Genomic DNA, 57,671 nt, shown 5'->3' with positions numbered 1-57,671 from the left:
TTTATTAAAAGAGAATGTATATTTACCTTATTATCTATCCATCCTTTATTTGTAGGAACTGCACTTTTAAGATTGTTTAAAATATAGATTAATGCATCATCTTTTAAAGATTTTTTTATTAATTTTATATCCTCTTGTGGTTTAATACAATGCTGTAATACCCAAATAGAATACGCAAAATCAAACTTTTTACCCTCTTCTATTTTATTTTTGAATTCTTCTAAAGATATGGCTTCAAAGTTTGAACTATTTACATATTCTGTAGCCAATTTTCGCATAGATTCTGAAATATCAACTCCAATAATTTTACAAGAAGTTTTTTCAATTAGTTCTTTTGCTATTCTTCCTATTCCACACCCATAATCTAGTATTGTCTTATTTTCATCCAAGTCTAACTTACTAATTATATCATCCACTACAAAGCTAGTTTCTTTATCCCATCTCTCTTCTGATGAAACATTTCCCTCCTTTGTTAATATAATTTTTTTTGCATCTTCTAAATCATTTTTTTCAAAAATTTGTGGGGTATAAACCATTTTATTATCCATTTACTTTCCTAATTTTTCTAAACTAAAACTATATCTAAATCAACATTACCTAAATCATATGTTCCACTTGAAATAACATTTCCACTATCACCAGTTGCAGTATTTCCATCATTATCACTATCATATGTGATACCATTTACATCGGTGAATTTAATATGTTCTGCATCACTAGCATTTAATTTAAGAGTGAAGTTTGATCCTGAACCATTCCAAGCATCTAAAAGTGAATCAGAAAGAGTAAACTCAAACTCATCACTAGTAGTTCCAAAATCTAATCCTGTTAAATCAAGACTAGAGATATTTTCAAATGTAGAGTTGTCTCCAAACTGCTCTTCTGCACCTAATAATACTGAGGCATCTGTTATAGAAACAGAGTTTGTTCCACTTCCACCATCAATATCAAATTGTAATGAATCATCATCGAAAGATAAGTTTGTAAAATCTAATACAAAATCATCATTACCACCTAATCCATTTACATCTGAAGCTATTCCTGAGCCAACTGCTTCTTCTCCTAAAGTTACACTATCATCACTTGAACTTAAATTCAAGGTATCAAAATTGCTTATGTTTGTAAAATCAACATCTGTCATATTACCATTTGAAGTGATATTCAAGGTATTTATACCTGTTCCACCATCTATAGTATCTGCAAGGCTTAAATTATTTCCATCTACATTAAGTGTATCATCACCACTTCCCATATCAATTGAATCATAATTGAAACTATCAAGGGTAAAACTATCTACATTTGTACTATCTGTTAAGGATATATTATCTCCACTATCAAAACCTATACTTCTACTATCTAAATAATTCTTTTGGCTAATATCAATAGTTATTGCATCTGTTGCATTAATACCATCAACATTTGAATTAATAGTTGTAAAATCTGTTGAAGTGTTTAAGTTTGTACTACTATCAACTATTGTTACAGTGTCACCTGATGTAAATTCTAAATTTCCTGATGCTTGTTCAAATGTGATATTAAGTGTGTTATCACTAGCATCAAGTGTATCAACTCCAACTGCTTCTAAATTTGCAAAATCATAGGCAGATATTTGTGCTCCTGTTGCATTTAAAGTGACACTATCTCCACTATCAAAAGTGATATTGTTTGAGATCAACTCATCAACTTGTGTTTTAGAGATTGTAACATTGTTATCAGATACATTTATATTATCAACATATGAACTAAATGTTGTAAAATCAGCATTACTGATATTTGTACCACTATCACTTATTGTTACAGTATCTCCTGCTACAAACTCAGTTCCTGCTGTATCTAAAGCTGAAGCTTGAGAAACACTTAGTGTTGCTATATTATCATTTGCATCAAGATAATCAATATTTGTACCATAGTTTCCAATATTTGAAACTAATGCTGCTCCATTTGAACCAGTTATTGTAACTGTATCTGCAAGGGTAAAGTCTATACCAGCTGTTGCTTGTGATAATGAGATATTTAAACTGTTTCCACCTGCATTTACACTATCAACTCCAACTGTAGCTAAATCACTAAAATCTGCATTTTGAATATTTGTTGAATTATCTACAACATTTACTGTGCCATCTACAAAAGTCAATCCAGCTGTTGCTTGTGCAACTGTTACATTAATTGTATCAGTTCCACTTACATCAACTTGAGATACTCCATTTGTTTGTAGTGTAGAGAAATCAGCAGCAGAGATATTTACTTGAGAATCTACTACTGTAATAGTATCACTTCCATCAAAACCAATTCCTGAATTAGCTTCTGAAACAGTAACATCTAAAGCATTATCTGTTGCATTCACACTATCGATTCCATTTGCCACATATGTAGAGATATTCCCTTCAATATTTGTTGAAGTATCTTGAACTGTTAAAGTAAATCCATTTTTAGAGATATTTGCTCCAAATTGTGTTGCTTGTGCAGCTGAGATAATAGTATTCCCACTTAATACTAAACTTGTAGCATCACTTAAATTGTTTGAACTTATATCTCCTGTAACATCTGTAAGTGTAATCTCATCGTCAGCTCCCCTTGTAATATTTGCACTTCCTAAAGTTGTATATTGACTTAAACTCATAGTTGCTTCAATAGATGTACTATTATCGTTATTGTTTACATCTAAACTATTTACATCTGTTAAACTCCATGAAGAGATATCATTAGTTGCTTGGATATCTAAAGTTTCTACATTTGAAAGGGTTCCAATTGATACTGTATTTGTAACATTTAAGGTATCACTATTGTTTCCACCATCAATAAGTGTAGCGTTTTGAGAAAGGTTAATTGTATCATTTCCTGCTCCTGCATCTACGCTATCACTTCCACCAGAAGTTATATTTATGGTTTCATCAGAACTTGTTGCTGTTATTGTGTCTGTTCCTGCTGAATCATTGATTGTTAGGCTTCCAGTTAAATTATTTGTAAGAGAAGATAAATCTGTTGTACCATTTGCATTTACTACTAAATTTCCACTACCTTGTAGTGTTTGACCTGTAAGTTGTGTTCCATTTACAGTCATCTCTCCTGAACTTATTGTTAAGGTATCTACATTTGTTAAATTACCAGTATAAGTTGCAGTTCCTGACCAATCTGCATTTATTGTATTAACAGTTAAGTTAGTGAAATCCATATTTGTTACAGCATCTAAATTATTAACATTTAATATTCCTGTTCCACTTATAGTACTTCCAACTAGTTTTGAAGCGTCAGCAACTAATGTAGAACTAACTACAATAGAAGAAGCTGAGTTTATTGTTCCACTTGTAACTGTCATAGTTCCAGAATCAACTGTTAAGTTTGCATTACCAATATTACCTGTAAATGAGGCATCTCCACTCCATGAAGCATTTACTGTTCCCCCTATTGAAGATAAGTCTAAACTTGGATTTGCCTCTAAGTTTGTGATATTTAATGTTCCACTATTATTTACTGTTACCCCATCTAAACTAGCAGCATCAATTGTTAAAGTTTTTCCAGCTGCAACGTTAACAGTTGTTATACTAGCATCTAAAGAGCCCTCTAAGTTTGTATTTCCATTGACATTTAAAGTTTCAATACTTGTAATATTTACTCCACTAAAATCTAGATTATCAGTATTTATTGTTAAGGCATCTGTACCACTTCCACCATCTATATTATCAAGTGATGCAGTTGAGTTAACAATAAAATTATCATCTCCACCTCTACCATTGTAGTTTGTAAATCCTGCATTAGCAATTTGTGTAGTACCTACTGTTATAGTATCATCTCCACCATCACTTAAATTTAATGTTTCAAAACCACTAAGGTTTGTAAAATCTGCATCATTATAAGTTAAAGTACCATTTGTATCTGAAATATTTAAACTATCTGTTCCATTTCCAGCATTAATAGTATCACTACTACTTAGATTTACAGATGAAATATTTACATTATCATTACCATTGTCTAATATAAAGTTTACACCATCAAGTGTATTATCACTTAGATTTAAAGTATCATTTCCAGTATAGAAATCAACTGTATCAAGACCTGAGATATTTGCAAAATCTGCACTATCAATAGTCCCACTATTTGCAAAACTAATTGTATCAGTTCCACCTCCAACAATTGTATCTGAAGTAGTCAATGTATTTATATCGTTATAAATAACTGTATTATTCCCAGCTCCTAGATTTAATGAAACTCCATCAAGATAAGAATCACTTCCACTTAAAGTGATTTGATCATCACCATCTGAGAAGTTAACATCAGAGATATTAGTTACACCTGAGAAGTCTCCACTTGTAATTTGTCCTGAAGTTGTTAAAGTGATATTATTTGTACCACCATTTCCATTTACTACATCATCACTACTTAAATCATTTATTGCATAATTAAAAGTATCATCACCACTTCCACCTAAGATATTAAAATCTTTTGTTCCAACTGTTATATCATTTCCGCCGTCAGCTAAAACTATATTTTCAACATCTACATTTGCTAATTGAGTAGCATTGATTGTACCATTATCTAAGAACTCTAAAGTATCAATTCCACCATTTCCATTTACTATATCAGCATTTGATAACTGGGCAATTGTAAATTTGAAGGTATCAGCTCCACTTCCACCTTCAAGTGTAGTGTTTAGTGTGCCTACAGTTACACTATTTGTTCCATTTGCTAAGTTTACAGTTTCAATTGAGCTTACAGTTGTTAAGTCTACATTCCCAGCACTTGTGATATTTAAAGTATCATTTCCATCACTTCCATCAATAGAATCTGAACTATCAAGGTTTGTATTAGAGATATTTACAATATCATCTCCTGCTCCAAGGTTAACAGTATCATTACCAGTAGTTAAATTTACAATATCTACTTTATCACTCATTGTAATATTGTTATCACCTGTTCCATCGTTTAAAGTTACAGTTCCAGTGAAATTATCATTGTCAATTGAACTTAAATCAACATTTTCAGTAGCTGTTGCGCTATTTAAGTTTATTGCACCTGCACCAGCAATTATCATAACACCAGTTAATTGAGTATTAAGAAGTGTTAAAGTTTGAGATGCTGCAACATCATATCTATTAATTACTCCTAAGTTTTGAGAAGTTAAATTGATACTTGAATCAACATTTAATGTAATATCCCCATTTCCAGTATTTGTTAAATTATCAAAATCATGATCACTTGCTGTTGTAGTTGCATTAATAATAATATCACCATTTCCAACTGCATCTAAAGTTTCTCCATCTATTTGAGTTGATTCAATAGTTAATGTAACTCCACTATTAACATCAAATTCATCAAAGATATTACCACTTGTTCCTTCAATATTTTTTGTACTAAGATCAATATCACTTGTAACATTTAATGTGATTGTTCCTGTTCCATCTTCATTATAAACACTAATATTGTCAAAATTATGGTCATCTAAATTTGAAGTTGTTTCAACTATTATTTGACCATTTCCTTGTGTATGTAGTTTTAGGTTTTCATTATTTAATGCTGTTGCACTAACTGTTATAACTTGGTTGTTTTGAGCTAATATCTCTTCAAAGTTTATCAATTCAACAGATGATAAATCCATACTAGTTGTTACACTTAGGGTATCTGTTCCATCTCCTGCATCTAAAGTATCAATATTATTAATACCACTTAATACATAGGAATCAGCTCCTTCACCAGTAATTAAATGTTCTACATTTGATAAAGTATCTTCATTTGTACCATCATTTACAGTTATTGAACTACTATTATTTACTGTAACAGTAACATTTGTTGTCATCCCTGAATAATCTACTTTGTCAATTCCACCAGAAGCATTAAAAGTGATATTATCTACTGCTGTTGTATTAAAGGTATCTGCATAACTTGATCCAATAAAGTTTTCAAAACTTTCAAAATTATCACTTCCAACTCCATCACCGGAAGTGGTACCATTGTTATTTGTAACATTGAAAGTAACACTTCCTGTTGCAGCTGATACACTTAAGGTATCATTACCATCTCCTCCAAGTAAACTATTCTTGTAAACATCACCTTGAACAGTATCATCACCATCACCCATCTCAACATTTTCTATATTATTTATAGTGTCATTTACTGCACCCGTTGCTGTATTACTTGATAAATCAATATTAACAGAACTTGTCACATCTGTATAGTTAATCCAGTCACCTGTTGTTTCTCCACCTTCTCCACCATTTATAATGTTTGTTCCTGTTCCACTATAAAGAGTATCGTCACCTGTTCCACCTTGAAGGTTATCATCACCACCTGCACCTTTTAAGGTATCATCTCCTGCATTACCTACAAAAGTATTGTTATTTGATTCACCTATAATAATATCATCTGCACTTGTACCAATAAGATTTTCAATATTTGTTAAAGAATCTGTTCCATCAACTCCAATTGTTGTTGTTCCACTATCTAATAATGTAACATTTAAGGGACCTGTTGCTGTACTATAATCAACTGTATCACTGTTGTCTCCACCGTCAATAGTGTCATCACCTGCACTAGTTACAAAGGTATCATCCCCTGCATCACCATACATAGTATCATTTCCAGTTCCACCATCAATGTAGTCGTTATTATCTCCACCGTGTAGTTCATCATCACCAGCTAATCCATAAATATTATCTGTACCACCTTGACCATAAATTGTGTTTCCTACAGTTAGACTATTATCCCCAGTTAAAGTATCAGAAGATGAGCTTCCCACTATATTTTCAAAATTAGAGATAGTATCACTACCAATATTTGTTCCTGTTGAAGTTCCAGCATCAAGGCTTACAGTTACACCTGAAGTAGAGTTTGTATAAACTAAAGTATCTGCACCCGTACCACCATCTAATGTATCATCTCCAACTCCACCTTCAACAATATCATTACCATCACCAGCATCAATATAATCGTCACCAGCTAAACCTTGAATATAATCGTTTCCAGCTCCACTATTTATAGTATTGTCTTTGCCATCTGCTTTTATATAATCATCTTTATCACTACCATCTAGATTCTCTATATCATAGATTTTTGTAGAATTATTTGCTCCACCTGAAACAAATTCAATATTATTATCAATCAACATATCTACAGTAATATCATAATTAGTAGAATCACTATCTGGATTAACTAAAATATTACTATTTGCATCTCCAGCACTTCCATCTGTATTATTTGTTAATATAACTTTATCATCTGTTCCATCTCCACCTTCTAAACGACCAGTTTCTCCTAATGCACTTGTAGTTACTGTAAAGGTATCATTTCCTCCAAGTCCATAAATGATATTAGTAACTCCATTTTCACCTTTTAAGATATCGTCCATTGAAGTTGCAGTAATATTTTCTACATTTGTTATAGTTTGTACATTTCCAAAGGCATCTGTAGTATTTCCTGCATCTAAATCTACATCAACTCCTTGAGTTCCCTCTTTAAAGATAACAGTATCTTCATCTGCTCCACCATCGATATAGTCCGTTCCCTCTTCATCATAAATAGTATCTGTACCATTATTTCCATATAGATTATTGTTACCAGTTCCACCCCAAATGGTGTCATTGTTTTCCCCACCAGTTATTCTATCATTACCAGCATCACCATATAATCTATCATCACCATCATCACCATTGATACTATCATCATTATCTCCACCAAAGATTAAGTCAGCTCCACTATTTCCATATAAAGTGTCATCTCCACCCATTCCTAAAACAGTATCATTACCTTCATAGGCATTAACAATATTATCTCCTTGATCACCAACAAAAGTATCATTTCTATTACTTAAATAGAATCTTTCAAAGTCTGAGGTTCCATCACCTTCCCTTAAGATATAGTCTTTTTGGTTTTGTGAATCGGTAATTTCAAAAAAGATTTGATCCCCATCAACTGTATCTAATCCACTAAGATTAATAGTTCTTGTCACAGCATTTACAGTAGTATCAGCTACTCCATCATCATCTAAATCTATAGAAGTGTTTTGAAGAATAATATTTACACTATTCCCTGTCCAATAGCTTCTATAATCAAGTGTATCTAGACCTGAACCACCAATTAATGTGTCACTACCTCCTCCTGCATCAGCTCTATCATCTCCACTACCTAAATCGTAAACATCATCTCCTGCTCTACCTAATACTCTATCATTTCCATCATACATAATAAAAGTATTATCAACAGTTGATCCCCAAATTGTTCTACTAGAACCACTTTGTTTATCAAGAATATTTTCAATATTATAAATTCCATTTGTACTATCATTTAAATCAACAGTAACAGCATAATATTCTAAGCTTAACCAATCGCTACCAGCTTGACCATCTACATAATTATTTCCTATTGAACTTGAGTGGAAAATAGTATCATCTCCATCACCTGCTAAAATAGAATTAGCTTCTCCCGCTTTACCACCTAAAATATCCACTTGATCTGTACCAATGATATTTTCAATTTGTGAGATTAAGTCAAAATCTGTAGGAGAATCATTGTTAATAACTTTTACATATGTACCATCTAATGCATCATTTGAACTATCTAAAGTATATGTTGAATCTGTATAATTGCCACCTAAATCAACAGTAATTCCACTTGTTGAACCAGAATAATCAATCCAATCCTCTTCTGCATTTGAACCACCAATTGAATCTCCATATATAACTGCTTTATCAAAATTACCAGTTATAGTATCAATTCCCTCTTCTCCATATACAACATCTTCACTAGTATCATCTAAATCAGTTCCAGTATTGATAGTGTCACTTCCTGTACCACCATAAATAGTATCAAAGCCACCAAGTCCATTTATAGTATCATTTCCACCATAACCACTGATGATATTATTGTTGTTATCACCTGTTAAAGTATCTGCATAATTTAAAGTACCATTAATATTTTCAATATTACTAATTGCACCAGATTCTGTATTTCCATAACCATCTTCATTTACAGTTGAAGTTGATAAGTTTACATCTACTGAAGCTTCAACATTATAAAAATCTATAAAGTCTTGACCACTTCCACCATCATAATTATCAATTCCATCTCCACCTATTAAAGTATCATCTCCATCATTACCAAACAGATAATCTGAACCAGCTCCACCATCTATAGTATCATTTCCTAAATTACCATCAAGGGAGTTATTATTTGCATCCCCAGTTAAAGTATCATCAAAATTTGACCCCAATAAGTTTTCAATCTCTGAAATTGTTGTACTTCCTAAACCACCAGAGATTTGTCCATCTTGCATTTTTGCATTAACAGCTGAACCTAAAGCTTGGAAACTTAACCAATCTCCTCCACCTACACCAGTTGTATTTGAACCACCATTAATTGAATCTCCTCCAGAGGTTGCAATAATAGTATCATCCCCTGCACCAGCATTTATGGCATTCCAAGCATCTGTACCTTTAATAATATCATTATGAGAAGAACCTATAATTTTTTCTACTGAAGTTACATCATCTTGTCCACCAAAACCATCTTCCATAACATGGTGTGCTACGGCAACATTGTTTTCATCTGTTTGATTTAAATAAACATTTATAGCCACATCTGCATCTGAAAAATCCAAAGTATCAGTACCTTGCCCACCATCTATTACATCATTTCCGGCTTGACCACTTAATGTATCATCTCCATTTTCCCCATAAATAGTATCATCACCAATACCACCATAAATTGAATCACTTGAACCTCTACCATACATAGTATCATCATAATTTACACCCACAACAGATGTTCCATTAAATCCTAAAATTGTATCTGTATCAGCTGAACCTTTTATAACCTCTATATGGTCTTGTAAAGTATCTGTATCTGAACCAATCGTAACTGTACCATAATCATTACTTGCACCACTTCCAAGATTTGCAACAATACCTGTAGAAGTAATTTGTTCATAAGTTAAAGTATCAATTCCATCTCCACCTGTGATAATATTATCACCTTGACCTGAGTAGATTGTATCATCACCAGCCCCAGCATCAATTGAATCATCACCAGTTCCATTTGTCTGATTTATAATATCATTACCTGTGCCACCATCAATAGAGTCATTTCCTATTCCACCAGCTAAGATATCATCTCCAACTCCACCCTCAATAGTATCAATTTCTGAACCACCTATGATAGTATCAGCTCCCTCATCGCCTTGAAGTAAGTTAGCTCCTGCTATACCATTGATTGTATCATCACCTTGCCCACCAATTAAAGTATTTGCCTCACTACTTCCTCTTAACTGATCATCTCCATTAGTTCCAATAACAATCTCAATATCTCTAATAGTATCAACTACTGCACTTCCGCCATTTTGATATCCATCATCAGTAGCTTGTTCTAAACCTAAGTCAATAATTACTGCATTTTCCCCTGCATTATTAACATCAATATTACTAAAATCTAAAGTATCAACTCCATCTCCACCAATAAAGGTATCAACCCCTTTTGATGCATAAAAAGTATCATTACCTCTATATCCATCTAATATATTTACTTCTGCAAAATCATCACTACCTTTGATAATGTCATTATTTCTAGTTCCCACAACATTTTCTATCCCTTCAACACTATCATAACGACTAGCATTACCAATAACTTTTATCTCTTGTTCGTCATTTGTGCTTGAATCACCATCATCTAAAGATAAATCAACATTAATAGCTGTTGTATCAGTTAAATAACTATAATTTACTGTATCATTTCCACTATCTATATGTATTCCACCTGTTACAGAACCACCATAAATAGTATCACCATCTAAACCACCTAAAATAGTGTCATTATCACCTTGACCAAAAAGAATATCTTCACCAACTCCACCAATTAAGATATCATTTCCGGCATTACCAAGTAAAGAGTTATCACTATCATCACCTACTAATGTATCTGCTAAATTTGAACCTATAACATCTTGAATATCATAAAGTCTATCGGTACCTTCACCAACTGCTGTTTGTGTAGCTATAATTGTGGTTGATTCATTTAAAAGATTAATTGTGCTAACTGATGATGATAAGTTTAATATTATAGAATTAGAAGCTGATGAGTAATCCACTACATCTCTATCGCCATCTACACTTGCCACATTAAAATCATTTCCATATATAAAGTCATCTCCAGCTCCACCAATAAAAGTATCAGCTCCAATTTGACCTACTAAAGTATCACTTCCTGCTCCACCTGAAAGTGTATCATCAGAAGCTCCACCATCTAATAAATTATTATTTCCATCACCTGTAATAATATCAGCAGCAGAGGTACCTATTATATTTTCTACACCTGAAATAAATTCAGCATTATCAAAACCATCATTTTTTACTCTATAAGTTGAATCTGTACCTAATGTTTGCGTTGCACCTAAATCAACTTCTATACCTTTAATACCATCACTAAAATCAATGGTATCAGCTGTACCAGTTCCACCATCAATATAATCTTGCCCCTCTAAACCTTTAAAGGTATCATTATCTGCTCCACCATATAGAGTATTATTATTATAATCACCTGTTATATTATCAGCTCTTTCTGTTCCAATAATATTTTCAATCTCTCTTAATACATCTGTTTTACCATTTGAAACTGCTGTACCTTCTGCGGCATTATTTTCATCATTATCTGTATCTAAATCAACTGTTACTCCATAAGCTAAATCAGAGAAATCAGCTGTATCTTCATCGGCTCCACCATCTATAATATCAGCTTCTGCTCCACCTCTAATAGTATCATTTCCACTTCCAGTTGAGATACTGTTTGCTTGTGCATCACCATAAATAGTATCATCACCGTCACCTGTGATAATATTTTCTACACCATCTAAATACTCAGCATTTCCATAACCATCATTTACTATTCTATAAGTATTATCACTTCCATCTGTTTGAGATTTAGTCATATCAATTACTACATTTTGGCTTCCAGAAGTAAATTCTGCTGTATCATTTCCACTTCCACCAATTAATTTATCTTGACCATCAAGACCAATTAAATAATCGTTTCCTGCTCTACCTTCAAGAATATTGGCTGAATCATTCCCTGCTAAGAAATCTCCTTTATCAGAACCAATTACATTTTCAATATTTGTAATGGTATCTGTACCATATTCAGCATGAATTCTTTGTGCAGTGGTTACAGATAAATCTACTTCAACACCTAAATATGCATCTGATACATTTGTATCAACTCCTGTTCCATCAACATCTCTTGTATCACCTGTATCATCATTTATTGCTATTGAACTATAATCTAAGGTATCACTTGTTCCATTTATAGTTGCCCCGTCTGTATCATCACCATCTATAATATCATCACCAGCACCTGCATATATATAATCGTTTCCTGCTCCACCTTCAACAGTATCATCTCCTCCCATTTCTGAGATTATATCATCACCAGCTAAACCTTTTAAAATATTTGCTGCATCATTACCTGTTATTTTATCTGATTCGCCACCTAGATTTGTTCCTGTAATATTTTCTATTGAGTTAAAGGTATCTGTTCCAATTGAAGTACCAACAGCAAAGAAATTAGAGATATCAGCACTAACAGATGCACTTTCATTACTATAGTCAGCTGTGTCACTTCCTGAACCACCAGCTAGATTATCGTTTCCTGCTCCACCTATTAAAGTATCATCTCCATCTCCACCATCTAAGGCATCATTTCCTGCTCCACCATCTAAGGTATCATCTCCAGCACCACCATCTAAGATATCTGAATCATCTCCACCATCTATATAATCAACACCTGTACCACCATAAATAGTATCTAAACCAAGTCCACCAATTAATGTCTCAGTTCCAGTTGCATTTGCTCCACCATCAATATAATCATCTCCAGCTCCACCATTTATAGTATCAGTTCCATCATTACCAATTAAACTATTAGTATATGAATCCCCTGTAATTGTATCTGCTAAGTTTGTACCCTTGATATTCTCAATATTTACTATAGTGTGATTATCCACATCCCCATCAACTGTAACACTTGATACAACATTATCATTTAATGTAACATTTATACCAGTTGTTGATACATTTACAGAACTATAATCTACTGTATCACTTCCCCTTGAAGTATCTGTTTCATTTCCACCATCTATAACATCTGCTGTAAAGTCAGTACCTGTAAATAAATCATTTCCTTCACTACCAAATAAGTTATCAGCTCCAGCACCACCAATTAAAGTATCATTTCCAAGACCACCATCTAAATAATCTGCTCCAGCTGCTCCAGCTAAGGTATCATCTCCCGCCATACCTAAAAGTGTATTATCTGCACTATCACCTGTTATTGTATCGTTTACAGTACTTCCTGTTACATGTTCAATATTTGAGATAATATCATCATTTGTAGTTCCAGCAATATCAACTGTTGCTTGTGTAGAAGTATTTAGGGTAACATTTATAGCACTATTTCTAGAACTATAATCTATCAAGTCACCATTAACATCTGCACCACCATCAATAGTATTTACTACACCACTATTTGTAATAAAGGTATCATCATATGAAGATCCAACTACATTTTCTATTGTGTCCAAAGTATCAACAATCCCACCATTTTCTGTTGCAGTTCCTGCTTGTAGATTTACTAATACCCCTGCACCATTGTCATAATCATATCTAACCTCATCAATACCATCTCCACCAACTAATGTATTTACTAAAGCACTACCTGTAAATGTGTCATCTCCACTTGTACCAATAATATTTTCTATTCCATTAATAGTATCATCATCACCAGTTAAAATATCAACTGTAGAATCTCCTGTTGCATTTAATATTGCTACTATTTTATTTGTATTGTCTGTTATTACACTATAATCAACTGTATCACTACCAGTTCCACCAATAATTGAATCAGTTCCATCACTTGCTGATGTTGCTACAAATAGATCTGAACCGGCATTACCTACTAAAGTATCTGCACCTGCATCACCATAGATAATATCATTACCAAGTCCACCATCTATTGAATCTGCATCATCTCCACCATGTAGTTCATCATCACCTGATCCACCTAATAGTGTATCTTCTCCAGCTTCTCCATAAAGGGTATCATCATCACCCATACCATTTAAAGTATTAATTTCACTATTACCTGTGATTGTATCATTTGATAAGTTTGACCCAACAATATTTTCTATTCCATATAAGTAATCTGTACCTTGGTCAGCACTTGTTGCAGTACCTTGTGCATTCCCTTCTGCTAAATTAACTGTCATACCAGTAATTGCTTGAGAATAATCTACTGTATCACCATTTGTTGTATCACTATCTGCTGAAGCTGTACCACCATAAACATAGTCAGTACTATTATCTGCTTGATCAAAAGTTATATAATCATCACCATCTTCACCAAAGATTGTATCTGCACCAAGACCACCATTTAAGGCATCAGCTGAATCTCCACCATAAATAGTATCATTTCCAGATTCACCCTCAATAGTATCTATACCTTGTTCCCCATATAAAGTATCTTTTCCATCTCCACCATAAATATTATCAGCTCCATCTCCACCTCTAATGAAGTCATCACCAGCTTTTCCATCTAAGATATCATCTCCTGATCCAACACTATTAGCTTCATTTGCACCACCAAAGATTTGATCTGAGCCAGCATTTCCAATAATAGTGTCATCTCCACCCATACCTTCAACTCTATTGATATTTGTATCACCAGTTAAGATATCAGCACTATTTGTACCTCTTAAATGTTCTATTTCTGTTAAAGTGTGTGTATTTCCACCAATATCAACTGTTACAACAGAACCTGCAGATAAGTCAACTGTTACTCCACTTGATAAACCTAAATAACTAACAGTATCATAATTATCTCCACCAATAATCTCATCACCAGTAGCATCACCATCAGTATCGATGATAAATAAATCATCTCCACTTCCACCATCAAGTTTATCTGCTCCAGCTCCACCTTTTAAGGTATCATCACCTGCTTGTCCTAAAATTGTATTATTATTTGCATCACCAGTAATTGTGTCATTACCTGAATTGGAACCAATAACATTTTCAATTCCATAAATAGTATCAGTTTCTCCACTTGTACCTACACTTACACTAGCACCTTCCCCTAAAGTTGTAATAATTCTTCCTTGAGAAGTATAATCAATAGTATCTTGAGTACTAATATCAGTTGAAGTTGTACCACCATAAATAGTATCATCTCCAGCTAAACCAGCAAAGGTATCATCTCCAGCTCCACCTTGAAGGATATTTGCTAAACTGTTACCAGTAATAGTGTCATTCCCACTACCACCAATAACATTTTCAAATGAACTTATAATATCATTATCTGTTACACTTATATATGCTGTTTCTGTATCAAGATTAATTTCGGCATCATTTGATGTATATTCATAAGATACTGTATCATTTCCGCTTCCTGTACCATCAATTGCATCACCATATAGTTTATCGATTCCTGCTTCTCCAGATATTGTGTCATTCCCTGCATTACCAACTATAGTATTTGAATCATTATTACCTGAGATATTATCATCTCCACTACCAGACAAAATATTTTCTACATTTCTTACTAGATCTGTATCACCTGTATTTACACTTAAATTTGCATCTATATTTGCTGCTGCAAAATCAACTGTAATATCATCTGTAATTACTTGATAATCTAAAGTATCACTTCCAGCTCCACCATCTATGGTATCAGCCCCATCATTTGTAGCACTTGCATAGATTAAATCATCACCAGTTCCCGCATCTATAGTGTCATTTCCATTATAACCAGTAATCGTATCTGCAGAAGCTAGTGTTGAAATTATATTATTAGAATGGCTTCCATAAACAATATCTGATGCATAGTTTGAACCTATGACGTTTTCTATACCATAAAGTATGTCATCACCTTGTCCTTGTTCACCACTTGCCCCATCTGATGTACCAACTGCATCATAATTTCCAAATTCATTATCTATATTTAAATTTGTATCTAAGGTAATAGTTAAACTCTCTAAAGCATTTGTATAATCTACCGTATCACTTCCAGAATCTGTGGTATCATCTCCACCATAAATAATATCATCTCCAACATCTCCTGTTAGAGTATCATCTCCTGTTTCCCCATAAAGAGTATCATTCCCAGATTCACCTAATAAAGTATCATCATCAGAACCACCATAGATTTTATCTGCACCTGCTCCACCATTTATTTGATCTGCTCCTGCATTTCCCAATAAAGAGTTATTTGCCATATCCCCTTGGATAATATCTGAATCTTGTGTACCTGAGATATGTTCTACATTTACAATTGTATCTACACCTGCTTGACCTTGAACAGTAACTGTTGTAGGATTTGTAGTATCTAAAGCTACTTCAATACCATTAGCTCCATTTACGCCATCACCGGTAATTACTGAATAATCTATCCAATCGTTAACTCCAGCTCCACCATCATAAGTATCTGCACCATCATCACTCCAAGCATCTAAATTTCCATCATTATTTACATCTGTTCCTGCAATAAATGTGTCAGAGCCAGCATTTCCATCTATTGTATTATCATCAGTAGAACCAATAAAAGTATCATCAAGATCTGAACCTATAATATCTTCTATACTTTCTAAGGTATCATTATCTCCTGTAGCTACAGTTTGTGAAGCTGTTGTACTTAAATTTACATCAACTCCTGATGCGGTATAGTTTTCATAGGAAATTGTATCTGAACCTAAACCACCTTTTATATCATTAGCAATTGCTCCCTCTTTCATGATAATAGTATCATTAGCATCACCACCAATAACATTTTCTATATCAATTAAAGTATCTGTACCAATTCCTGTACCAGTAGCAACATCATTATCTAAATCAACTACAACATTTAAACTCTCACCTGCATAAGTTACAGTATCACTACCAGTTCCACCATCAAGATAATCATCTCCGGCATCACCTCTTAGAGTATCATTCCCAGCTTCACCTTTTAAGGTATTATTATCTGAATCTCCACCAATATAATCATCACCTGCTGAACCTGTTATATTTTCAATATCAACTAAAGTATCTGCAACTCCACTTCCATCGGCATCTGTTACTGTAACTGTTCCGCTTACTGATAAATCAACATTAATACTATCTGCACTTTGATCTAAGCTTGTACTATAATCAACTGTATCACCATTTACTTCACCAGCTTCTGAAACTCCCCCTGTAAATATATTTGCAACATCATTTGCTCCATAAAAGGTGTCATCATAATTTGAACCAATAACATTTTCAATATTTACTAATTTATCAAAACCTTCTGCTGCACCAATATTTTGAGAAGTAGTTCCATCATCACCCAAATCAACTGTTACACTTCCACTTGCATATTGATAATCTACGGTATCTATACCATCGTTACCGTTAAGGATATCGTTGTTTTGACCACCTCTTAAAGTATCATTTCCTTCACCACCTTCAAGGGTATCATTTCCAACATCACCATCTAAAACATCATCACCTTTGCCACCATATATAGTATCATCGCCACTTTCACCTAATAATGTATCATTCCCTGATTCATTATTAGCTAGGTCATCTCCATAAATTAAGTCATTGTCACTTCCACCCTCAATATAGTCATTTCCAGCATCACCATAAATAGTATCTAATCCACCTTGACCATATAAAGAATCATCATCACTACCACCATCTAAATAATCATTTCCAGCTCCACCTGAAAGTGTATCTAGTCCAGCATTTCCCTCTAAGGTATTATTGTTTGTATCACCTACAATTGTGTCATTAGCTGTTCCACCAATAACATTTTCTATATTTTTTACACTATCAACTGTACCATTTCCTAAAGTAACATTTGCAGCTGTTGAACCAGTTAATGTAACAGCAACTGTATTTGTAGAAGAGCTATAATCTACAGTATCTTGACCAGTGTTTCCATCAAACTCATTATCGATTGAAGTATCAGAGATAAATGTATCATCACCTGTACCACCCACTGCATTTTCTATACTAGTTAAAATATCATTATCACCTGTAGCAGTAGCGCCAGCAGTCATATCAATAGTTAAATCATCTGTGTAGTTTTCATAACTTACAGTATCATTATCTCCACTATTACCATCAATTTCATTTTCAACACCAATTAATAATCCAGCATTTGATTTTAAAATAATAGTATCATTTCCAGTTGTTCCTGTTACATTTTCAAAACCTATTAAAGTATCATTATCTCCTGCATTTATATAACCTGTATCATTTTCTAAATCTACAGTTACACCTTCATTACTATAAGAGTAATCAACTCTGTCATCTAATCCAGTACCCCCATCGAGATAATCAATACCATCATTACCTGATATATTGTCATTACCTGATAAACCTAGAATTGTATTATTATTTACATCACCAGAAATAGTGTCATTTCCCGATGAACCTGTAACATTTTCTATATCAAAAAGGGTATCTGTTGCATTTGGAGTAACTGCTCCATCATTATAAATATCTACATTTCCTGAAGTTAAATCTGCAACAATCTTATCATTTGCATCTGTAAGTCTAGAAGAATAATCTACTGTATCCCCTGCTGCTCCATTATTACCACCATAAAATTTATTATCTGCATTTTCATTTGTTATAAAAGTATCATCATAATCTGAACCTAAAGCATTTTCTATATCTACTAAAGTATCTGTACCAAGTCCTGCTCCTACTGAAACTGAACTTCCTGACATATTAACAGTAACACCAGAAGTTGCATCAGAATAATCTACTGTGTCACCTTCACTTCCATTAGCTCCACCATTAATATAGTCATCACCAAATCCACCTTTTAAAGTATCATCTCCATCTTCACCATATAAAGAATCATTTCCTGCATTTCCATTGATTTGGTCATTTCCAGCTTGTCCATAAATTGTATTTGCATCACTGTTTCCTGTAACAGTATCAGCTCCTTGGGTACCAATAACATTTTCTACATTTTGAATCTCATCAATATCTGCTGTTCCATTTATTGATAAGTTAGCTAAAGTATCTGCACCATTTAATGTAATAGTGATCTCATTTCCAACACCTAATGCACTATAATCAACAGTATCAATATCACCTTCACCATTAATTATATCAACACCATCTTGGGCACCCGTTACTATAAATAAATCTTGTCCATCTCCACCTTCAAGAATATCTGAACCATCATTACCTACTAAAGTATCATTTCCACCTTCACCTTTGAAATAGTTATTCTCACTATTTCCTATAATTGTATCATTACTATTTGTACCTGTGATATTTACAATATCATACACTCTATCTGTGTAATCAGCATTTGCAAAATCAACATCACTTGAATTTGCACTATTTAATTTAAGAACTTCTGCATAGTTATTTGTACCATCAGATGTTGTATCACTTAAATCTACATAGATCTTTCCTGTTTCCCCATTACTGTAATCAACTTTACTATAATCACCATCTAAAATATGAGTTCCACTTGAATCTAAGTTTCCAGAATAATAAACATCATCACCTTTTGTTCCATAGAATTTGTCATACCCATCTGCACCAATAAAAGTATTATTAGAGTCATCACCTGTCATTGAATCATCAAAATTTGAACCAATAACTCTCTCAATGTCAACTAAATTATCAACACCTCCATCACCATCATTAGTAACTTCTCCAGCACTTACACCCATATCAACTACAATTGAACTAGAAGCTTGAGTATAATCGGTAGTATCTATATCATCTCCACCATCAAGTACATCATTTCCACCTGCACCATATAAAGTATCAGCTCCTGCTGCTCCTTGTAAAGTGTTATTATTAATATCTCCACTAATTGTATCATCAACACTTGAACCAATAACATTTTCTATATTTCTTACAGTATCATCTTTATAATCACCAACTGTATTATTAGAATCCAAATCACCTACAATAACTGTAGCATCATTTGAACCATTTAATGTTACATTTATAGATTGAGATATTGCACTATAATCAATTGTATCTCCATTTGTTTCAGATAAAGAACCACCATCTATGAAATCCGCTCCATCATCGGCATCTTCTAAAGTTTTATCTCCATTTACATCTATACCAGCTTTAAAGATATCATCACCTTCTCCACCAGCTAAATAATCATTTCCACCATCACCAACAATTGTATCATTTCCATTTAGAGTTATAATTGTATTATTTGAAGCATTACCTCCAATATAATCATCTTGATTTGTACCTCTAATATTCTCAATGTCTTTTAAATAATCATCACCTACATTGTCTAAATATGCTTGTGAATACCCATTTCCATCTACATTTCTAAAATTAACATCAAGTTTTCCAGATTCTGCTGAAAAATCAACACTATCTCCAACTGGACCTTCTGCTCCACCATCTAGGTAGTCAATTCCTAATCCACCAGATAATGTATCATCACCATCTCCACCATAAAGTGAATCTGCTCCCTCTTCACCATTTAAAATATCATTTCCAGCATCACCATAAATAGTATCCTCTTTATCTCCACCTAAAATACTATCATTACCTGCTCCTCCAGATAATAAATCTTTTCCATCGGCTCCATCAAGGAAATCATCACCACTACCACCTACTAAAGTATTAACATTACCATCACCAATAATAGAATCATTTCCTGCTCCACCAATAACATTTTCAACATCTTGAAGAGTATCATTCGCAGCACCATTAATTGTTACTGTTTTAACTTCTGAAGCCTCTAATTCAACACTTATGCTTCTAGAAGAATCAGTAATACCACTATAATCAGCTGTATCTTTTCCTGTACCACCTAAAATAGTATCTGAACCATTTAAAGCCTCATTATTTCCAAGAATAAAGGTATCGCTATTTTCTCCACCATCAAGGTAGTCATCTGAAGCACCACTTATTAAAGTGTCATTTCCACCACTTCCTAAAAGTGTATTTCCTGTATCTCCTGCAATTAAGATATCATCGTAATCTGAACCTTTTGCAGTTTTAAAATTATAAATAGTATCTTGTTCATCATCAACATCAGTATTAGTACCACTTCCATCATAACTAAACCCATCACCATCTAAATCAGTAATTGCACTATTTGTACTTAAATCAACTCTTACAGAGTGAGTTGAACTATCATAGGTTAAAGTATTTCCAACGGCTGTTGATGTTCCACCATCTAAATAATCTTCACCCGCTCCACCATCTATAGTATCATCACCTGCTCCACCTAAAAGTGTATTTACTGAACTATTTCCTACAAGAGTGTCATTTAAAGATGAACCTGTTATATTTTCTATATTTTGAATAGTATGGTCAGCACTACTTGATAGGTTTACTGTTGAAGCAACACCATCTAGAAGATTTACAGATATATTTGCGTTTACATTTGAATAATCAACTGTATCTCCTCCAAGATTATTTATTCCCCCATTTATTACATCATTTGTAGTCTCACCATCTCTTTGAATAAATAAATCATCTCCTGCTCCACCTAATAGTGAATCTTCACCTGCTCCACCATCTATTATGTCATCTCCATCTAAACCTTCTAGTTTATTATTTTGAGCATCGCCTGTGATTGTATCATCGTTTGAACTACCTATTACATTTTCTATACTAGTTAAAGTATCACTATCTAAAGTAACTGCACCATTTAAAACCTCAGCAGTTGGAACTGATAAATTTACATTTATATGGTATGAAGAGTTAATTGCACTATAATCAATAGTATCTGTATTTGCCCCACCATCTATTTGATCATTTGCATTATCAATATTTGTATCATCTATAATGAAAGTATCATTACCATTTTGACCATTTAAAATATCTGCACCAGCTCCACCTTTTAAAGTATCATCGCCATTTCCTGCATCTATAGTATTAATGCCTGAATCACCAGTTAAAATATCATTTTTTGTTGAACCGATTAAATTTTCAAAACCACTAATTACATCTGTACCATCATTTATAGTTACCACCGTATTTAAGGATAAGTCAACTGTGACACCTGTATTATCAGAAGAGGTAGCACCTGCATAAGATAAGGTATCTGTTCCTGCACCACCTATTAAAGTATTATTATTTTCATCACCCTCTATAGTGTCATTTCCAGTTGTACCTATAATATTTTCAATATCTGTAAACTGGTCAGTATCAGTTCCAACTAAACCTGTACCATCTCTTAATGAAGCATCAACTGAACTTTCTAGGGCATAAGAAACTGTATCATTTCCAACACCTCCTATAAAACTATCACTTCCTGCTCCACCTAAAAGTAAATCATCACCTACACCACCATCAATTGTATTTGTACCTGAATCACCAATTAAAGTATCTGCATGTGCTGAACCTACAATATTTTCAAAAGCTGTTAATGTATCTGTACCCGAAGTAGCACTTTGTCCACTTGAAGCACTAATTAAATTTGAATTTGAATCAAAGTTAATATCACTATTAATATCAGCTCCAAGATTTACTATTACAGATGAACTTGTATTTGCATAAGATATTGTATCTATACCATCAAAACCATTTAAAATATTATCTACACTATCACCTTCAATTGTATCATTTGCTGTTGTACCAATGATATTTTCAATATTTGATAAGTAGTGATCATTTATACTTGACCCAATCGTTACACTTGATAAACCTGTACCATTTAGATTTACAATAATCCCTTGGTTACTTGAAGAGTAATCAACGGTATCGCTTCCCCTGCTAGTATCAGCTTCACTACCACCATAGATTACATCTCCATTTGTCTCACCGGAATTTTGAACAAAACTATCATTTCCTTCTTGCCCATATAAAGTATCTGCACCAGCTCCACCTTCAATAGTATCAGATCCAATTCCACCTTCAATGGTATCATCACCCGCTCCACCTTTTAAAGTATCATCTCCAGCTTCACCTTTTATAATATTTGAATAAATATCACCTTCAATATAATCATGGTCTTGTGAACCTATTACATTTTCAATATTTGTTAAAGTGTCTTCTTCTTCACCTGAGGTATGAACTTTTATTCCATCATCGAAAGTATCAATATAAGCTGTTCCAGCTTTATTTACTAAAGTTAAATCTATACCATCTGCTCTATTACTATAATCAACAGTATCAATATCAGCTCCACCATCAATATGGTCATTACCTAATCCACCAACAAAGGTGTCATTTCCAGATTCACCATATAATGAGTCATCTCCATCTTTACCATCGAAAGTGTCATCTCCAGCTCCACCATATAATACATTTTTGCTATCATTACCATTTAATACATCATCTCCATTAGAAGCAACTAAATTTTCAATATTTACTAAAGTATCTGTACCATTTGATTTTATAACCTCTATAGAATCATCATTTTGTATTGTTACAGTTATTCCATTTGCTGTAGTATAATCAACAGTGTCTCCTAAGGTTTCATTGCCATTTCCACCATCTATATAATCATCTCCACCACTAACAAATATAGTATCATCACCAGCTAAAGTTGAAATTGTATTATCAGAAGAGTTTCCAGTAATAGTGTCTTTTCCTCCACCACCTTCAACATTTTCTATATTTTTTATAATTAGGTCATCACCATTTACACCATCTGTATCTTGTGCAGTTTCCTTACTTAAATCTACATTTATATCTACAGGTGAGGTATAATTAAAACTTACAAAGTCTTCATCTCCCTCTCCTCCATCTAAATAATCAGCTCCACTGTTTGAACCTAAACCATATAAAGTATCATTTCCTGCTCCACCAATAAGTGTATTTTGAGAAGAGGTTCCTTTTAATATATCATCAAAATCTCCACCAATAACACCCTCAATTGAATCAAATGTATCAGAACCTAATCCTGCACCAATATTTACAGGAGTGCTTCCAGTTGCAGCTAAATCTACATTTATCCCTGCTGTAGCATCTGAGAAATCAGCAGTATCATTTCCAGCACCACCCTCTAAGACATCATTTCCTGCTCCACCTTTTAAGACATCGTCTCCAGCATCACCTTGTAGTGTATCATCTCCTTCTCCTCCAAGTAGTGTATCATTATCATTTCCACCACTTAAAATGTCATCTCCTGATTCACCATCTAAAATATCATTTCCATTTCTTCCTTCAAATGAATTATCTGAACTATTACCATGAATAATATCTAATTCATCTGTTCCAATAATATTTTCAATATTTTCTATTCTATGATTTGCAGTATCAGAACCAACTTGTACAAAAACTGAACTTGTATTAGAATCATTTAAATTAACTTGAATACTCTCTGATAAATTATGGTAATCCATTGTATCACCAACAGAAGTATTATCTCCACCATCTATTGTGTCACCTATAAAATCAGTATCTATAAAGGTATCATCACCAGTTTCACCTAAAATATTATCATTCCCCGCTGAACCAGTGATTGTGTCATCTCCTGCACCACCTAAAAGTTCATCATTACCAGCTCCACCATCGATACTATCATTACCGCTATTTCCACTTATAGTATTTTTATTTGCATCACCTACAATAATATCATTAACAGATGAACCTATAATATTTTCAATACCATAAAGATTGTCTTCCTCTTCACCAGTAGAAGTACCTTGTAGACCATCATTTAATGTATCAATATATGCAGTTCCTGTACCAGAATTTAAAATTAAATTTACACCTTCATTTCTACTACTATAATCTACGGTATCACCTGTAGTTAAGTTATTTCCACCCCTTAATTCATCATTTCCTAGACCACCTACAAGTACATCATCTCCATCTTCACCATAAAGTGTATCTTCCCCATCTTCACCATATAAAGTATCACTCGAAGCTCCACCTTTAAAAATGTCAGTAGAAGATGAACCTGTCATGGTGTCTAAATAATCAGTTCCTTGAATCTCTTCAATATCAATCAAGGTATCTGTTGAACCATCATTTTTATCTACACTATTACCATTTGTTACTACAATTCTTTGATTTAAATTTGAATAATCTGCAATATCAATATCATCAGATAAGGCATCAATACCACCATTTAAAATATCATTTCCGGCACTTGAGAAGAAAGTATCATTTCCTTCATTTCCATCAATACTATTATTTAAAGAAGAACCTGTAATTGTATCATCTAGTGTTGTTGCTATTAGATTTTCTACATTTAAAATAGTATCATTATCACTTGTAGCTATTGCTTGGGCTGTTGCAAGACTTAAATCCACATTAATAGATGTAGAATAATTTGAATAATCAATTAAATCAGTTCCAGCTTTCCCATCTATCGTATTAGCTGTTGTACCCTCTTTCATAATAAAAGAGTCATCATTTATTGTACCTGTGGCATTTTCAATATTTATTAAGGTATCAGTATATGTACCATCCGTTGCTGTATTATTTACGAAATCGACATCTATTCCAACTGAACTTGTATCTAAATAACTATAATCAACAGTATCACTTCCTATTCCACCATCTAAAATATCATCGCCATCATTTCCAATTAAAGTATCATCTCCACCTTGTCCATAAATAGAATCATCACCAGTTCCTCCAGATAATGTATCATCTCCATCAATACCACCTGAAATATCATTGCTAATATTATTACCATAAATTGTATCATTTCCAGATCCACCAGAAATAGTATCCCCTGAAGCCATACCTTCAAAAAGATTAACTACATTATCTGAAGTATCACCTATAATTTCATCACTGTTTTTTGTACCTTTAATATTTTCTATATCAATTAAAGTATCAACTAAAGATAAATTATATTCAACTTGATCTGCTAAACCAGTATCTAAATCAGCTTTAATTCCAACTCCTGTTGAAATATTTGAATAATCAGCAGTATCTGTTCCACCTTCACCATTTAAAACATTATTATTAGCATTAGCAATTAATGTATCGTTACCATCTCCACCAAGAAGAGTATTTTGAGAAGTGCTACCGGTTAAGGTATCATCTCCAGATCCACCTTGTATATTTTCAACATCTGTTACTAATAAATTACCTTCTGTAGTTGTTTGAACAGAACTATTTGATAAATCTAATACAATATTATTTGAAGTATAAGAAAAATCAATTGTATCATTCCCTGCTCCTCCATCAATTGTATCATCTCCACCAAAACCTATTAAAGTGTCATCTCCAGCAGATCCACCTAAAACATTTTTTGAAGTAGTACCTTTTAAAGTATCATCTCCACTTCCTCCAATAACACCTTCAATTGAATCAAAACTATCAAACCCTTGACCATCAGCTACTTTTTGAGTTCCAGTTAAAGTTCCTAAATCAACATTTAAATCTTCAGTAACATCACTATAGTCAACAGTATCTGTACCACTACCACCTATAAAAGAATCATCACCAGCATTACCCTTTAAAGTATCATCACCAAGTCCACCATCTAAAGTATTATCTTCATCATTACCAATTAAAGTATCACCTAAATCTGAACCCTTAATATGTTCAATGTTTACAATAGTGTCATCACCCTCTGTAACTGAAATTGTTTGAGCTGAAGTTTTATTTAAGTCAACTGTAACACCTGTACCAGTAGCATTAGAATAATCTACCCAGTCATCACCTGAAGTAGTATCTGCTTCATTTCCACCATCTAAGTAGTCATCACCTGTACCACCACTTAATGTATCATTTCCAGCATTTGCTATAAATGTATTATCATTCGAATCACCTACTAAAGTATCATCTGCACTACCTGATATAATATTTTCAATATTTTCAATTTTATCATTTGCAACAGTATCTATATAAACAGTTGATGTATTTAAACCATCTAAAGTTACATTTATAGCTCCTGTTTCAGTACTATAATCTACAGTATCGCTTCCACTTCCACCATTTATAGAATCAATACCATCATTGATTGAAGATATGAAAGTATCATTTCCTATACCTCCATCCATAATATCAGAACCTATACCACCATTTATAATATCATCGCCAGCACCACCAAGAAGTGTATCATCACCTGCTAAACCAATTAAAGTATCGTTTCCTAAACCACCTTCAAAGATATTATTATTTGCATCACCACTAATATTATCATCTTGATTTGAACCTTTAATTCTCTCAATATCTATTAAAGTATCTGTTGAGCCATCTGAAATATTTACTTGTTGAGTAGATTTTGTTAAATCAACATCAATTGATTCTAAATTTAAGGTTGAATAATCAACCACATCTTCAAAAGTTGAAGCAGTATCTGTTCCATTTGTTACATTTACTGTTTGTGAAGTTTGAATCAATAATTCATTACCATCTTTTATTATAGTTCCTAAACTTCCATCGGTATTTGCTGCATTAAACTGAGAGATTATATCATCAAGCATTGTATCTTCAGCTGCTGCTGTTGTTGTAAAAATTAAAGTTCCAACAACTAAAGTAAATGTTAATCCGGTATTTGAAATTGTAACTCTGTGAGAATCTGAGTCTTTACCACCATCTAATACATCATTTCCACCATTACCTATAAGAGTATCATTTCCAAATCCACCTTGTAAAGTATTGTCTTCATCATTACCATTTAATATATCATCACCAAAACCACCAGCAACATTTTCTACATTTGAAATAACTAATTTTCCAACACCTGTATTTTGAGTTGATGTATTTGATAAGTCTAATGATATATTATTTGTTGTAAACCCAAAACTTACCCAGTCTCCAGAAGATGTATTTGCACCACCATCAAGATAATCTGTATCTCCATTTGTAGTATCTGTTACACCTTGACTTATTAAAGTATCATCTCCACTTCCACCAACAATACTATTTGCACCATTAGTTCCTATTAAAGTGTCATCTCCACTTCCACCAATAACTCCTTCTATAGAATTATAAGTGTCTGTACCTTGACCAACTGCAACTTCTCTTGGAGTTAAAGAATTTAAATCAACATTTAAATCTTGTGTAACATCACTATAATCAACACTATCAATACCATCTCCACCCAAGAAAGTATCATCACCTGCTCCACCTTTTAATATATCATTACCAAAGCCAGCATCAAGTATATTATCGTCGCTATTACCATAAAGTGTATCTGAATGTTTTGTACCTACTACATTTTCAAAATTTGTAAGAAAATCTCTATCGTTTGTATTTAAATCTATCCCTGTATTTGTTGATAAATCAACTCTTACACCCAATGTATCAGTTATAACACTGTCTATATATGAATAATCAACAGTATCACCTGCTGTTTCACCATTTTCTCCACCATCAAGATAATCATTACCTTTCCCACCTGAGATAGTATCATCACCCTCTTGACCTCTAAGGATATTTGTTTGACCATCTCCTACAATTTTATCATCATTTTGTGAACCAGTAATATTTTCAACTTGATAAACAGTATCTGTATAAGCACCATTTACAACATTTGATGGTGCACTTTCATTTAAAGTTACATCAATACTAGCAGTTCTACTACTATAATCAACTGTATCACTTCCTATTCCACCTACAAAGTCATCATTACCATCACTTGCCAATAAAGTATCATCTCCAGATCCACTAGAAATAGAGTTATTGTCTGCATTTCCACCTAGAGTGTCATTATAATTTGAACCAATTATATTTTCTATATTCCTTACAATATCTGACTCACTACCTATGTTTGCAATTGCATCCAAACCAGTATTAGCTAATGTTAATCTAACGGCACCCACTGCACTTGAATAATCAACAGTATCTCCTAATGAACTATTTATACCACCGTCAATTATATCATTTCCAAGACCACCACTTATAGTGTCATCACCTAAACCACCATATAAAGAATCGGCACCCTCTTTTCCATAAATTGTATCATCACCATCTAAACCGTAAATTTCATTGCTACTTGAATTACCCAATAAGGTATCAGACTGGTTACTACCTCTTAAATCTTCAATATTACTTATAGTTAATTCGCCATTACCAGTTGACTGTTCAGATGAAACAGATAAATCTACTATAATTTTATTTGTACTAGTTTCAAAACTTAAAAGGTCTTCTCCACTTCCACCATTTATTACATCTCTACCTGTTGAAGAATATATAGTATCATCACCATTTCTTGTTTCAATACTATTATCACCTGTTGATCCCCAAATTGTATCGCTATAAGATGTTCCTATTAAATTTTCAACTTCACTTATAGTATCATTTCCAGCGTTTTTAGTATCTTGAGAAGTTTGAATTCCTAAATTTACTCTTACTCCCCCAGTTGTAATATCACTATAATCTACAGTATCTATACCTTCCGAACCAGTAATAATATCGTCACCTAAACCACCGCTTAAAGTATCATTTCCTGAGCCTCCAATTAGTGTATCATCACCTAAATCACCAATTAGAATATCATCACCTCTATAACCATCAAGTATATTATCTTCATCATCGCCAGTTATAGTATCAATATATTTTGTACCTATAATATTTTCTACATTATAAATATCATCTACACCATCTCCACCTGAAGCTTCATTTAGATAAAGATTTACAACTTCTCCGCTTCCAGTCGACACATTTGAGAAATCAACAGTATCAATACCATCTCCCCCATCTATATAATCATCTCCTGTATCTCCAATTATAGAATCATCTCCATCAAGACCTAAAAGAGTATTGTTTGAACTATTTCCAATTAAGGTATCATCATAATTTGATCCAGTAATATTTTCAAAATTCCAAAGTGTATCAATCCCATCTATTCCTGTTGCACTTCCTAATCCTGGATTATTTTCATCTGCTTCTAATCGTACAGTAACTCCATTGTTATTGGAACTTGTAGCATTGGCATAACTTACCGTGTCTTTTCCTGCTCCACCTTTTAGTAAATCATCACCTAATCCACCTTCTAAAGTGTCATTTCCAGTTCCACCTTCTAAAGTGTCATTTCCTTCTAATCCAAAAAGTGTATCTGCTCCATTTTCACCTTTAAGAATATTTACAACATCATTACCAGTTAAAATATCATTATCTTGAGTACCTATTATATTTTCTATATTTGATACAGTATCTGTTCCATTACCAGTAACAACACCCGTAGTTAAGTTTCCATCTATTCCTATATTATTATCATTGTCTATTGATGAATAATCTAAAGTATCATTATCAGCTCCACCATCAACTACATCATCACCCAAGCCGGCTGTAATTGTGTCATTTCCTGAATTACCATAAATGGTATCATCATTTACCCCTGTTGTGATTGTATCATTTGATAATCCACCATTTATTGTATTAACTAGGGTTTCTGATCCATAAATAATATTATCGTTAAGATTTGTTGTTACAACAAAACCTGAGGTTATAACTTTACCGTTTGAATTAGCAAATGGTTCAAACATATATTCAGAAGATTGATTTGTATTAGCTATTTCTCTGAAATTAATCCCATATTCATTGTCATATGTCAACTCTGTATCAACAGGAACCTCAAAACCTTCTCTTTTATCTTCTGGTATATTTTCTATATCAAAAATTGTAGTTGCCTCAACAGTAAAAGAAAAATCATCATTTTGTAAACTACTAACAGAAAAATTAAACTCAATATTTCCTGAAGTATTTACTGTAAAACCTTCTATAGCATCTGTTTCAGGATCATCTCTTGTTAGTATCCAGTTATTTCCACTTCTTGTAGCATTTTCTATAACAAAATCATCTGGAAAATTGTTTGATGATATTACTATCTCTTGAATCTCATATCCCTCTGGACTATTTGGAGTTAATTCGATTGTTCTAGATATTGTATCTGAATCAAAATAATCACTACTGTCAGCATTTATTACAACTTTATCAGCTAAAGTATTATTTATATTTCTATAATCTAAAGTTTCAGAATCAGTTTGCTTTAACATTTCTGGAATATTAAGATTTGTTACTGTTTCTTCTGTAGCAGGATAATAATTTGCATAACTAATACCTCCTCCACCTTCAACAGTAAATACTCTAGTTGTACCTTCAAATGAGTTTGATGTTGATGATTCAATATGTTGAATATCTATATCAAAAGTTAATGTTGGTTTACTTCCTTCAGTTACAGATTCTTCTTCTTTGTCGTTACTAGAACTATTTGAAGAGGAATTATCTTCAAAACTTGTATAATCATTTTCAATAACTTCAGGTGCATCTTCAGGTGGAATTTCAAAATCATCTTCAGCTTCTAATTCAGAGATAAAATCATTTTCACTTACATCTTCAACTTGTTGGATTATTATTTGTGGAGTAGATTGTGGATTATTTTCTGTTGCATCACCTTCTTCTGTTTTTTTGGCAGTATTATCAGGAATATTTACATCAACACTAGAAACAAGTGAATCAATAGGTAAAGCATTAATCTCTTCAATATTTGAAAGGATATCACTTAATGATAACTCTTTTCCTGAACTGCTTAGAAATCTTGGAGGCGTATCATTATAGCCCATTAAAGCCATTGATACAAAAGTAAAAGTACCTTCTCCTGGTATATCAATTACAATATCACCACCAACTAGTTGATAGTCTAAATCTTCTAGATTTAATCCAGGTATTTTAAAATCTACTAAATCACCAGGTCTGACATATACAGATACATTTTCACCTTTAGCAGGTTTGCCTATGATTCTTACACTTTTGTTTTGATACTTGATATAGTTATTATCAGTTGCCATAAAATATCCTTAATAATCCACATTAATAAAGGATATTATATCAAAATAAAGCCAAGTAAAATATTTTTTTATAAATAAGTTTAAAATAATTATGTTATAAAACATAATTACTTAATATAGCTTTAATAAATAAGAGAGTAAATTAAAATAATATTATGTAATTCAACATAATAATTAACTATTTTATATTAAAAAAAGTGTTTTTTGTAACTATTACGTATTTTTTTTCTAAAGAAGTTTTAAATTTTTCCGATGCAGTTTTAAGTTTACCATATGCAATTTTTGCCATATCCTTATCTTCCCAAAGTATTTGGATAAACGTTATATTTTTTCTATCATATGCAATTAAATCAATTGTATTATTATGATTATCCCACCAGCTACCTATTGCAACTGGTTTATATCCTAAGATAGACTCTTGCTTTATATTTATATAATCCTTAATACATTTTTTATAACTACTAAATACTGTTTTTCTTATAAACTCATCTTGTATTAAAAGACTAACCTCTTTTACTTCATTTTGTTGTAGATCACTAAGATTTGGATAAATATATAAAAACCAAAATTTTAAAGTATTATCACTAATAATATATCTTCCAAATTTTGAATTTTTCTTATCATCATTTATAGGTACAATTTTTTCTATAATCATCATATCAATTAGCTTTTGTAAATATCTTGATAGATAAGTTGATTTTACATCTAAGAAATTTGCAATATCTCCAACTTTTGAATTGCCCTTTGCAATTGCATAAAGGATAGAAGAGTAAGTACCTATATCACCTATTTCTGATTTTAGAATTTGTATTCCATAATCAAATAAATATGAGTTTGAAGATAAAAATAGATTATATATATTTTCAGTAAATTCAGTATTTGGATTATAATACTTTAAATTAGTTGGAGAAGTACCTAAAAGAGAATAAATATATAAATGATCTAATTTATTAACTTTTGGGAAAAACTCTTTTATAGCTAAAAAGCTTAAATATTTAAGTTTAATATTTGAGTTTGCTATTGATTCAATCTCTTTATCTTTTAGCTCTCCATAAAGGATTGAACTAGATACTATCAATTGAATATTTTTTGTTTTTAAATCACTTTTCCAATATTTTAAAAGTTCATTTAAAGCATCTTTATCTACTTTTAATACATTTTGGAAATCATCAAATATTATGATGGCTTTCTTCTCAATTTTTTGATTGTTTAAAAATTTCAATACTTCCAAAAAAGTATTAAATGGTTTTCCTACAGTATTTGTTCCATGAAACTTTATACTTATAGTGTTTGCCATTTGTGTAAAAAACTGAGAAGGAATCATCTCATAATTTGAAAAATATAGCTTTTCTTTATCTTTTGAATACTCATTTAACAGTGTAGTTTTTCCTGTACTTTTAGCTCCAAAAATAAACTCAATTGATGAATTTGGTTTATTATAATTATCTTCTAATATTTTTAGTTCATTTTCTCTTTGTAAAAACATTATCTTATCTTCTTTAATCTGTTTTTTCCAAGTTTATATATAGATGAAGATATATTCTCACTATATCCATCTTTTGTCAAAACTAAAATATCAGAATTTTCATATGCAAAATCTTTATCAAATTTATTTCCGGTAAGGTTTGCTGAAGTTGAGAACTGGCTTCCAAATTTTAATATAAAATCTTTAAAAGGAATATCCTCTTTTATAACTCTAAAAGATTTTAGATTTGGGTATATAAAAGTTGTTTTATTTGAGTATCTTACCCTTTTTCTATGACTTTTAGGAACTCTTGCATTTTTATTTAATGTTGAAAAAGAATCAACTGTTTGAAGTATTTTTTGAGAAAGTGGTCTTTGTTTTATAATTGACAGTTTCTCATCGTCTGCCGATGAGAAACCAACTGTAGTATCAGTTTGAACTAAATATACTTTATTTTTGTCCATTAGTCATTTAAAAATTCTTGGATAGATTTAACACCTATTCCATCTTTGTGTTTTAAAGCTTTCATAGCTTCAACACAAGCTAAAGCTGCTGCTGCAGTTGTAACATAAGGGATACCCTCTTTTAAAACTGCTCTTCTGATGTTTTTACCATCATCTTTTGAAGACTCTTTTCCATCACTTGTATTAAGTGCTAAAGCAATCTCTTTGTTTGTAATAGAGTCAGTAATATTTGGTCTACCCTCAGAGATTTTAAGTACTTTTTCACACTCTATTCCAGCTTCTGTAATAACTTTGTGTGTTCCACCAGTTGCAACAACTGTAAAACCTTCTTCTACTAAGCCTTTTGCTATTTTAGGAGCGAACTCTTTATCTAAATCACATAAAGAGATAAATACTTTTCCTTCTACTGGCAAGTCATTTTTAGCTGCACTTTGTGATTTAGCATAAGAGATACCAAAGTTATCAGAGATACCCATAACCTCACCTGTAGATTTCATTTCAGGTGTAAGAATCATATCTGAACCACTTAGTTTAGTAAATGGGAATACTGCTTCTTTAATAGCAATATGGTCTTTTAATATTGGTTTTAATACTCCATTATCTTCCCAGATTAAGTCACTATTATATGTATCAAGGGCATTTCTTAGGCTCTCTCCCCACATAACTCTAGTAGCAACTTTTGCTAAAGGCATACCAGTTGCTTTTGATACAAATGGAACGGTTCTTGAAGCTCTTGGATTTACTTCGATTAGATAAATTTGTCCTTTATGAATAGCATATTGAGTATTCATAAGACCAATTACACCAAGTCCAAGTGCCATTGCTTTTGTTTTAACTTCAAGCTCTTTGATAAGTTCAGGTGCAATAGAGATTGGAGGTAATGAACAAGCTGAATCCCCAGAGTGTACCCCTGCTTCTTCAATATGTTGCATAATTCCACCAATATATACCTCTTTTCCATCACAAATACAATCAACATCAAGTTCAATTGCTCTATCAAGGAATTTATCAATAAGTACAGGTGCATCATTTGATACAGAAACTGCTTCATCCATGTATTGTTTTAATTCATCAGTTGAGTAAACAATTTTCATACCTCTACCACCAAGAACAAATGATGGTCTAACAAGTACTGGATAACCAATTCTTTCTGCGATTTCAATAGCTTCTTCAACCTCTACAGCTGTTCCATTTTCAGGTTGTAATAATCCAGCTTTTGTAACAAAAGTAGAGAACTTTTCTCTATCTTCTGCTAAATCAATAACTTCAGCAGTAGTACCAATGATTTTTGCTCCAGCTTCTGTTAATGCATTTGCAAGTTTAAGTGGAGTTTGTCCACCAAAGTGAACAATTACACCATCTGGATTCTCTTTTTCAACTACACTTCTAACGTGTTCAAAATCGATTGGTTCAAAGTATAAAATATCCGAAGTATCATAGTCTGTAGATACAGTTTCAGGGTTACAGTTATACATGATAGTTTTTACACCCATTTCATTTAAAGCAAATGATGCGTGTACACAACAATAGTCAAACTCAATACCTTGACCAATTCTATTTGGTCCACCACCAATAATCATAACTTTTTTCTCAGTTGATTTGTTTTCAACTTTTGGTAACTTAGTTACATTTGTAGTTGAATAAAGATATGGAGTTAAAGCTTTAAATTCAGCTGCACAAGTATCAACTTCGTTGTATTCAAAATCTACATCTAAAGCTTTTCTTGCTTCATAAACTTCACTTTCAGATTTACCAATAAGTTTTCCAATCATTGCATCTGAGAAACCATTTGATTTGATTATTCTCATATGAGAAGCATCTGTTAAGATTGATTCATTAATTGATTGTTCTAAGTTATAAATCTCTCTGAATTTTGTTAAGAACCATGGGTCTACAGCACATAATTCAAAAATCTCTTCGTTTGTAAGACCTTTTCTCATACCATCCATTAAGTATCTTAATCTATCAGCATTTGGTCTTCTTATCTCTGCTTTGATTTTCTCTAAATCATCACAAATAGGATCAAACCCTACAAGTCCAGTTTCTAGTGAACATAATGCTTTTTGAATAGACTCATTAAATGTTCTACCCATAGACATAACTTCACCAACTGATTTCATACCTGTTGTTAAAGTAGAATCTGCTTTAGGGAATTTTTCAAAAGTAAATCTTGGAATCTTTGTAACAACATAATCGATTACTGGCTCAAAAGATGCTGTTGTTCCTGTAATATCGTTTTCAATCTCATCAAGAGTAAATCCAACTGCAAGTAGTGTTGCAACTTTTGCAATAGGATAACCAGTTGCTTTTGATGCAAGAGCAGAAGATCTTGAAACTCTTGGGTTCATCTCAATAACAATCATTCTTCCTGTTTTTGGACAGATTGAGAACTGAACATTTGAACCACCAGTATCAACTCCAATCTCTCTTAAAATAGCAAATGATGCATTTCTCATATTTTGATATTCTTTATCTGTAAGAGTAAGTGCAGGTGCAATAGTAACAGAATCTCCAGTGTGAACACCCATAGGGTCTAAGTTTTCAATAGAACATACAATAATACAGTTATCTTTTCTATCTCTGATAACTTCCATTTCATATTCTTTCCAACCAAGCATTGATTCCATAATCTCAATCTCATTGATAGGAGATGCTTCAATACCAGCTTCTGCAAGCTTTTTAAACTCTTCCATATTATAAGCAACACCAGAACCACCACCAGCTAGGGTAAATGATGCTCTACTGATTACAGGAAATCCAATCTCTTTTGCTACTTTTATAGCTTCATCAACACTATACGCATTGGCACTTTTAGGTAAGTCCATACCGATTTTAATCATTGCTTCATTAAATAGGTGTCTATCTTCACCTTTTTTAATTGCATCTGGATGAGCTCCTAAGAACTGTACTCCTTCTAGCATACCTTTGTCATACATTGAAGTTGCTACATTAAGTGCAGTTTGTCCACCCATAGTAGGTAAGATTGCATCAATATTTTCTTTTTCAATTATTTTTGCAACAACTTCTTCTGTAATAGGCTCAATATAAGTTCTATCCGCAAACTCAGGGTCTGTCATGATAGTAGCTGGATTTGAGTTGATAAGTACAACTCTATAACCTAACTCTTTTAATGTTTTAGTAGCTTGTGTTCCAGAATAGTCAAATTCGCAGGCTTGTCCAATAATAATTGGGCCTGAACCAATAAGTAAAATAGATTTTATGTCTTCTCTTTTTGGCATTTAAGTTCCCCGTATAATTTCGTATAATTTCCATGTTAAAAATCCGCATAGTATATCTAATAAGTGCTTAAATTTTTGTTAGAAAATATACAGTTGTAAAAGAAGTAAAAAACTCTAAAACAGTATCCAAAAAAAGATACTGTTTTTAGTTTGTAGGAAGATTGAATTTTTGGTTTTCTAAAACACCCTCTTCGTTGAAAGAAAGATAATATAAAACATCTTTTTTAACAGGAAGTCCAGTAAGGTGTCTTATGGCTAAATTTGCTTGAAGTGAAGCAATATGCATAACAATAGGACAAGCAATACCGTTTGGTTTTCTATCATTTACTACAAAAACAGCCTCATATGAAGCTTTTTCAAAGAAACAAACCTGACCATGAAACTCTTCAACACTTCCATAAATCCAAGGTTGATTTTTTTCAATGCAATATTCATTTATAGCAGCTCTTGTTGGAAGGTTGTCTGTAGCATCAATAATCAAATCATAAGTTAAACCTCTTTTTGCAAAATCTTGAAAAGATTCTTTATAAGCAGTAACTTTAGTATAAGGACATCTTGATTCCATAAGCTCTTTTAAAACATCAGCTTTGTATTTTCCATCATCACCAACTTTAAAACCTATTTGTCTATGGATATTGTGAACACCCACCTCATCAAAATCCACAAGTGCAAACTCACCAATTCCAGAAGCTCCTAAAGCAATACCCAAAGAACACCCAAGTCCACCACTTCCTATAATAGCTATTTTTTTATCTTGTAATGAAGTTTGTGTTTCTTCACCCCAAAGTTTAATTTGTCTGTTAAAAAACTCATTAGCCTCAATCATCTTAAATCCTTAGTAAATTAGTAATGTTTATTTTAGTATTTATCTTATAATAATAGCAGATTTTGTTTAAATTAGTTTGACCTTTGTCAAGTTTAATGTTGAGTAGATTAGTTGGTTATTTTAATTTTTTAATATCTTCTTCTAACTCTTTTAGACTTATCTCTTTTTCTATTTGTTTTTGATTTTCTTTATATTTTTTATACTCTAATTCACTTTTTTCTTTTGCTATTTGATGAGATATTTTTCCTGCATTTTTTAGAAGTTCTCTTCCATTCATAGATAAAATCAAATCAAGTCTTTCAATCCAATCATTCATATACATAGGTGTTTGTTGATTTGCCATCGTTTCTGCAAAAGCTAAGTACTGTTCTACTAAAAGGCCTAGAAGTTTTATCTCTTCTTCATTTAAATAGTTTTTTGCAACACTTACATCTTTTTTGGTGATATTTATATTCTCTTTATCGTATGAATTCATACCTAAAAGTGGTTTTGTCATATCCACACGATTGTGTACAAGTTCTGATGCTGTTTGAGATGATACAGCCCATAAAAGTTTATTTTGAACTATTTTGAAAAACTCTATTGTTTTTTCATCTTTTGGGTCATAATCTATACTTGTCATATAGATATCTTTGATTTTTTGATAGAAAAACTTCTCACTAAGTCGTATCTCTCTAAGACGGTTTTGAAGCTCATCAAAATATGACATTTGATTGCCATTTTTAAATCTATCATCATCTAGTACAAAACCTTTAGTAATGTACTCTTTTAGCTTTTGATTTGCCCAAATTCTAAACTTTGTACCAGTGTTTGAACGAACCCTAAAGCCTAAAGCTATTATCATATCAAGATTATAATGTAAGACATCATAGTTTTTACCATCATTTGCAGTTATCCGGTAATTCCGGATAACTGAATCTTTATCTAATTCTTCCTCTTGAAATATATTTACTACATGCTCATTTATAGTTTTTACACTTTTTCCAAAAACTTCTGCAAGCTGTTTTTGACTAAGCCATATAGATTCATCTTCAAATCTTACATCAACTTTAATATTTCCATTTTGGTTTTCATAGATTAAGATATTTTGATTTTCCATAGTTTTACTTTTTTATTTTATAATAACACAATGATTTAAATTATTAAAAAAATATTTCATAATGTAATACTTTTAATTGTACTCTAGGTTTGATTAGCTTATTTTGAATTATCAGTCAATTTTATTCAATTCATTTAAAATGATTTTTTCAAATTTTTAAGTATATCACTTCATAGTAAAAAGAGTTATCTTTTAGCTGATACTTTGATGCCATACTTTTTTCTTACTATTTTAGCTTCATTTTTTACTTTTTTTAAAGCTTCAGAATATCCTTCAATACGTTGCGTAGTATCTACTGTCTTTTTTATATTTTGTTTGTCTAATACTCTTTTTGTCATATTTTTTCCTTAAAATACATTATAACAAAACTTTTAACTATACTCTGGTTTTGGTTGGGCTACTAATTGAGCATCATAAGCATTGTTTATTATATCATCATATAAATACTTTTGAAACCCTATAAAAGTATCTCTTATCTCTGGAATTTCCCCTAAAACTTGTTTGGCATCTTCTATTGCGTGGTATTTTGTTACAAGTAAAGTTGCTAGTCGTTTGTCATCTAACTCTTTTACACCATTATCAACATATTGTTGAAGTACAAAATCCAAGAACTCTTGTTTAGCTTCATCATAATGGGTAATTTTAACTTTTGCTTTAGTAGCTCGTTCCAACCTTGGTACTAAATTTTTATGATAAGCAATATAAGCTAACACATCGTAAAGGTCACTATCCTCTCCATGAACTATAGATTTTAAATCTTCAAGTTGTTCTAAAGAGTAGCCAGCTTCGCTAAGTTCTTCTAAAAGTCTTTTTCTAGTATCTGGAATACTCCATATCCTTCTTAGTTCATCTTCATTTTGGAAAAAGCTCGGCATTTCATCAAAAAGTCTTTTTACAAACTCTCCTGCTGATATTGGTTTTCCCTCAGGTGAATAAAACATAGTTTTTACCATTGAGTCTAAGCTTCTGTAGTTTCCATCAGAAAGTTTTATTTTAACCATCTGTTTTGGTGGTTTTTCACATACGCAAGGGATATTTCCACACACTTCACAAGGTTCATTTTCTCCATCAGGAGAGGGGCAAATACAAGGTAACACTCCACAAACCTCACAAGGCTCTTTTGGTGGTTTTGGTGTTGGTGATTCTGGCTCAATAGGTTCTCCATCCCAAGAGGGGTCATGGAAATGTTTATAGGCATCATAAAAATCATAGATTGTAAAATAATCTTTATCTTCAAAAAGTCTTGTTCCTCGACCAATGATTTGTTTAAACTCAACCATTGACTTAACCGTTCTTAAAAGTACAATATTCCTTATCTCCGGTGCATCAACACCAGTGCTAAGTTTTCGTGATGTAGTTAAAATAGTTGGATAACTTTTTTCATTGTCTTGAAAGTCTCTTAAAAACTTTTCACCTTTTGCTCCATCATCAGCACCAACTCTTTTACAATAATCTAAATGTTTTACTTTTACACTCTGATTAATAAGATTTCGTATCGCTGCTGCGTGGGCTTGGGTTTCACAAAATACAAGGGTTTTTTGAGTTTGGTCTATCATATCCATAAAAAGTTTTACCCGATACTTTTCTATATCCATGATTTCTATAATTTTATTTTGTTCCTCTTTTGTGTACTCTCTGCCCTCTTCTATTTCACCCTCTAATATTTCATCTTCATCAGTATAAATATAAGTATCACCAGTAGTAGAAATATCTTTTACTTTAAAAGGGGTAAGAAAACCATCATTTATCCCCTCTTTTAAAGAGTATTCATATACTGGTTTACCAAAATAGTTATAGGTATCTCCATTGACATCTCTTTTTGGCGTTGCTGTAAGTCCAAGCTGATATGCAGGTGAGAAATACTCTAAAATTGCTCGCCACTCACTCTCATCATTTGCTCCACCTCTATGACACTCATCTATAATGATAAAATCAAAATAATCTTTTGGATACTCACCAAAATTTGGAGTATCATTTAGTCCTGTCATAAATGTTTGAAATATCGTAAAGAAAATCGAGCCATTTTTAGGAACTTTTTGTTTTTTTCTTATTTCACTTGGGTCTATTCTTATAACGGCATCTTCACCAAAAGGAAGAAAGTCTCTAAATGCTTGGTCGGCTAAGATATTTCTATCGGCTAAAAAAAGTATTCGTGGTGTTCGCTTAAAATCTTTTTGTAGATTCCATCGTGAGTGGAAGAGTTTCCAAGATATTTGAAAGGCTATGGAAGTTTTTCCCGTACCTGTTGCTAGGGTTAAAAGTATTCTTTGTTGTTCTTTGCCAACAGCTTCTAAAACTCTATTGATGGCATTTGTTTGATAGTATCGCAACTGCCACTTACCACCACTGCTTTCAAAAGGTATCGCAAATAATCTATCTAAAACACTGTCCTCTTTTGGATAGGTCATTTGCCATAACTCTTCAGGTGTTGGGAATGTTTTTACATCACCCTCTTCTTTTTCTTGCATATCAATACCATAGATTGCTAAACCATTGGTAGAGTAGGCATATCGTATTTGTAGTCTATCTGCATACTCTTTTGCTTGAACCACACCATCACTGTAGTGTAACTCTCTTTTTTTGGCTTCTATTACGGCTAATCGTCTATTTTTATAAATAAGCACATAATCAGCACTAAGTGGTTTGGCTCGTCTACCATTTCCTATAAGTCTTCCTTGACTTATAGGATACTCCACTTGAATACGACTATCTTCTACAACACCCCAACCCGCTTCTCGCAGTTTTGGGTCTATAAGTTCGAGCCTTGTTTGTGCTTCATTCATACTAACTCTCCACTAAAAGCTTTTTGTAAAATTGATTTTTTGAGTTCTTCTAGATTTTTTAGTTTTTGTTTGTATTGTTTTTCTAGCTGTTTTGTTTGCTCTTTTAATTTATTTATTCCTTCAACAATACTTTTTTGTGATTCTTTAATAGGAAAATTAATTTTTATTCTTCTTAAATCATCATTATAGAGTCTTGATATTGTCGCTCCTCTTGAAGGATTCCATTGACAAAAACCATAAAACTCATAAAGAAATTCATTTAAAATTAATTCTTCATTATTATCAATCCAAACAATATTCGAATCTTGAAAATAAGCTGGTTTTCCATCATAAATTACTCTTCTACCAATAGTTCCAGAAGCAGATAAAAGAATATCCCCTTTTTTAGGAAAAGAATATTTTTTCTTAAACTCATTGTATATTTCTTCAGATATAAAAGCATTTGCCTCTTTTCCAAATGTTCCAATTTTATAAAATGGAATACCATTTTCACTGTTAGTTTGTTTTTTTAAAATTCTTTTACACATTGAAACTTTACCAATTTCACCCAAAGTCTTTTCTTCCCAATCTTCACCTTGTTGTGAAAATATTTCATTAAGTCTACTTTGAAAAAGCTCTTTTGAATTATGGATATTTTTTTCAAGATTTACTTTTGCTTTATCAATCGCTTCAAATGCTTTATCCAAAATTGCTACAATTTGTTTTTGTTCTTCTATTGGAGGAATTGGTATTTTTACAGAACTTACTAATCTAATATTTAAATTTCTTACCGTTGAACCAGAAGCCAAACTATTAAACTGTTCAAATATATTAGGAGAACATAAAATATAATATAAAAAATCTTTTTCAAGATTGGCTTTTTCTATATCTCTTAAAACTAGCCATCCATCGTGAATACAACCTGTTGTTTTCATAATATATGGTTTTCCAAAACTCATTGAGTTTGAAAGAATAAAATCACCTTCATTTACAAATCTTGTTTTGTATAAACCATCTTTTGAAATTTTTTGCTTAGTTTCATAAATATATTTATCTGATGCAGTGGCATCACTTATTTTTATCCAATTTAAACCATCAATATCATCAGTCAAATATTTTTGTATTGGGCGAGGAGAACCCCCTCTTTCAATAGTTAATATATCTCCTAATTTATGATAATTTAAACTCATACCAACTCTTTAATAGAAGCTAAAATTTTCTTTGTCTCTTTATCCAAAGTTTCCATATCTTCTAATATCTTTTTTGGAGTTCTTAGTTCTGCTTCATCAGGTGTAAAAGGATTTTTAACCGATAAGTCAAAAGTAGTTTCATCTATATCATTTATATTGATACTCCAAGAGTTATCACTCTTAATAAAGTCTTTTTGAAGTTTGATAAACTCACTCATATCCTTATCATTTAAAGGATTGGTTTTCCCCATATTTCGTCCAGGGTTTAGTTGGTAGTACCAAATATTTTTTGTAGCTTCACCTTTGGTAAAAAACAGTACTACCGTTTTTACACCTGCCCCTGTAAAGGTACCACTTGGCATATCTAAGATAGTGTGAAGATTGCACGTTTCTAAAAGATGTTTACGTAGTGCTACTGAAGCATTATCAGAGTTACTCAAAATCGTATTTTTGATAACAACGGCTGCTCGTCCACCAGCTTTTAGTGATTTGATAAAGTGTTGCATAAAAAGAAAAGCAGTTTCACCTGTTTTTATATCAAAGTTTTGTTGTACCTCTTTTCGCTCTTTCCCACCAAATGGAGGATTTGCTAGTATCACATGGTATCTGTCTTTTTCTTGAATATCTCGGATAGATTCAGCTAAAGTGTTGGTATGTTTGATATTGGGTGCTTCGATACCATGAAGTATCATATTCATAATACCAATAACATAAGCTAAGTTTTTCTTCTCTTTTCCAAAAAATGTTTTTTCTTGTAGGATTTTTAGGTTATCTACATTTTTATTCATACGCTCATACATATAATCATAGGCTTCACATAAAAACCCTGCACTTCCTACTGCTCCATCATATACTTTCTCACCAATTTGAGGGTCTATCACATTTACCATTGCACGAATCAGTGGTCTTGGCGTATAGTATTGACCGCCATTTCTTCCTGCATTTCCCATATTTTTGATTTTGGTTTCGTATAAGTGACTTAGTTCATGTTTGTCTTTGCTTGATTTAAAAGGAAGTGAGTCTGCGTATTCTAGAATCTCTCTTAGGTTGTATCCGCTTTGGATTTTGTTTTTAAGTTCACTAAATATCTCACCTATTTTATACTCTATTGTTAAAGGATTATCGGTATTTTGTTTAAACTTTGCAAGATATGGAAAAAGTTTTAAGTCTACAAACTTTACTAAGTCTTTTCCAGTAAGAGCTTTGTTATGGTCTAAGTTTCCATCTTTATCTTTTGGCATAGCCCAAGAGTTCCATCTATACTCTTCATCAAGGATAAAAGTATACTCTTCCCCTGAAAGTTCTTTTATATCTTTTTTCTCTTTTTCAAGATCATCAAGGTATCGCAAAAACATTATCCAAGAAGTTTGTCCTATATAGTCAAGCTCACTGTCAGCACCAGAGTCTTTCCATAAAATATCATCTATATTTTTAAAAGTTTGTTCAAACATATATTATTTTTATCCTAAAGTTCATTTGTATTTATATCTAAGCTTATTATTTTACTAAAAGTTTGCCCTATATTGAATAAAACAGAAGAGATTAAAAGAATTAGTTGATTTAATTGGAAGGTTTGGGCATAAACAAAAATTGACAAAACAAATATTCTTAGATATAATATTTATACAATTTTCCTTCGGGACTACTCTCTTACCTTTGTAAGAGAGGAAAATCATAACTTCATTAATTTTTTAAATTTGATTTCTAACTTTTCAAAATCGTTTTTATTTATTGTTCCAATTTTCCTATCAAGTCTTTTTACATCAAAAGTTTTAGCTTGAACTAATAATGCACTACTGTCTTTATTTTCTAAGAAATTAAAATTATAAAAAAAGCTACCTTCTCTTATTGTTGTTGACAGAGGTATTCCACAAAAAAGTTTATTATTATATTTTCTAAAAATCAAAAGAGGTCTCATAAAATCTTTGCCTTTACCATTTTGCTCATAACCAATATTCTTGCCAATATTAGCCCAATAAATTTCTCTTTCTCTAAAATAAGCAGTGATTTTTTTATCTTGTGTTCTGTTTTTTATTTCATTCCATTGATTAAATATTTCGTTTTCATTATCTACATATTTCATAAAACACCCTCTTCTTTCAAACTTACAAAATCATCTTTTGTAAAGATTATATGGTCAAGTAGTTCTATACCTAAGATTTTTCCTGATTCTTTTAGTCTATTTGTCACTTGTATATCTTCATCACTTGGTTTTAGTATTCCACTTGGGTGGTTGTGGGCTACTATTATGCTGGCACATCTTTTTTCAATGGCGTGTGAGAATACTTCTCTTGGGTGAACTAGACTTTGGTTTAGGGTTCCTATTGTGATTACTTTTGTTTCTATTAGATTATTTGCTCCATCTAGATAAAGGCTTAGGAAGTATTCTTGTTGTTTGTTTTTGTATGGGGTTAGTTCATCATATACATCTTTTGCTGATGATATTTTATAGTGTTGGGTATCTATTAGGTATCTCTTTGAAAGTTCTATTGCTGATATTATTTGACTGGCTTTTGCTTTTCCTAAGCCATGGATTTTAAGTAGGGTTTCTAAATCTATAGTTTCAAAGTTTGAGTTAAAAAATTTTTCAATCTCGCGGGAGAGTTTTATTACATCTTTGCCTTTTACTCCACTTCCTAGAAGTATGGCTATAAGCTCGTAGTTTTTAAGAGCACTTAGACCATATTTTAGTAGTCTTTCCCTTGGTTTGTCTATTTGTTGTAGTTGAGTTATTGATTTCATAAACTTCCCTCAAATATTTGAAAGAAGTTTATCAATTTTTAAAATTAGTAGTTAAAAATATAACATTTTGCAATATTTTTTAAAATGGTTCGTTAGAGTCTTTCTCTTTTGTTGTAAAGATAAGTTTTGCTTCATCAAGTAGTTTTTGTGCTTCTTCTAACTCTTTTACTCCATTTTTATAAACCTCTAAAGAATCACTTAGAGTTATTTGTGGATTAGATAGTTTTTCTAATAGCTCTTTTGCTTTTTCTATCTTTTTTTCAAAACTCAGGTTTTCTATCTCTTCTTTTATCTCTTCACTCATTTGTTTCCTTCTAATAGTTCTATTATATATTTATCAAATTTATCAACTTCTACTAAAAATGAATCATGCCCTGATTGGCTTTCTATCATCTTGTATGTTACTTGTTCACTTTTACCTAGTTTAATCATAATATCTCTTATCTCTTCCATCTCTTCAGGGAAAAACAACATATCATCACTAAATGAGATAAGGTGCAATTTACTTTTTACTTTTGAAAACGAGTTTTCTAAAGTATCTTCGTTTCTTCCGGCATCAAATATATTCATAGTTTTACAAATATATAAATATGATAAGGGGTCAAATACTTTTGGAAAGTTATAGGCATTGTATTCAAGGTATCTTTCCACTTCAAATCTACCAAACAACTCATATAAACCATCTGTTCTAGAATAATCTCTTCCAAATTTTTTATTAAACAAAGTTGGACTTAAATATGCTATTAGTCCTGCCATTCTTCCTATTGCAAGTCCTGGTAAACCCTTTGCAAGAAGGTCATCTTTTTCATAAAATCCATCTTTAAAAACAGGGTCATGTCTGATTGCTTCTATAGCAAGTTTGTTTATAGATATTGCCCATGGTCTTGTATATGCTGTAGTAGCTAATGCAAATATATGTTGGGCAAACTCTGGATACTCTATTGAGTAACAAAGTGCTTGCATACCACCCATACTTCCACCTACAACAGCTTTAGCTTTTGTTATACCAAGCTCTTTGTATAATCTCATTTGGGCTTTTACTATGTCTGAAATTGCTAGTACTGGAAATTTTAATCTATACTCTTTTTTTGTAGCTGGGTCAATACTTAAGGCATTTGTAGAACCAAAAGTGCTGCCAATGTTATTTGAACAGATTACAAAATATTTTGTTGTATCTATAGCTTTTCCATCACCAATAAGCTTATCCCACCATCCTGGCTTTGCTTCATCAGCATATCTACCTGCTGCATGGTGGCTTCCTGCTAAAGCATGGCAAACTACTATTACATTTGATTTATCTTTATTCAGTTCTCCATATGTTTCATAAACTATTTCAAACTCTTCTAAAATCCGACCACTCTCTAAACGTAGTGGTTCTTTAAACTTTATTTTATTTGTTTTTATTTCCATTCTGTATTAATGTATTATCCAAATTATCTAATTTATAAATCTATTTTTAAGTTGGTTATTTTATCGAAAAGTTACTAAATTTGCAGTGATTTATAAAAGACTCAACTCATCAATTGAGCTTTTCATTAAATCTTGCCATTGTTTACTGGGTGTCCACTCATCGAATATTGATAAATCAATCTGTTCAAAGGGAGTATTTAATATATGTTTGTGGTATAGATACATAAAAGCTGTAACTCTATAGTTTTTAGCACAATGAACTAAAACTTTTTTATCTTGTAAAGCAGTCATAAGTGATAAAAACAGTTTTGCATCTTCAACTTTTGGATTTTCAAAATCAACTGGTATATGAAAGTAAGCAAGGTTTAGATCTGTTACCACTTTATCTTCATTTTCAATTGCATTTGTTGCAGTACAAAGGGCTAAGTTTATAACTACTTCAAAACCTTCATCTTTTACTTTTTGAAACTGTTCAATCGTAGGTTGTCCTGAAGTAGAAATTAACTCATCAATTTTTATATAGTTTAATATCTTATTCATACTTATCCTTTGTAGTAGTTAGCTACAATCTTATCTAAATATGTTTAAAAACTCTCAAGTATTTTATCTACTTTTTCTAAATATATTTTTTTAAGCTCTTCATCAATAAAAGAAGCATTAAAAGAATTTCTTACTAGTTTTACTATATCCTCTTTTGATAAATTTAGATTTTTATAAATATTTATAAAGTTTTGATTTAAGTAACCTTTGAAATAAGCTGGGTCATCAGAGTTAACTGTAACATTTAATCCTAAATCTAAAAGCTCTTTTATATTGTGTTTCTTATAGCTTTCAAAAACTTTTAGTTCAATATTTGAATTTGGACAAACTGTAAGGGGTATTTGTTCTTTTATTAATCTTTCTATCAAAGATTTTGAGTTTATTACTTGTACTCCATGGTCTATTCTTTCAACTTTTAATAAATCTAAAGCTTCAACTATATATGAACAATCAGCTTCTTCTCCCGCGTGAGCAACTATTTTAAAGCCCTCTTCTCTTGCTTTTTTAAATACTTCTTTAAACTTTGAAGGTGGATTTCCTATCTCTGAAGAATCTAAACCAATACCTATAATATCATGTTTAAACTCTATAGCTTCATTTAAAGTTTTAAAACACTCTTCTTGACTTAAGTGTCTTAAAAAACACATTATTAGTTGAGAAGTGATACCCAATTCATCTTTTGCATCATTTAAAGCTTCTGTGATACCTTTTATAACTGTATAAAATGGTATTCCCCTTTGGGTATGAGTTTGTGGGTCAAAAAATATCTCTGTATGGACTATATTGTTCTCTTTACATTTTAATAGATATTCCCAAGTTAAAGAATAAAAATCTTCCTCTTTTATAAGCACACTTGCACCTTCATAGTAGATATCTAAAAAACTTTGTAAGTCAGTAAAATTATATGCTTTTTCTATATCTTCGACAGTACTATAAGGTATATCAATAGAGTTTCGTTGGGCTAATTCCAACATCAATTCTGGCTCTAAAGTACCTTCTATATGCAGATGTAATTCTGCTTTTGGCAATTTTTTAATTAAATCAATCATTGTTTTATCCAACTTTTTATCTAATTGTACAACTTTTTTTGAAATTTTAAAAGGATAATAAATAGTATTATTAATATATATTTTTACTATACAAAATATTTTTTTTGATACAATACCTTTTTTAAATACAAAGGATTAAAATGGATTATATAAAAGAACTTGAAACTCTTTTAAAAACTGATGTATTAGTAGAAGTAAACAAAGATGTACAAGAGCTTGAAAAAGAGTATTCACAAAAAAAGAAAAAAGCTATAAAAGAAGAATTGGAGTATATGTTGAAAGTAAAATTATACTTTGATGAAGTATTAATAGATATTGAAAACAATACAATTACACAAGAACAAGCTTTAGATATATTAGAAGGGCTTGAAGATATGAAAGTTGAAAATCAAGAGGTGTAATTTATACTTGACTAATTTAATCATATATATTTTAGCTTAAATTATAATTCTAATAAAAACCTCGTATATATCTCTTATAATTTAACATATATAATACTAAAATCAAAACTTTATTTATTTAGTAAGGATTAATATGTCAGATTTCGAGGTTTTTGAGATAGTAAACATACTTGGCTTTCTTTTAGGTTTAGCCTTTGGAGCTGTTGCACAAAAAAATCAATTTTGTTTTAGTGGTTCTATTAAAGATTATATATTAACTAAATCAACTATGAGAGGCTCATCTGTAGTTGTGGCTATGCTTATTGGAATAATCTCTACGTTTATTGTAAGTTCAATATATGAACTTGACTTAACCCAAACTGTTTATTACAAAGAAAATATAAACTACTTTGCAATTATCATTGGCGGTCTACTTTTTGGAGTAGGTATGATGTTATCAGATGGTTGTAGTAATCGACACCTTATTAAATTTGCCCAAGGTGATATTAATTCACTTATTGTATTAGTTTTTATAGCAATTTTTGGATATTCAACTGCAAAAGGTTTTATGGGTGAGATTTTAAATCCTTTAATTATTAACAATGAAACATTAATAAACTTATCATCTTATATTGGAAATGTTTCTATGAATATTTATGTGATTAGTATTTTATTACTTATTCTTTTATATATTTTGGTAAAAAAGATAAAAAGATTACCTTCATTATGGGATGGTGTAATACTTGGACTATTTGTTGGAGCTTCATGGTATATTACAGGTGTAATTGGTGAAGAGAGTATGGAAAGAGTTATTGAACTTACAGGAATAACTTTTGTTTATCCTGCAGCAAAAACTATGGAGTTTTTTACATATTATCAAATATCTGAATTAACTTTTGCAATAAGTCTAGTTTTTGGTGTATTAGCTGGTGCATTTTTAATGGCTAAAGTAAACAGAAGATACAGCTTTGGTTGTACTGCATCAAAAGGTCAACACAAAGTAAAATACAATATTATAGGTGGAAGTTTAATGGGTACAGGTGGTATCATGGCTATTGGTTGTACAGTTGGACAAGGTTTAACTGGTATGTCAACACTTGCTTTTTCATCATTAGTAGCCATCTTATCTATATTTATATCTGCTACTATTACAGCATTAATTATGAATAAGAAAAATAAGCTACCTATGTGTTTTATTTTTGAATGGAAAGACAACACACCAGATTATCAAATATAAATTTGATAATCTGTTACTTTATGTAAGATTATGTAAAAAATATGTAATTTTTTATTAAGTTATTTTTAATTATTCTAAAAACTTGTTATTATAAGAATCTAGAAGCTAAACAACAAAAATATAAGGGGCTCTTATGATAACACTTCTTTGTGGATTCACTATAGGGATTATTTCACCGCTTATTGGAGTTTTTTTGTATTCTCAACTTTCTACATCTGTGGGGGATGTATTATTATTGCCTGTTTATATGTTATCAGGAATATTTGATGAGCCATTTTGGTATCTAAGTTTTGGAAAGCAAGTTTTACTTTTCTTAATCTGTGGTCTAATCTACTCATCATTTATAGGGTATCTTGAAATAGCATCAAAACAGTTTAGAGAAAACTAAAAACAAAACAAAAGTTTACATACCTTTAATGTAAACTTTTGTACTCTTCTATCTATGAATTGGATTGCACACATTTTTTTATCAGAACTTAATACAGACTTTCAAATTGGAAACTATCTTGCTGACCCACTTAAAGGGAAAGTATGGGAAAATGCAAATGAAAATATAAAAAAAGGCATGTATGTTCATAAAATTATTGATTCATACACAGATTCTCACTTATTTTTTAAAAATAGCAAAAATAAATTAGGTTCAAAAGGCTTATTAAAAGCTGTAGTTATTGATTTGACTTATGATTATCTTTTAACAAAAAATTGGGATAAATTTTCAAATATACCGATAAATAAGTTTTTAGATGAGTTTCATATGAATGCCATGAAAAAATTAGATTCACTCCCTTTAACTGCGCAAACTCCCCTTGAGAGATTAATTCGGCATGATATATTAAACCAATACAAAACACTAAGTGATTTAGAAAAAGCTTTTTTAAGAGTAGATTATAAACTTTCACAAAGGTTGCTAAAAAGAGATACTACACATAGATATTTTGATATTGTAAATTCAAATATTGATAGTATAGAAGAAGATTTTCTTATCTTCTTCCCACAGTTATGTAAAGAGGTAAAAAAACATATAAGTGATGATAAATCAAATCATATAATCATATAATTTACCATTTATTTTTGGGTGGAATATACTCTTTTATAGCTTTTAATAGTTCATCTTTATCATCTGTTTTTATAAGCATATCAACATAATCTTTTTTTAAAAAACCAGAATCACACATACCTTCAAGCATCTCAAAAAGTTTGTTATAAAATCCGTTTATATTATAAAAAGCACAAGGTTTAGAGTGAAAACCTAATTGTGCCCAAGTCCATACTTCAAAAATCTCTTCTAAAGTGCCAGCTCCACCTGCTAATGTTACAAAAGCATCAGCTTTACTTGCCATTAAAGCTTTTCTTTCATGCATATTGGAAACTACATTAAGCTGTGTTATATCTGTATGGGCTAACTCTTTTTCTTTTAGTTTTTCAGGGATTACTCCATAAACTTTTCCACCATTTTGCATTACAGAATCAGCAAGTGCACCCATTAGACCAACTTTACCACCACCATAAACAACATCAATACCATTTAAAGCAAAATATTTACCTAACTCTTTTGTAGAATCCAAAAAATCATTATCATTACCACTACTAGAACCACAAAAAACTGCTATTGTCATAATATCTTACTCCTAAATTTTTTTGAAATTATATAGCAATTAAACTAGAGACTTTATTAAATATTTGGGGGATTCAACATAACCTTGTTTATAATAAAATTTATGTGCTTTTTCTCTTCTTTTATTACAATGAACTTCTATTCTGTCACACTTTTTTTCTTTTGCAATTTTTACTGCATAAGATTCTAAAAGTGCACCTACTCCACAACTTCTACTATCTTCATCAACACAAAAATAACTAATGCGACAAAAATCACCTTCAAGGGCTAACTGTGGTATAAAATGTAAAGATAAAACTGCTACAACTTTTGTGTTAATTTTCGCTACTAATAAAGTTTCATCTTCATGTTCAATAAGCTCTTTTATTCTTTTATTTATAAATCTACTAGTATCAGAGTAATCTAATTGTTCAAGTAGATTTGAGATTGCTTCACTATCATCTATACTTGCTTCACTTATCTTAATCATAAGATTCCTTTTAATCTAAATATTTATTAAATAGTTCTATATCTGCAGGGGTTAAATTTAATCCTTCTTCTAATTGTGATTTTTGAATAATAGGATTCATTAAGGCATTTTTTACATCTACATGAGGTAAACCAACTAAATGGGCTATTTCATGAGCTAAAATAATTTTTAATTCATCCAAGTTTTTAAAACCATAAATCTCTATTTTATCCATTGAAGTAGAGATTTTTTTCTCCTCTTTTTTCTTTCCATCTATAAAAGTTGTTTTCTTTTCAATAGTTTGTAAACCAAAAGTTCGACCTCTAATTTTAGAATAGTTTCTATTCATTGATTCTAATTGGATATTTAATCTATTAAAATCGTTTATCAAGTTATTGAAACTAATAACTTTTGAATTAAACCTTGTAATATCTCTTCTTAAATCTCTACGTTTTGCTTTTAACTTTTTAATTTCACTATTTAAAATATTTTTTTCTTTTTTTGAATATACTTTTGCTTTATTTAACTCCTCTTTGCTTAAATCTTTTTTTGAATTTATTTTTATTATATAGTTATTGTATCTTTTCACTTTTTCATTTAACACTTTTTGTTGCTTATTTAATATAGCTTTTGTTTTTTCTATTTTATTTTTTTTATTTGGAAAGTAATCTTTTAACTCTTGTATTTTCTGCTTTTTAACTTCTATTCTTGAGATTTTTTTGGAGATTGTATTTTCCAATTTCGAGGGTGGGATAAAAATAAAATTTATAGGTTTACCATCAACAGAATAATCAAATATATCTTTATCTAATTGGTTTTCAAAAGTAGATTCAATCTCCTTTATTATCTTATATATTTGATCTTTTGAAATTTTATTTTTATAATACTTATCAATGGTGCCGATTGAAACTTTTTCAAAAGAAGCATTAAGAAAAGAGAAAGAAATTAGTATTAATATATATATTTTAATAAACATAGAATATATTTTAATTAAAAAGATATTTATTGAAGCTTACTTTTTATTTTAAGTCTATATTATTATTTTTAGATACTATTTTAATTCAAAAATAAAAAAAGGACTATTATGGCTATAAAAAATAAACAACTTGTAGTTATGCACTATGAATTAAAAGTTAATGGCACACAAATAGAAACAAACTTTGATGGAAGTCCTATTGAGTTTTCATATGGTACAGGAGAGATTATCCCTGGCTTAGAAGAAGCTATTAAGGATATGAATGAGGGTGAAACAAAAGAGGTAAAAATTGTTGCTCAAGATGCTTATGGAAAACATGATCCAAGTTTAACAGAAAAATTGCCAATTTCAGATTTTGAAGGTATTGATTTAGAGATTGGTCTTGTTTTAGAAGCAGATGATGACAATGGAAACCTAATAAAAGCTACAGTTACAGAAGTAACAAAAGATGAAGTTACAGTTGATTATAACCATCCATTTGCAGATTGTGATTTAGATTTTAAAGTGTTTATAAAAAGAATAGTTTAATTTTATCAAAAGAGATAAAATCTTTTTAGAGTTTATCTCTTTTTCTAGGCTTAAGGATAAATAGATTCCTATATTCATCTAAGTTAGGTTTATTTACATTAAAAGTTTCTATTGTCAAATCAAAATTGTTTGTCCGTAGAAGTATATATGCATTTTTATCATTTTTAATCATAAAAGTATTGTCTTTATCTATAACTATATCTTCTAAACCAATTTTTTTATATTGGTTTGCTAAAACCTCTTTAACCTCTTGGAAGCTATTTTTATTTTTCATTATCAATCTAATAATATATGAAGCTTCTGTTTTTATCTCTTTATAAACTTCATTAACTAAAGGAGCACCACAAGTATTGCAAGAATAAATACTATCTTTTAAGGGTGTATTACAATTATCACAATATTCTACGTTCGTACGTTTTTTATATAATGCTAAACTAATTAAAATAACTATAAATAGTAATTCAACACCAAAAGTTATTCTTTCATTTGTAATATTTAGTTCTACAATAAGTATTTGTTCTATAAAAAAAAGAAATAACAATCCTAGTGACTCAAAAAACCAACCACGATACATAACAAAAAGAAATAAAACTATTTCTATAATTAATAACATTATAAAATCTCCCTCATGAGGCTGGATTATAATAAATTAAAGATTTAAACTACATTTAATTTATAAAAAAAGAAGTAAAATAAATAAATTTTTTAATAATTTATAACAAAAATACACATTTTAAACCTTTAAAGTTAATAATATTAATTACAGAAAAAATTTTATAACTATTTAATTTTTAGATGTTAAATTTCCATTTTAAATTATATAAAGGATTTTTTATGGAAAAAATAGGTTTATTTTTTGGTAGTGATACAGGAACAACAGAAGAGATTGTAGAAAAAATTAAAGATTTATTTTCTAAAGAGATAGAAATTCACAATATCTCAAATACAAAAAAAGAGGATATTGAAAAATACAAAAATTTAATTCTTGCTTCACCTACTTGGGGAGATGGAGATTTACAATCTGATTGGGAAGATTTTGAAGAAAATTTAGAAAATATTGATTTTTCAAATAAAACTGTAGCTTTATTAGGAATTGGAGACCAAGAAGGTTATGAAGATACTTTTTGTAATGCTTTAGGACATCTGTATGGGTATGTAAAAGATGCAAATATTATTGGTCAAACATCAACTGACGGATATGAATTTGAAGAATCAACAGCTGTTGTTAATGATAAATTCATTGGTCTTGTATTAGATGAAGATAATCAAAGTGAACTAACAGACAAAAGATTAGAAGATTGGGTAAAAGATATAGAAAATAAATTTTAATAATATTTTTGCATACTTTTTATTTATCTATATATAAAAAAATTTGGATATAGTGTTCAAGATAAATTAAAAAAGGAGTCATTATGGCTATAGAAAACAATCAACTAGTATCGATAAACTACGAATTAAAGATAGAAGGAGAAATTGTTGATAGCAATATTGACAAAGAGCCACTAGAATTTACATATGGTTCTGGACAAATTATTCCAGGACTAGAATCAAGAATCGCTGATATGAATGTAAATGATACAAAAGAGATAAATGTACCTGCGCAAGAAGCATATGGAGAATATAATCCAGAAGCTAAACAATTAGTACCAAAAGAACAATTTGGAGATTTAGAGCTACAAATTGGGATGCCTCTACAAGGTCAAGGGGAAGGTGGTCAACCTATTCAAGTAGTTGTTACTAATATTTTAGACAATGAAGTTGAAGTAGATTTCAACCATCCATTAGCAGGAAAAAATTTAGATTTTTCAATTACTATCCAAGCTATAAAATAAATATATGCCCAAGAGTAACTTGGGTATATACTTATATATAAACTTAATTATACTTATTAATTTGTCTTATTTATACGAAATCTGGTAAAATTTAAATAACTATTCATTAAAGGATTATTAATGAAACTGATAAAATTAATTTTACTATTCAGCTTTTTTTCTATATTTTGTGTTGCCGATAGTTTAAAGATAGGTGTAACTCCATATACTAATGCTTTAAAAATAATAAAAATATATAAGCCTCTTACTGATTTTTTAACAAAAGAATTAAACACTAATGTTGAAGTATACACTTCAAGTAATTATAAAAAATTTTATGAAGATGTTGAAAGTGGTGATTTTGATTTAATTGTTACATCACCACATTTTGGCGCACTTCATATCCAAAATGGTTTTATACCAATATATAGATATAATACTTCTTTAGATTTATTAATAATTGTATTAAAAGATAGTCCTTATAAAAAAATTTCTGATTTAAAAAACACAACTATAGCTACACCTGATTATCTAGCAGCTTTAAATATTGGTGGAGTAAAAACTTTATTGGATAATGGTTTAATTGAAGGTAAAAATTTTAAATTAGAAGATTTAGGTTCTCATACTAGTGCTATAAAAAGTGTATTATTAAAAACTACTGATGCATCTATAACAACATATAGTCCTCTGAAACAATTTTCAGATAAAGAGCTTTTAAAGAAAATTAGAATTTTAGAATCAGATTTTAAAATGCCACATCTATTTACCTTAGCTAATCCAAAACTTAACAAAAATAAGATTAATCAAATAAAAGAAAAACTAAAAAAATTTGAGAAATCTTCTGAAGGAAAAATTTTCTTTAAAAAAACTGGATATAAAGGATACATAAACATTTCTAAAGAAGATATAGAAAGTTTATTAACTGTTTCCAAAGATACAAAAAAATATTTAGGGATAAAATGAGATTTTTTAATAGTCTAAGATTTAAACTAGTAGCTTTTTCTCTTTTGATAGAGATTACTGCTTTATCATTACTAATCATAAATGCAGATAGATTAATACTTAATTATTTAAGTTCTTCAATAACAAAACAAATTGAAAGTACAAAATCAAACTTTCAAGCATCACTATTGCCTCTATTAGTAGAAAGAGATTACGCTACACTTGATTCTTTATTGAAAGATTATGTTGGGTCAGAAGATTTAATATATATTTTAATAAAAAAAGATGACAAAACTATATCAAGTGCAAATTGGCATCAAAATGATTCTCTTCCTAAACAAAGTTATTCACTAAAAAATGATGAAAATATTTATCATACAAGTGTTGATATAATGTTTTCTAATCAATCATATGGAAAAGTTTATTTTGGTTTTAATACAAGCTTTTTACATCAAGCAAGTAAAGAACTATTTTCCCAAAGCTTTTTTATTGCATCTTTAGAGATTTTATTAAGTATATTGCTGCTTTTTACTATTGGTTATTTACTTACAAAACATCTAACAACATTAACACAAGCTAGTGAAAAGATATCACAAAATGAGTTTGATATTAATCTTAAAATAAAGACAAAAGATGAGATAGGTGTATTATCTAAAACCTTTAATAAAATGGTAGGCAAAATTAAATCACAAATATCTATGATAGAAGAAAGAAATCAATTTAAAAAAGCTATTTTTGATAATATAGCTTACAATGTAGTAGTATTTGACAAAAATGGTTTAATCACATCATTTAATAAAAGAGCTGAGATAAATTTTGGATATAGTTCCGAAGAAGTTGTAAATAAAAAAAATATAACTATTTTTTGTCAAAAAAAAGATTTAGAAAAAAGAGCTAAAGAACTTTCAATTATATATAAAGAAGAGATAGAAGCAAACCATAAAGTTATTACATTCAAAACTGATAAAGGTTTGGAAAATCAAAGTTATTGGGAGATTAAAACTAAAAACAATCAAAAAATGATTGTAAAACTTATAATAACTGCTTTAAGAGATGAAAATGAAAAAGTAACAGGATATATTGGTGTTGCAGAAGATAAGACTGAAAAATACTATCTTGAAAAATCTCTAAAAGAAGAAACTCATAGAATAAAAACCATACTTGATAATGCAGGTGACTTTATACATATATTAGATATAAAAGGGAACCTTTATATGTATAGTACTTCATTTATAAATTCTCTTGGATATACTGAAGAAGAAGCGAAAACCTTAAATGTAAAAGATTGGGATATAAAATT

At 30.9% G+C, this 57,671-nt stretch carries 30 protein-coding genes (2 of these 30 running past the window's edge); 9 read left to right on the top strand and 21 right to left on the bottom strand.

What is annotated here, in order from left to right; all coding sequences use genetic code 11:
* The 17 genes from ACKU4C_RS05600 to ACKU4C_RS05520 all read right to left on the bottom strand — a co-directional run.
* A protein-coding gene (locus ACKU4C_RS05600) for a tetratricopeptide repeat protein (RefSeq protein ID WP_321315169.1) crosses the window boundary here: on the bottom strand, positions 1-548 show its beginning. Its footprint begins 1,882 nt before the window's first position; 548 of the gene's 2,430 nt are visible here — the first part of the coding sequence; its start codon is at positions 546-548; the stop codon falls past the left edge of the window.
* A 17-nt stretch (positions 549-565) separates the two neighbouring features.
* Positions 566-31,648 (bottom strand): hypothetical protein, encoded by a 31,083-nt coding sequence (locus ACKU4C_RS05595; RefSeq protein ID WP_321315167.1) that lies wholly within the window; start codon positions 31,646-31,648, stop codon positions 566-568.
* Between the two features lie 178 nt (positions 31,649-31,826).
* Positions 31,827-33,134 (bottom strand): ATP-binding protein, encoded by a 1,308-nt coding sequence (locus ACKU4C_RS05590; RefSeq protein WP_321315166.1) that lies wholly within the window; start codon positions 33,132-33,134, stop codon positions 31,827-31,829.
* On the bottom strand, positions 33,134-33,577 hold the full coding sequence (locus tag ACKU4C_RS05585; RefSeq protein WP_321315164.1) for a Sua5 YciO YrdC YwlC family protein: 444 nt from the start codon (positions 33,575-33,577) through the stop codon (positions 33,134-33,136). Before ACKU4C_RS05585 ends, ACKU4C_RS05590 begins: the two co-directional genes overlap by 1 nt.
* Positions 33,577-36,816 (bottom strand): carbamoyl-phosphate synthase large subunit, encoded by a 3,240-nt coding sequence (gene carB, locus ACKU4C_RS05580; RefSeq protein ID WP_321315162.1) that lies wholly within the window; start codon positions 36,814-36,816, stop codon positions 33,577-33,579. The genes ACKU4C_RS05585 and carB overlap by 1 nt, the downstream gene beginning before the upstream one ends.
* Positions 36,817-36,961: 145 nt before the next feature.
* The gene (locus ACKU4C_RS05575) at positions 36,962-37,642 is read right to left on the bottom strand and encodes a ThiF family adenylyltransferase (protein WP_321315160.1); all 681 of its coding nucleotides are present in this window, start codon (positions 37,640-37,642) and stop codon (positions 36,962-36,964) included.
* Positions 37,643-37,757: 115 nt separating this feature from the next.
* Positions 37,758-38,741, bottom strand: coding sequence for a virulence RhuM family protein (locus ACKU4C_RS05570; RefSeq protein ID WP_321315158.1), 984 nt, complete (start codon positions 38,739-38,741; stop codon positions 37,758-37,760).
* 185 nt (positions 38,742-38,926) lie between these two features.
* Positions 38,927-39,079, bottom strand: a complete 153-nt coding sequence (locus ACKU4C_RS05565; RefSeq protein ID WP_321315156.1) for a hypothetical protein — start codon at positions 39,077-39,079, stop codon at positions 38,927-38,929.
* A gap of 33 nt (positions 39,080-39,112) precedes the next feature.
* The gene (gene hsdR / locus ACKU4C_RS05560) at positions 39,113-41,524 is read right to left on the bottom strand and encodes an EcoAI/FtnUII family type I restriction enzme subunit R (RefSeq protein ID WP_321315155.1); all 2,412 of its coding nucleotides are present in this window, start codon (positions 41,522-41,524) and stop codon (positions 39,113-39,115) included.
* Positions 41,521-42,693, bottom strand: coding sequence for a restriction endonuclease subunit S (locus ACKU4C_RS05555; protein ID WP_321315153.1), 1,173 nt, complete (start codon positions 42,691-42,693; stop codon positions 41,521-41,523). Before ACKU4C_RS05555 ends, hsdR begins: the two co-directional genes overlap by 4 nt.
* Positions 42,690-44,144, bottom strand: coding sequence for an N-6 DNA methylase (locus ACKU4C_RS05550; protein ID WP_321315152.1), 1,455 nt, complete (start codon positions 44,142-44,144; stop codon positions 42,690-42,692). The genes ACKU4C_RS05555 and ACKU4C_RS05550 overlap by 4 nt, the downstream gene beginning before the upstream one ends.
* Before the next feature lie 221 nt (positions 44,145-44,365).
* Positions 44,366-44,776 (bottom strand): type II toxin-antitoxin system PemK/MazF family toxin, encoded by a 411-nt coding sequence (locus tag ACKU4C_RS05545; RefSeq protein WP_321315151.1) that lies wholly within the window; start codon positions 44,774-44,776, stop codon positions 44,366-44,368.
* Entirely contained in the window at positions 44,773-45,435 is a 663-nt protein-coding gene (gene radC, locus ACKU4C_RS05540; RefSeq protein ID WP_321315150.1) for a DNA repair protein RadC, read from the bottom strand. Before radC ends, ACKU4C_RS05545 begins: the two co-directional genes overlap by 4 nt.
* 79 nt (positions 45,436-45,514) lie before the next feature.
* On the bottom strand, positions 45,515-45,739 hold the full coding sequence (gene xseB, locus ACKU4C_RS05535; RefSeq protein WP_321315149.1) for an exodeoxyribonuclease VII small subunit: 225 nt from the start codon (positions 45,737-45,739) through the stop codon (positions 45,515-45,517).
* A complete protein-coding gene (locus ACKU4C_RS05530; protein WP_321315148.1) occupies positions 45,736-46,845 on the bottom strand; it encodes a homoserine O-acetyltransferase in 1,110 nt (369 codons plus the stop codon). Before ACKU4C_RS05530 ends, xseB begins: the two co-directional genes overlap by 4 nt.
* Positions 46,846-46,935: 90 nt before the next feature.
* Positions 46,936-47,385, bottom strand: coding sequence for a protein tyrosine phosphatase family protein (locus ACKU4C_RS05525; protein ID WP_321315147.1), 450 nt, complete (start codon positions 47,383-47,385; stop codon positions 46,936-46,938).
* 44 nt (positions 47,386-47,429) lie between these two features.
* The gene (locus ACKU4C_RS05520; RefSeq protein ID WP_321315146.1) at positions 47,430-48,434 is read right to left on the bottom strand and encodes an adenosine deaminase; all 1,005 of its coding nucleotides are present in this window, start codon (positions 48,432-48,434) and stop codon (positions 47,430-47,432) included.
* A 140-nt stretch (positions 48,435-48,574) separates the two neighbouring features.
* Between ACKU4C_RS05520 and ACKU4C_RS05515 the strand changes: the two genes are divergently transcribed.
* The 4 genes from ACKU4C_RS05515 (at position 48,575) to ACKU4C_RS05500 (ending at position 51,108) form a co-directional block, all read left to right on the top strand.
* Complete coding sequence (locus tag ACKU4C_RS05515; RefSeq protein WP_321315145.1) at positions 48,575-48,835, top strand: hypothetical protein; 261 nt, start codon at positions 48,575-48,577, stop codon at positions 48,833-48,835.
* Positions 48,836-48,968: 133 nt separating this feature from the next.
* Complete coding sequence (locus ACKU4C_RS05510; RefSeq protein ID WP_321315144.1) at positions 48,969-50,051, top strand: YeeE/YedE family protein; 1,083 nt, start codon at positions 48,969-48,971, stop codon at positions 50,049-50,051.
* Positions 50,052-50,184: 133 nt separating this feature from the next.
* The gene (locus ACKU4C_RS05505; protein WP_321315143.1) at positions 50,185-50,439 is read left to right on the top strand and encodes a hypothetical protein; all 255 of its coding nucleotides are present in this window, start codon (positions 50,185-50,187) and stop codon (positions 50,437-50,439) included.
* A gap of 54 nt (positions 50,440-50,493) precedes the next feature.
* Complete coding sequence (locus tag ACKU4C_RS05500; RefSeq protein WP_321315142.1) at positions 50,494-51,108, top strand: acyl carrier protein phosphodiesterase; 615 nt, start codon at positions 50,494-50,496, stop codon at positions 51,106-51,108.
* A 1-nt stretch (position 51,109) separates the two neighbouring features.
* Here ACKU4C_RS05500 and ACKU4C_RS05495 read toward each other — a convergent pair whose 3' ends face one another.
* The 3 genes from ACKU4C_RS05495 to ACKU4C_RS05485 are packed head-to-tail and all read right to left on the bottom strand — an operon-like array spanning position 51,110 to position 53,090.
* A complete protein-coding gene (locus ACKU4C_RS05495; protein WP_321315141.1) occupies positions 51,110-51,667 on the bottom strand; it encodes a TIGR00730 family Rossman fold protein in 558 nt (185 codons plus the stop codon).
* A 39-nt stretch (positions 51,668-51,706) separates the two neighbouring features.
* Positions 51,707-52,135 carry a GNAT family N-acetyltransferase gene (locus ACKU4C_RS05490; RefSeq protein ID WP_321315140.1) on the bottom strand — a complete coding sequence of 143 codons (429 nt, stop codon included), beginning with the start codon at positions 52,133-52,135 and terminating at the stop codon, positions 51,707-51,709.
* Positions 52,136-52,145: 10 nt separating this feature from the next.
* Complete coding sequence (locus ACKU4C_RS05485) at positions 52,146-53,090, bottom strand: matrixin family metalloprotease (protein ID WP_321315139.1); 945 nt, start codon at positions 53,088-53,090, stop codon at positions 52,146-52,148.
* Positions 53,091-53,198: 108 nt separating this feature from the next.
* On the opposite strand from ACKU4C_RS05485, the gene ACKU4C_RS05480 reads away from it, so the two are divergent.
* The gene (locus ACKU4C_RS05480) at positions 53,199-53,618 is read left to right on the top strand and encodes an FKBP-type peptidyl-prolyl cis-trans isomerase (RefSeq protein ID WP_321315138.1); all 420 of its coding nucleotides are present in this window, start codon (positions 53,199-53,201) and stop codon (positions 53,616-53,618) included.
* 25 nt (positions 53,619-53,643) lie between these two features.
* Here ACKU4C_RS05480 and ACKU4C_RS05475 read toward each other — a convergent pair whose 3' ends face one another.
* Positions 53,644-54,231, bottom strand: coding sequence for a hypothetical protein (locus ACKU4C_RS05475; RefSeq protein WP_321315137.1), 588 nt, complete (start codon positions 54,229-54,231; stop codon positions 53,644-53,646).
* A 221-nt stretch (positions 54,232-54,452) separates the two neighbouring features.
* Here ACKU4C_RS05475 and ACKU4C_RS05470 point away from each other — a divergent pair, with 221 nt between their 5' ends.
* The 4 genes from ACKU4C_RS05470 to ACKU4C_RS05455 all read left to right on the top strand — a co-directional run.
* Positions 54,453-54,947, top strand: a complete 495-nt coding sequence (locus tag ACKU4C_RS05470; protein ID WP_321315136.1) for a flavodoxin — start codon at positions 54,453-54,455, stop codon at positions 54,945-54,947.
* Positions 54,948-55,030: 83 nt separating this feature from the next.
* Entirely contained in the window at positions 55,031-55,450 is a 420-nt protein-coding gene (locus ACKU4C_RS05465) for a peptidylprolyl isomerase (protein ID WP_321315135.1), read from the top strand.
* Between the two features lie 120 nt (positions 55,451-55,570).
* Positions 55,571-56,392: a PhnD/SsuA/transferrin family substrate-binding protein gene (locus tag ACKU4C_RS05460; protein ID WP_321315134.1), complete on the top strand. Its 822-nt coding sequence runs from the start codon at positions 55,571-55,573 to the stop codon at positions 56,390-56,392.
* Positions 56,389-57,671: the 5' portion of a PAS domain S-box protein gene (locus tag ACKU4C_RS05455; RefSeq protein ID WP_321315133.1), read on the top strand. 907 nt of this gene lie beyond the right edge of the window; 1,283 of the gene's 2,190 nt are visible here — the first part of the coding sequence; its start codon is at positions 56,389-56,391; the stop codon falls past the right edge of the window. Before ACKU4C_RS05460 ends, ACKU4C_RS05455 begins: the two co-directional genes overlap by 4 nt.

The organism is Halarcobacter sp. (assembly GCF_963676935.1).
Lineage (GTDB): Bacteria > Campylobacterota > Campylobacteria > Campylobacterales > Arcobacteraceae > Halarcobacter.
This window is presented reverse-complemented; position numbering and strand designations above follow the sequence as displayed.

What these genes read in the sequence shown, in the direction of transcription:
- ACKU4C_RS05595 (WP_321315167.1), bottom strand. Translation starts at nt 31,648, where the DNA reads ATGGCAACTGATAATAACTATATCAAGTATCAAAACAAAAGTGTAAGA.
- ACKU4C_RS05590 (WP_321315166.1), bottom strand. Translation starts at nt 33,134, where the DNA reads ATGTTTTTACAAAGAGAAAATGAACTAAAAATATTAGAAGATAATTAT.
- ACKU4C_RS05585 (WP_321315164.1), bottom strand. Translation starts at nt 33,577, where the DNA reads ATGGACAAAAATAAAGTATATTTAGTTCAAACTGATACTACAGTTGGT.
- carB (WP_321315162.1), bottom strand. Translation starts at nt 36,816, where the DNA reads ATGCCAAAAAGAGAAGACATAAAATCTATTTTACTTATTGGTTCAGGC.
- ACKU4C_RS05575 (WP_321315160.1), bottom strand. Translation starts at nt 37,642, where the DNA reads ATGATTGAGGCTAATGAGTTTTTTAACAGACAAATTAAACTTTGGGGT.
- ACKU4C_RS05570 (WP_321315158.1), bottom strand. Translation starts at nt 38,741, where the DNA reads ATGGAAAATCAAAATATCTTAATCTATGAAAACCAAAATGGAAATATT.
- ACKU4C_RS05565 (WP_321315156.1), bottom strand. Translation starts at nt 39,079, where the DNA reads ATGACAAAAAGAGTATTAGACAAACAAAATATAAAAAAGACAGTAGAT.
- hsdR (WP_321315155.1), bottom strand. Translation starts at nt 41,524, where the DNA reads ATGAATGAAGCACAAACAAGGCTCGAACTTATAGACCCAAAACTGCGA.
- ACKU4C_RS05555 (WP_321315153.1), bottom strand. Translation starts at nt 42,693, where the DNA reads ATGAGTTTAAATTATCATAAATTAGGAGATATATTAACTATTGAAAGA.
- ACKU4C_RS05550 (WP_321315152.1), bottom strand. Translation starts at nt 44,144, where the DNA reads ATGTTTGAACAAACTTTTAAAAATATAGATGATATTTTATGGAAAGAC.
- ACKU4C_RS05545 (WP_321315151.1), bottom strand. Translation starts at nt 44,776, where the DNA reads ATGAAATATGTAGATAATGAAAACGAAATATTTAATCAATGGAATGAA.
- radC (WP_321315150.1), bottom strand. Translation starts at nt 45,435, where the DNA reads ATGAAATCAATAACTCAACTACAACAAATAGACAAACCAAGGGAAAGA.
- xseB (WP_321315149.1), bottom strand. Translation starts at nt 45,739, where the DNA reads ATGAGTGAAGAGATAAAAGAAGAGATAGAAAACCTGAGTTTTGAAAAA.
- ACKU4C_RS05530 (WP_321315148.1), bottom strand. Translation starts at nt 46,845, where the DNA reads ATGGAAATAAAAACAAATAAAATAAAGTTTAAAGAACCACTACGTTTA.
- ACKU4C_RS05525 (WP_321315147.1), bottom strand. Translation starts at nt 47,385, where the DNA reads ATGAATAAGATATTAAACTATATAAAAATTGATGAGTTAATTTCTACT.
- ACKU4C_RS05520 (WP_321315146.1), bottom strand. Translation starts at nt 48,434, where the DNA reads ATGATTGATTTAATTAAAAAATTGCCAAAAGCAGAATTACATCTGCAT.
- ACKU4C_RS05515 (WP_321315145.1), top strand. Translation starts at nt 48,575, where the DNA reads ATGGATTATATAAAAGAACTTGAAACTCTTTTAAAAACTGATGTATTA.
- ACKU4C_RS05510 (WP_321315144.1), top strand. Translation starts at nt 48,969, where the DNA reads ATGTCAGATTTCGAGGTTTTTGAGATAGTAAACATACTTGGCTTTCTT.
- ACKU4C_RS05505 (WP_321315143.1), top strand. Translation starts at nt 50,185, where the DNA reads ATGATAACACTTCTTTGTGGATTCACTATAGGGATTATTTCACCGCTT.
- ACKU4C_RS05500 (WP_321315142.1), top strand. Translation starts at nt 50,494, where the DNA reads ATGAATTGGATTGCACACATTTTTTTATCAGAACTTAATACAGACTTT.
- ACKU4C_RS05495 (WP_321315141.1), bottom strand. Translation starts at nt 51,667, where the DNA reads ATGACAATAGCAGTTTTTTGTGGTTCTAGTAGTGGTAATGATAATGAT.
- ACKU4C_RS05490 (WP_321315140.1), bottom strand. Translation starts at nt 52,135, where the DNA reads ATGATTAAGATAAGTGAAGCAAGTATAGATGATAGTGAAGCAATCTCA.
- ACKU4C_RS05485 (WP_321315139.1), bottom strand. Translation starts at nt 53,090, where the DNA reads ATGTTTATTAAAATATATATATTAATACTAATTTCTTTCTCTTTTCTT.
- ACKU4C_RS05480 (WP_321315138.1), top strand. Translation starts at nt 53,199, where the DNA reads ATGGCTATAAAAAATAAACAACTTGTAGTTATGCACTATGAATTAAAA.
- ACKU4C_RS05475 (WP_321315137.1), bottom strand. Translation starts at nt 54,231, where the DNA reads ATGTTATTAATTATAGAAATAGTTTTATTTCTTTTTGTTATGTATCGT.
- ACKU4C_RS05470 (WP_321315136.1), top strand. Translation starts at nt 54,453, where the DNA reads ATGGAAAAAATAGGTTTATTTTTTGGTAGTGATACAGGAACAACAGAA.
- ACKU4C_RS05465 (WP_321315135.1), top strand. Translation starts at nt 55,031, where the DNA reads ATGGCTATAGAAAACAATCAACTAGTATCGATAAACTACGAATTAAAG.
- ACKU4C_RS05460 (WP_321315134.1), top strand. Translation starts at nt 55,571, where the DNA reads ATGAAACTGATAAAATTAATTTTACTATTCAGCTTTTTTTCTATATTT.